The organism is Paenarthrobacter sp. 10N417 (assembly GCF_056394745.1).
The window spans coordinates 1-57,281 of record NZ_JBFTIL010000008.1 but is presented as its reverse complement, the minus strand read 5'-3'; the positions used below and the strand labels follow the sequence as shown (position 1 = coordinate 57,281).

Annotated in this window: 52 protein-coding genes, 2 pseudogenes and 1 riboswitch (1 of these 55 running past the window's edge); of the genes and pseudogenes, 11 read left to right on the top strand and 43 right to left on the bottom strand. The window is 61.3% G+C overall.

Annotated elements, in window-relative coordinates; genetic code table 11:
* The 4 genes from AC1DCM_RS12225 to AC1DCM_RS12210 all read right to left on the bottom strand — a co-directional run.
* Positions 1–283: the 5' end (the start) of a N,N-dimethylformamidase beta subunit family domain-containing protein gene (locus AC1DCM_RS12225; RefSeq protein ID WP_477518399.1), read on the bottom strand. The gene continues 2,078 nt to the left of window position 1, outside the view; 283 of the gene's 2,361 nt are visible here — the first part of the coding sequence; it begins with the start codon at positions 281–283; its stop codon lies beyond the left edge, outside the window.
* Positions 284–287: 4 nt separating this feature from the next.
* Positions 288–635, bottom strand: a complete 348-nt coding sequence (locus AC1DCM_RS12220; RefSeq protein ID WP_476983105.1) for a N,N-dimethylformamidase alpha subunit family protein — start codon at positions 633–635, stop codon at positions 288–290.
* A gap of 369 nt (positions 636–1,004) precedes the next feature.
* Entirely contained in the window at positions 1,005–2,411 is a 1,407-nt protein-coding gene (locus AC1DCM_RS12215) for an APC family permease (RefSeq protein ID WP_476983106.1), read from the bottom strand.
* 125 nt (positions 2,412–2,536) lie between these two features.
* Positions 2,537–3,058, bottom strand: coding sequence for a hypothetical protein (locus AC1DCM_RS12210; RefSeq protein WP_477518398.1), 522 nt, complete (start codon positions 3,056–3,058; stop codon positions 2,537–2,539).
* A 1,161-nt stretch (positions 3,059–4,219) separates the two neighbouring features.
* Between AC1DCM_RS12210 and AC1DCM_RS12205 the strand changes: the two genes are divergently transcribed.
* Positions 4,220–5,218 (top strand): helix-turn-helix transcriptional regulator, encoded by a 999-nt coding sequence (locus AC1DCM_RS12205; RefSeq protein ID WP_476983108.1) that lies wholly within the window; start codon positions 4,220–4,222, stop codon positions 5,216–5,218.
* Positions 5,219–5,608: 390 nt separating this feature from the next.
* On the opposite strand, the pseudogene AC1DCM_RS12200 reads toward AC1DCM_RS12205, so the two are convergent.
* The 14 genes and pseudogenes from AC1DCM_RS12200 to AC1DCM_RS12135 form a co-directional block, all read right to left on the bottom strand.
* A pseudogene (locus tag AC1DCM_RS12200) lies at positions 5,609–6,292 on the bottom strand (magnesium chelatase domain-containing protein); the annotation flags it as partial.
* Positions 6,292–6,657: a YraN family protein gene (locus AC1DCM_RS12195; RefSeq protein ID WP_442003962.1), complete on the bottom strand. Its 366-nt coding sequence runs from the start codon at positions 6,655–6,657 to the stop codon at positions 6,292–6,294. The pseudogene AC1DCM_RS12200 and the gene AC1DCM_RS12195, both read right to left, overlap by 1 nt.
* A gap of 113 nt (positions 6,658–6,770) precedes the next feature.
* Positions 6,771–7,115 carry a DUF2469 domain-containing protein gene (locus AC1DCM_RS12190; protein ID WP_216923842.1) on the bottom strand — a complete coding sequence of 115 codons (345 nt, stop codon included), beginning with the start codon at positions 7,113–7,115 and terminating at the stop codon, positions 6,771–6,773.
* Positions 7,116–7,183: 68 nt separating this feature from the next.
* A complete protein-coding gene (locus AC1DCM_RS12185) occupies positions 7,184–7,894 on the bottom strand; it encodes a ribonuclease HII (RefSeq protein WP_477518397.1) in 711 nt (236 codons plus the stop codon).
* 5 nt (positions 7,895–7,899) lie between these two features.
* Positions 7,900–8,733 (bottom strand): signal peptidase I, encoded by an 834-nt coding sequence (gene lepB, locus AC1DCM_RS12180; protein WP_477518396.1) that lies wholly within the window; start codon positions 8,731–8,733, stop codon positions 7,900–7,902.
* On the bottom strand, positions 8,734–9,408 hold the full coding sequence (lepB, locus tag AC1DCM_RS12175; protein ID WP_477518395.1) for a signal peptidase I: 675 nt from the start codon (positions 9,406–9,408) through the stop codon (positions 8,734–8,736). It lies immediately after the preceding gene.
* 81 nt (positions 9,409–9,489) lie between these two features.
* A complete protein-coding gene (rplS, locus tag AC1DCM_RS12170; RefSeq protein WP_014922079.1) occupies positions 9,490–9,843 on the bottom strand; it encodes a 50S ribosomal protein L19 in 354 nt (117 codons plus the stop codon).
* 265 nt (positions 9,844–10,108) lie between these two features.
* On the bottom strand, positions 10,109–10,918 hold the full coding sequence (gene trmD / locus AC1DCM_RS12165) for a tRNA (guanosine(37)-N1)-methyltransferase TrmD (RefSeq protein ID WP_477518394.1): 810 nt from the start codon (positions 10,916–10,918) through the stop codon (positions 10,109–10,111).
* Positions 10,919–11,473, bottom strand: coding sequence for a ribosome maturation factor RimM (gene rimM / locus AC1DCM_RS12160; protein WP_477518393.1), 555 nt, complete (start codon positions 11,471–11,473; stop codon positions 10,919–10,921).
* 131 nt (positions 11,474–11,604) lie between these two features.
* Positions 11,605–11,847, bottom strand: coding sequence for an RNA-binding protein (locus AC1DCM_RS12155; protein ID WP_144659985.1), 243 nt, complete (start codon positions 11,845–11,847; stop codon positions 11,605–11,607).
* Position 11,848: 1 nt separating this feature from the next.
* Positions 11,849–12,268: a 30S ribosomal protein S16 gene (gene rpsP / locus AC1DCM_RS12150; protein ID WP_017199647.1), complete on the bottom strand. Its 420-nt coding sequence runs from the start codon at positions 12,266–12,268 to the stop codon at positions 11,849–11,851.
* A gap of 188 nt (positions 12,269–12,456) precedes the next feature.
* Positions 12,457–12,909: a hypothetical protein gene (locus AC1DCM_RS12145; protein WP_477518392.1), complete on the bottom strand. Its 453-nt coding sequence runs from the start codon at positions 12,907–12,909 to the stop codon at positions 12,457–12,459.
* A 120-nt stretch (positions 12,910–13,029) separates the two neighbouring features.
* Complete coding sequence (locus AC1DCM_RS12140) at positions 13,030–13,902, bottom strand: VOC family protein (RefSeq protein ID WP_477518391.1); 873 nt, start codon at positions 13,900–13,902, stop codon at positions 13,030–13,032.
* Between the two features lie 77 nt (positions 13,903–13,979).
* Complete coding sequence (locus AC1DCM_RS12135; RefSeq protein ID WP_477518390.1) at positions 13,980–15,062, bottom strand: amidohydrolase family protein; 1,083 nt, start codon at positions 15,060–15,062, stop codon at positions 13,980–13,982.
* Between the two features lie 96 nt (positions 15,063–15,158).
* A riboswitch (TPP riboswitch) is annotated at positions 15,159–15,266 on the top strand.
* Here AC1DCM_RS12135 and thiC point away from each other — a divergent pair.
* Positions 15,262–17,121 carry a phosphomethylpyrimidine synthase ThiC gene (thiC, locus tag AC1DCM_RS12130; RefSeq protein ID WP_477518389.1) on the top strand — a complete coding sequence of 620 codons (1,860 nt, stop codon included), beginning with the start codon at positions 15,262–15,264 and terminating at the stop codon, positions 17,119–17,121. Its footprint overlaps the riboswitch before it by 5 nt.
* Here thiC and AC1DCM_RS12125 read toward each other — a convergent pair.
* Both AC1DCM_RS12125 and ffh read right to left on the bottom strand, forming a co-directional pair.
* Positions 17,104–17,826 carry an alpha/beta fold hydrolase gene (locus AC1DCM_RS12125; RefSeq protein WP_477518388.1) on the bottom strand — a complete coding sequence of 241 codons (723 nt, stop codon included), beginning with the start codon at positions 17,824–17,826 and terminating at the stop codon, positions 17,104–17,106. The two genes, thiC and AC1DCM_RS12125, sit on opposite strands and share 18 nt — an antisense overlap.
* 108 nt (positions 17,827–17,934) lie before the next feature.
* A complete protein-coding gene (gene ffh / locus AC1DCM_RS12120; protein ID WP_442003951.1) occupies positions 17,935–19,512 on the bottom strand; it encodes a signal recognition particle protein in 1,578 nt (525 codons plus the stop codon).
* Between the two features lie 171 nt (positions 19,513–19,683).
* Here ffh and AC1DCM_RS12115 point away from each other — a divergent pair, with 171 nt between their 5' ends.
* Entirely contained in the window at positions 19,684–21,084 is a 1,401-nt protein-coding gene (locus tag AC1DCM_RS12115; protein WP_477518387.1) for a glucose-6-phosphate dehydrogenase, read from the top strand.
* A gap of 78 nt (positions 21,085–21,162) precedes the next feature.
* Here the strand turns inward: AC1DCM_RS12115 and AC1DCM_RS12110 are convergent, their stop codons facing one another.
* Together AC1DCM_RS12110 and AC1DCM_RS12105 are read right to left on the bottom strand one after the other, a co-directional pair.
* On the bottom strand, positions 21,163–21,501 hold the full coding sequence (locus tag AC1DCM_RS12110) for a P-II family nitrogen regulator (RefSeq protein ID WP_442003949.1): 339 nt from the start codon (positions 21,499–21,501) through the stop codon (positions 21,163–21,165).
* Positions 21,498–22,826 carry an ammonium transporter gene (locus tag AC1DCM_RS12105; protein ID WP_442003948.1) on the bottom strand — a complete coding sequence of 443 codons (1,329 nt, stop codon included), beginning with the start codon at positions 22,824–22,826 and terminating at the stop codon, positions 21,498–21,500. The genes AC1DCM_RS12110 and AC1DCM_RS12105 overlap by 4 nt, the downstream gene beginning before the upstream one ends.
* Positions 22,827–23,050: 224 nt before the next feature.
* Here AC1DCM_RS12105 and AC1DCM_RS12100 point away from each other — a divergent pair, with 224 nt between their 5' ends.
* Positions 23,051–24,271, top strand: a complete 1,221-nt coding sequence (locus tag AC1DCM_RS12100) for an MFS transporter (protein WP_477518386.1) — start codon at positions 23,051–23,053, stop codon at positions 24,269–24,271.
* Between the two features lie 65 nt (positions 24,272–24,336).
* Here AC1DCM_RS12100 and ftsY read toward each other — a convergent pair whose 3' ends face one another.
* Both ftsY and smc read right to left on the bottom strand, forming a co-directional pair.
* Entirely contained in the window at positions 24,337–25,545 is a 1,209-nt protein-coding gene (gene ftsY, locus AC1DCM_RS12095) for a signal recognition particle-docking protein FtsY (protein ID WP_442003946.1), read from the bottom strand.
* A 20-nt stretch (positions 25,546–25,565) separates the two neighbouring features.
* Positions 25,566–29,147: a chromosome segregation protein SMC gene (smc, locus tag AC1DCM_RS12090; protein ID WP_477518385.1), complete on the bottom strand. Its 3,582-nt coding sequence runs from the start codon at positions 29,145–29,147 to the stop codon at positions 25,566–25,568.
* Positions 29,148–29,513: 366 nt separating this feature from the next.
* Here smc and AC1DCM_RS12085 point away from each other — a divergent pair, with 366 nt between their 5' ends.
* Entirely contained in the window at positions 29,514–34,400 is a 4,887-nt protein-coding gene (locus AC1DCM_RS12085; RefSeq protein WP_477518384.1) for a DUF4082 domain-containing protein, read from the top strand.
* 147 nt (positions 34,401–34,547) lie between these two features.
* Here AC1DCM_RS12085 and AC1DCM_RS12080 read toward each other — a convergent pair whose 3' ends face one another.
* The 9 genes from AC1DCM_RS12080 to coaD form a co-directional block, all read right to left on the bottom strand.
* Complete coding sequence (locus AC1DCM_RS12080; protein ID WP_477518383.1) at positions 34,548–35,585, bottom strand: TolB family protein; 1,038 nt, start codon at positions 35,583–35,585, stop codon at positions 34,548–34,550.
* The gene (locus AC1DCM_RS12075; protein ID WP_477518382.1) at positions 35,582–36,901 is read right to left on the bottom strand and encodes an MFS transporter; all 1,320 of its coding nucleotides are present in this window, start codon (positions 36,899–36,901) and stop codon (positions 35,582–35,584) included. The genes AC1DCM_RS12080 and AC1DCM_RS12075 overlap by 4 nt, the downstream gene beginning before the upstream one ends.
* Before the next feature lie 8 nt (positions 36,902–36,909).
* On the bottom strand, positions 36,910–37,614 hold the full coding sequence (locus tag AC1DCM_RS12070) for a hypothetical protein (protein ID WP_477518381.1): 705 nt from the start codon (positions 37,612–37,614) through the stop codon (positions 36,910–36,912).
* A complete protein-coding gene (locus tag AC1DCM_RS12065; protein WP_477518380.1) occupies positions 37,611–38,045 on the bottom strand; it encodes a hypothetical protein in 435 nt (144 codons plus the stop codon). Before AC1DCM_RS12065 ends, AC1DCM_RS12070 begins: the two co-directional genes overlap by 4 nt.
* Positions 38,046–38,091: 46 nt before the next feature.
* Positions 38,092–39,048, bottom strand: a complete 957-nt coding sequence (gene mutM, locus AC1DCM_RS12060) for a bifunctional DNA-formamidopyrimidine glycosylase/DNA-(apurinic or apyrimidinic site) lyase (RefSeq protein WP_477518379.1) — start codon at positions 39,046–39,048, stop codon at positions 38,092–38,094.
* Positions 39,049–39,067: 19 nt separating this feature from the next.
* Complete coding sequence (rnc, locus tag AC1DCM_RS12055; RefSeq protein WP_216923862.1) at positions 39,068–39,778, bottom strand: ribonuclease III; 711 nt, start codon at positions 39,776–39,778, stop codon at positions 39,068–39,070.
* Between the two features lie 23 nt (positions 39,779–39,801).
* Positions 39,802–40,005 (bottom strand): 50S ribosomal protein L32, encoded by a 204-nt coding sequence (gene rpmF / locus AC1DCM_RS12050; protein ID WP_011775139.1) that lies wholly within the window; start codon positions 40,003–40,005, stop codon positions 39,802–39,804.
* A gap of 33 nt (positions 40,006–40,038) precedes the next feature.
* Positions 40,039–40,566, bottom strand: coding sequence for a YceD family protein (locus tag AC1DCM_RS12045; RefSeq protein WP_224090813.1), 528 nt, complete (start codon positions 40,564–40,566; stop codon positions 40,039–40,041).
* 183 nt (positions 40,567–40,749) lie between these two features.
* Positions 40,750–41,232, bottom strand: coding sequence for a pantetheine-phosphate adenylyltransferase (gene coaD, locus AC1DCM_RS12040; protein WP_223933289.1), 483 nt, complete (start codon positions 41,230–41,232; stop codon positions 40,750–40,752).
* A gap of 35 nt (positions 41,233–41,267) precedes the next feature.
* Here coaD and AC1DCM_RS12035 point away from each other — a divergent pair, with 35 nt between their 5' ends.
* Positions 41,268–42,518: an aminotransferase class I/II-fold pyridoxal phosphate-dependent enzyme gene (locus AC1DCM_RS12035; RefSeq protein WP_477518378.1), complete on the top strand. Its 1,251-nt coding sequence runs from the start codon at positions 41,268–41,270 to the stop codon at positions 42,516–42,518.
* Positions 42,515–43,324, top strand: a complete 810-nt coding sequence (locus AC1DCM_RS12030) for a spermidine synthase (RefSeq protein WP_477518514.1) — start codon at positions 42,515–42,517, stop codon at positions 43,322–43,324. The genes AC1DCM_RS12035 and AC1DCM_RS12030 overlap by 4 nt, the downstream gene beginning before the upstream one ends.
* Here AC1DCM_RS12030 and rsmD read toward each other — a convergent pair.
* The 4 genes from rsmD to thiL are packed head-to-tail and all read right to left on the bottom strand — an operon-like array spanning position 43,321 to position 48,341.
* Entirely contained in the window at positions 43,321–43,887 is a 567-nt protein-coding gene (gene rsmD, locus AC1DCM_RS12025) for a 16S rRNA (guanine(966)-N(2))-methyltransferase RsmD (RefSeq protein WP_477518377.1), read from the bottom strand. The genes AC1DCM_RS12030 and rsmD overlap by 4 nt on opposite strands.
* 54 nt (positions 43,888–43,941) lie before the next feature.
* Positions 43,942–46,197 (bottom strand): ATP-dependent DNA helicase RecG, encoded by a 2,256-nt coding sequence (locus AC1DCM_RS12020; protein WP_477518376.1) that lies wholly within the window; start codon positions 46,195–46,197, stop codon positions 43,942–43,944.
* Positions 46,187–47,290 (bottom strand): DAK2 domain-containing protein, encoded by a 1,104-nt coding sequence (locus AC1DCM_RS12015; RefSeq protein WP_477518375.1) that lies wholly within the window; start codon positions 47,288–47,290, stop codon positions 46,187–46,189. The genes AC1DCM_RS12020 and AC1DCM_RS12015 overlap by 11 nt, the downstream gene beginning before the upstream one ends.
* A gap of 22 nt (positions 47,291–47,312) precedes the next feature.
* On the bottom strand, positions 47,313–48,341 hold the full coding sequence (gene thiL / locus AC1DCM_RS12010; RefSeq protein ID WP_477518374.1) for a thiamine-phosphate kinase: 1,029 nt from the start codon (positions 48,339–48,341) through the stop codon (positions 47,313–47,315).
* Positions 48,342–48,492: 151 nt separating this feature from the next.
* Between thiL and AC1DCM_RS12005 the strand changes: the two genes are divergently transcribed.
* A complete protein-coding gene (locus tag AC1DCM_RS12005; protein ID WP_477518373.1) occupies positions 48,493–49,002 on the top strand; it encodes a DUF3515 domain-containing protein in 510 nt (169 codons plus the stop codon).
* Positions 49,003–49,030: 28 nt separating this feature from the next.
* Here AC1DCM_RS12005 and AC1DCM_RS12000 read toward each other — a convergent pair whose 3' ends face one another.
* The 6 genes from AC1DCM_RS12000 to leuC form a co-directional block, all read right to left on the bottom strand.
* Positions 49,031–50,170, bottom strand: a complete 1,140-nt coding sequence (locus AC1DCM_RS12000; protein WP_477518513.1) for a D-alanine--D-alanine ligase family protein — start codon at positions 50,168–50,170, stop codon at positions 49,031–49,033.
* Positions 50,170–51,222 (bottom strand): NAD(P)H-dependent glycerol-3-phosphate dehydrogenase, encoded by a 1,053-nt coding sequence (locus tag AC1DCM_RS11995; protein WP_477518372.1) that lies wholly within the window; start codon positions 51,220–51,222, stop codon positions 50,170–50,172. The genes AC1DCM_RS12000 and AC1DCM_RS11995 overlap by 1 nt, the downstream gene beginning before the upstream one ends.
* Positions 51,219–52,052, bottom strand: coding sequence for a lysophospholipid acyltransferase family protein (locus AC1DCM_RS11990; protein WP_477518371.1), 834 nt, complete (start codon positions 52,050–52,052; stop codon positions 51,219–51,221). The genes AC1DCM_RS11995 and AC1DCM_RS11990 overlap by 4 nt, the downstream gene beginning before the upstream one ends.
* Positions 52,053–52,063: 11 nt before the next feature.
* Positions 52,064–53,389: a UDP-N-acetylglucosamine 1-carboxyvinyltransferase gene (gene murA / locus AC1DCM_RS11985; RefSeq protein WP_216923873.1), complete on the bottom strand. Its 1,326-nt coding sequence runs from the start codon at positions 53,387–53,389 to the stop codon at positions 52,064–52,066.
* Between the two features lie 206 nt (positions 53,390–53,595).
* Positions 53,596–54,195, bottom strand: a complete 600-nt coding sequence (gene leuD, locus AC1DCM_RS11980; RefSeq protein WP_477518370.1) for a 3-isopropylmalate dehydratase small subunit — start codon at positions 54,193–54,195, stop codon at positions 53,596–53,598.
* A 9-nt stretch (positions 54,196–54,204) separates the two neighbouring features.
* Entirely contained in the window at positions 54,205–55,656 is a 1,452-nt protein-coding gene (leuC, locus tag AC1DCM_RS11975; protein ID WP_477518369.1) for a 3-isopropylmalate dehydratase large subunit, read from the bottom strand.
* A gap of 167 nt (positions 55,657–55,823) precedes the next feature.
* Here leuC and AC1DCM_RS11970 point away from each other — a divergent pair, with 167 nt between their 5' ends.
* The 3 genes and pseudogenes from AC1DCM_RS11970 to AC1DCM_RS11960 form a co-directional block, all read left to right on the top strand.
* A complete protein-coding gene (locus AC1DCM_RS11970; RefSeq protein ID WP_014922101.1) occupies positions 55,824–56,543 on the top strand; it encodes an IclR family transcriptional regulator in 720 nt (239 codons plus the stop codon).
* A gap of 28 nt (positions 56,544–56,571) precedes the next feature.
* A complete protein-coding gene (locus tag AC1DCM_RS11965) occupies positions 56,572–57,108 on the top strand; it encodes a DUF1697 domain-containing protein (RefSeq protein ID WP_477518368.1) in 537 nt (178 codons plus the stop codon).
* A 71-nt stretch (positions 57,109–57,179) separates the two neighbouring features.
* Positions 57,180–57,281: pseudogene (locus AC1DCM_RS11960) on the top strand (IS982 family transposase); the annotation flags it as partial.

Genomic DNA, 57,281 nt, shown 5'->3' with positions numbered 1-57,281 from the left:
ACGGGTCCGCCACCTCGACATAGGATCCGGGCTGGCACGCGTACTGCGTGCCCTGCTTTTGACCATCGAATTCTGATGCAACCGGAGTTTCCAGGAAGCCCGGTCCGGCTTCCCCGGTGAACCCGTGCCGTAGACGGACAAGTGAGGCTTGATATGCAGAGGGTCCCTCGCAGCTGACGTGGAAGGAGATGCTTTCACCTGGGCGAGCGGCAAAACGGTCGGTGTATCCGAAGATTTTCGGGTCGACGCGGATCTCGGTTGCGGGTGCGGCTTCGGCAGTCATGGGTTCAGCTCTCCAAAAAGTTCTGGCGACGCAACGCGAACACTCCGCGCAGCGCGTTTTCATAGGTGTAGAAGGTTGAGGGCAGGAGAACCAGGTTTCCGGGTGCTCCTACAGTGATCCTGCCGATCCCCCACGGACCGTTGGGCCCGAGGTTCAGGATGATCTCTTTGCCGTTGATCGAGGCGTTGCCCAAGGCCCGCACGACACGCGCGGTCTTGTCGTCATGAGGTCCCAGCGGGGAGCGGTCGTACGCCGCTGCTACTTCATCGGTGAAGTCGCGGCGAAGTCGGGAGGAGAACCGCTGTTCAAAAATGCTCATAAGTTCGGATGAGCGGTCCGCGCTGGTACGCATCAGTTCGCTCCCGTTCGGCAACAATTTGTTTGGCCACTTGGTGGACTGGTCCGCGGAGTCAAGGGAGGTTCTCGCTTTCATTCTGAGGTGGGATTGCTGTGGAGCGACCAGGTGAGGGGAACTCCCCTGTCACCAGCGCTGCAGCCTTGTGTGTTCTAAGTAACTTCAACGTTATGGCGGCGCTGACGGGAAAAATATAGGCAGTTTTGCGTAGTCCAAGGACTGCCCTTTTTTCATGGGTGGAGCCAGTTCCCGTCGGGGACTTTTGGTCATGAAGCCTCAAGGCACGCCATGAAGGCACCGGGCGCTGCCGAAGCGGCAGGCCCGGTGTCTTCGCCCGTCTGAGAACGGGAGGTGTTCTCTTCCGGTCTAGACGACGTCCTCGGTTTCGAGGGTGCGGCCGGTGCGTTTGAGAATGAGCGCGACGATCGTTCCTATGACCAGCCAGGAGACGCCAATGATTTTGGCATTGATGTTGGTGCTGTAGAGGGCATATCCGAGTACGGCAATGCCAAGGATGGGCGAGATCCAGTGGATGAAGTACTTCTTGCTGGACCGGCGGATTCCAAAGTGGATGATGACGCTGATGTGCAGCAGGATGTAGGCGGTGAGGGCGCCGAAGGTGACCATAGTGACGATGAGTTCGATCTGTCCCACAGCCAGCACACCGATAACGGCGGTGAGGATCGTCACCACGATCATTGCAGCGGCAGGAACTTTGTGTTTCTGGGTGACTACAGCCAGACGTCGTGGCAGCTGCCCGTCGCGGGCCATGGCAAAGATCATCTTCGATGTCGTGGCATGGGAAACCAGCACGTTGGCGAAGAGCGCTATCAGGGCCGTGATCAGCGTGAACACGATTTTGAACCATGGCGCAACGACGATTTCGCTGATGGAGTAAAAGGCGTTGTTCATGGCATCGCCTTCGGCGAATGGTTCATTGTTCGGGACGAACAGAGCAGCGAAGTAGACCTGTGCAACGAACATTGCGATGACGAGCCAGAGGACGATCATGGTCGCTTTCGATACCGCCTTGCCGCCGCCCTTGGCTTCTTCGTTGAGCGTCGAGATAGCGTCAAAGCCGATGTAGCTGAGGGCAGCAACCGGGATGGCCGTGAACACGAGCTCCCAGGAGAAGAATTCAGGCTGGTAGAAGGGGGCGAGGCTGAACTGCGCCCGCCCTTCGGTGATCGCTATCAGGGCTCCGCCGACGAACACCACGAGCGCTGCTCCTTGAATGATCAAAAAGATCATGTTCATCCGTGCCGTGACGACGATTCCGCGGAGATTGATGAAGGCCACTACGGCGATAAAGCCGATGACCCAGATCCAGCCCGGAACTTCAGGCATGAGTGCTCCCATGGCGGACGCTGCGAGAATGCATAGCAGCGCCGGCAGGAGGAGGTAATCCAGAAGGATCGCCCATCCCGACAGAAACCCCACGAACTTCGTGGTGCCCAGGCGGACGTATGAGTACACGGACCCGGCAACGGGGTACTCCTTGGCCATTTCCTTGTAGCTGACTGCGCTGAAGACCATCGCAATACCGGCCACCAGATAAACCAGTGCGGCCATGCCGTGGGAGAAGTTGAAGATGGTGCCAAACACGGCCACGGGGGCCAGCGGCACCATGAAGATGAGCCCGTAAACAACAACGTCCGTCAGGGTCATGGTGCGATTGAGCTCTTGCTTGTAGCCAAGAGCCCCTAGTTTTTGCTGCTCGACGTCGTCAGTGCCGGCGTCACTGGCCGGGGTCGCGTGACTGTCAGTTTTCATGGGCTATCTGTGCCTCTCGGAAGAAATCTTAGCCGTGAATTCGGCTCAACGGATTCTGTAGATGGATCGTTGGGGACGAGCGATCGATGGGCGCTCAGTTTGTGATACGGCCTCGTGGGCGGAAATCAGTGGATGGTGCCTGTGCCCTCAGGAGTGAGCGCCCTAGGCTTGTGGGTGACGGCGAAAGGGACAAATTCCTCGACGTTCGTGGCCCTTAGTTGCAACGAGTAGAAACCTGCCGCCAAGCCTGCCGGGACCCGGAGAGTGATCTGCGATTTCCATCTCTCGGGGTCAGGACGTCTTTGGCGCAGGCGGATAGCACCGTAGCTCTCCGGCGATGCCCTAATGCCTCCGGTTGCGTTGCCGCGGTGTCCAGGAACGGCCCTCAGTGGGGCATTGACGCAGCGGGCGGCGAAGGATCCCACAACATCCGGAACCTCGTCGGTGTGGAGTCCGTCCTCGGAAAGTCCTTGCGAGAAGTCCCATGCTGCCACTAAGGCCGGGGCGTTCAGCCGCCGGGAGTGTAGTCCCCTCAGGTCCGTTGCCGGCGTGGACTTCGCAATCACGTATGGTGCCTCGATCGTTCCTATGAAGGATTCCTCTGCCGCCGTCCATCCTGAGATGTATTTGGCGCTGGCGCCCAGCATTAGGGGGACCTCTGGCAGGTGGGCCAGTTTGCGATGCCCAGTTATTGTCCGGCTTCCGCGACCTGCCCCACGAGGGGACTGAGTGGAGGAGGTGTAGGGCCTCTGGAAAAGGGCCGCGAGACCAGTCGTTTGGTCATATGACGCGGCAATTTCGTACCAGTTGCCAGGCTGCAGGGGCTCAGGGAGGCTGATTTCCAGCTTGGCGTGTCCATCTCCTACTAAGAGCGTCAGCCTTTGGTCACGGAGGAAGATCCCAATGCCCCTGTTCGCGGTTGTATCCCAGGCTGTCAGAACACCCTGATATGCAGCCTCTGGCACGTCTGGGCGTATCAGGGCTCCCAAGGTGACCCCGGATGCCCCACTGAGCGCATCTTCGCTACCCGGGACTTCCAGAAAAGGACGGACGCACATTGCATGGAGCCGTCGTTCGGTGTGAGCATCGATACTGCTCGTGACCGGCGTGGTTTCCAGCAACGGAATCGCCGCGTCCCCGCTGTACCTTTCAACTCGCAGTAACTGAGTTCGAAAGCTGGATGTTCCTCGGCACACGATAGTGAAGCAGATGTCCTCCAGCGGCCTGACGTTGAAGCGGTCCGCCTGCCCATGGATTTCAAGGGCGGACATTAGGGGGCTTCTCCGGGCTGGTTGCGTCGCGCGCCCCGTTTTTGCCGTTGCAGCGGCCCGACGGCATGGCCCTGCCAAGCGGGCAATTCTGCCCGCACCTGGTGTGGGGTTCAGGACGTTTTGGTTCATTGCCTGTCACTTTGCGCTCCAGCCCGGCTAGATTCCGCTAACTGCCATCTGCTGTGCCACATGCTGAGTGCCTGGCAGGCAGGTGAAAAATGGGGGTTGGACGACAGGCGCGAATGGGACGACGAGCCACTGGCCGCCGTACAGTTCGACATACGAATCGGAAGGGCACTTTGAGTAGGCTTCTTCGCGAGTCATCTCGTTCTCCTTTGACTTGGGGTGACGCTCTTCACTCCGTGTAATCAAGCCTAGGAATCTAGGCGTCCCCGCGACATCGGTATTTGTACGTACGCGCTAGCGGCTTCAGTGGTTCCGGGGTGCTTAGGCACATCGAAGGGCTATAAAGAGAGAGGGGGCCTATAATTAAGCCTCAAACCCGGAGGACAGGATCCTCCTGTCTTGGAGGCCTTCATGGTCAGCGGAAAGTCCCAAATTCTGCTTAAGGCGGCTTTTGCTGCCGGCGCAGCCCAATACCAGCGCGATGGAGCACTCGAGATACTGCACGTTCTGGCCGACGGCACCAGGCATGACGCGGCAGCCCTGATTTTCTGGAACCGTGCCTTGTCCAAACATGACGTGCTGGCCAACGATGGCTATCAGCCGGAAACTCTCACCGCGCTGGGTGACCCTTACGCTGCAACAAAGGTCCATCGAAGCCTGCTTAAGCTGCACCAACCGTTACGCATTGATGATCTGAAGTACGACTACCGTGCAACGCAGCTGTACCAAACGGCGCTGGCGCCCGCAGGTTTCGCGGATGGCATGAGCACCTGCCTGATCTCTGACGACGGCCAGTACGCGGGAATGCTCCACCTTTCCGCCTCCCATTTTCACAACTTCGATGATGATGCCCGTGACCTTATCGGCGCGCTGTCCCCGATCGTCGCTGAGCTGTGCCGGAGGCAATCTTCCGGATATCCAATTCTGCGACTTCGCGAAGACTGCAGGGCAGCGCTCTTTGATGGACAGGATGCGCCCATGCCCGTGATTTCCCGGGAGATGAGCGGCGTCGTATTTGAACCCCATTTCAAAGACTTCATTTCGCGCTTCCTGGCCGGGGCGGCGGCCTCCGTATCCGGGCTTTGGACCTCGGAGAACGCGACGGTAGCACTGGAGATCACCCGAACTGCCGGGGTTTCATCGGGTCGAGGGGACGTCGCTTTGATCGTTGAGACTCCCCTGGAACTTCCCTTTGGGCTGACAGCACGTGAAGCCGAGGTCACCGATCGGATTGCAAGGGGGCGCTCGAACCAACAGATCGCATCTGAACTCGGCATTTCCATCCGCACCGTCACAACTCACGTGGAGAACATTCTCGTGAAGATGGCTCAGGAATCACGCTCAGGTGTCGCTGCGGTGGCCATCAGCGCGGGCCTTCGGAGACTCGACACTCACGGAACTCACCTCTGAGAATAATCTCCATCATCGCATCACCGGGGTCCTGTCACAATGGAGTCCATTTCTTTCTTTCCTGGCAAGGTCACTAGTGGGTCTGGAACTCAACCTGACACCTGGGGGCGAAGACCTTCTCCCCTTGGAGCGCACCGCCCACCTCTGAACCACTTCCGCCGTAACCCTGGCCCCGTGGCGCGGCTAACTCGGGACTACGGAGCCCGGTCGTCCTAGAGGCATTCGGGGTCCATGCAGTCGTGCGGAAGAACGGGAAGTGGCCGCCGATGGAGTTCAGGACATATGAGGGAAGTAGCTCGGCCAGGCCGGGCAGGCGCTACTTCCGCGCGCATGTTTGCGGCAAGTCTGCCATCGCTCGGATGCCTCACGCATACACTGTTTAGAACACAGACCCGGTGGACCGGTCAGGAGCATATGGTGGCTGCCTGCAGCTGCGACTTCCAGCGCGCGCCGAGCCTCTGATTGCCCCGAAACGTCGGAAAGATCAGGCACGATGCCCACTGCGTCATCATTTTCATCTCCGGGATCACCCGCGGGCGGGTCGTAGTCCAGGGCGAGTTCTTTGGGGTCGGCACCGAAGTCGTAGGCAAGCCGGGCGAGAGTCCGGTATCCCCTGACATGAGCACCCGGTACCAACGTTGCCTCGGCGACGTTTGCCTCGGCGACGACGATCTCCGGGTACCCCGCCTGAACGGCAGCCATCACGGCTGGGAGGATGCCCCTCACCGGACGGAGCCGGCCGTCCAAACCCAGCTCAGCAATGAAGACTGTTCCATCGATCGAACGAATATCCTCCGCAGCACGGAGAACAGCCATGGTGATGGCAAGGTCAAAGCCCGAACCACGTTTGGGCAAGGATGCTGGAATGAGATTGGCTGTGATCTTCCTCCGGCTCAGAGGAATTCCCGAGTTTTGTGCCGCGGACCGAATTCGTTCTTTGGCTTCATTAAGGGCGGCATCGGGTAGCCCCAGAATCACGAATGCGGGGAGGGTTTGGCCGATATCGGCTTCTACCTCGACGATGTAGCCATTGAGTCCAACCAGGGCAATGCAGTAGCTGCGCCCAACCCCCATCAGCCAACACCCCTCAGGTGTTCCAGTTGGGGATCCCCAATGCCGTCGTGGATGACCGAGACCACATCAATGCGTCTTCGTGGAGCATTCACTTCATGTTCCCGGCACCACGATGAAGCGAGCCGATGCAGGCGTCCCAGCTTGGCCGGACCTACTGCCTCAAAGGGATGTCCATAGTCCAGGCTGCTGCGGGTCTTTACCTCCGCCACCACCAGGGTGTCACCCTCAAGTGCCACGATGTCGATTTCACCATCGGCGCACCGCCAATTGCGATCGACAATACGCATGCCCTGGTCTTCCAGGAATCCTGCCGCCAACGCCTCGCCGTTACGGCCAAGAATGTCTTTTGCTCTCATGAGCATCACCTCCGCTATCCAGCTTTGACGCTGGCAGCGGCTCGTGACAGACGGCCCTGATGCTATGTGGGTAAACCCGTTACATCAGCCTTGTGGAGGAAGAGTACCCGCGGCTGCAGGTGCTAGTTACCGAGGTCTCCCAGATCCCCGAGGCCACCATCTTTGGGCAACGCAAGATCTTCATTTCGTGGAAGTTCCTCGACGTTGACGTCCTTGAAGGTAATGACCCGGACATTTTTCACGAAGCGGGCTGAACGATAAACATCCCAAACCCAGGCATCCTGCAGGGTCAGATCAAAATAGACTTCGCCGTCTGCGCTGCGGGCTTGTAAATCAACATGGTTGGCCAGGTAGAAACGCCGCTCAGTTTCGACAACGTAGCTGAACAAACCGACAACGTCCCGGTATTCACGGTAGAGCTGAAGCTCCATGTCGGTTTCATAGTTCTCAAGGTCCTCGGCGCTCATAGTTCCATCTTGCACCATCTGCCGCGCACCGGACGCCATCCGCAGGACAGACGCTGCCAAGCAGGCTGTTAGACCACGTCCGGCCCAGTTAGGTTCCAGCTCGTCCGGTGATAGGCACTGGGTCCCTGCAGCCTGATCACGTCGCGATGCGCTGCTGTGGCGTAACCCTTGTTTTCGTTCCAGCCGTAGGCCGGTACTTCAGCGTGGAGATCAACCATGATTCGATCGCGGGCTACTTTTGCCAAAACACTGGCGGCGGCCACGCTGAGACAGCTCATATCCGCTTTTACCTTTGTGTGCACCGGCGCTTCACACCAGGGCCCCGTGTTCGCGGTATCGAACAACGAAGCTTGAACTTCCGGAGAAAGCCAGTTGTGGCTGCCGTCCAACAACACGACGTCAGGCGTGATGCCACCGGCCAGAATCTCAAACCAGGCCCGTGTTCCCGCCAGGCGCAGGGCGGCTATGATGCCGACGTCATCGATTTCCCGGGCGGAGGCATGTCCAACTGCGGATGCTACGGCCCAGTCACGGACCAAAGGCTCCAACCTGTCACGGTCCTCGGGCTTGAGCAACTTGCTGTCCCGCACATCCGCCAGCAGGGCATGATCCGCGAGGTTGACCACGGCGATTCCCACACTGACGGGGCCAGCCAGCGCGCCCCTGCCGACCTCGTCCACGCCGGCCAGCAAACGCACCCCGGAAGACAGGAAGGAACGCTCGACGTCCAGGGTCGGAACTTCGGTTGGTGTCTTGGTTTTCAGCCGGGTGCTTGCCATGGCCGTTACTTTCCTGACGTGCCCGCAGGAACGTTCTTGAAGACATCCGGGTAATTGTCCAGCACCGTCCACCGGTTGACGGGCCAGGCTATGACCGTGGCTTTGCCTTCAACGTCCTCGATATTAATGAAACCACCATTGACTTCCTGGTGCGCGCGGGAATCGGCCGAGTGATTGCGATTGTCTCCCATGACCCAGACCTTGCCCTCTGGAACGATGATGTCGAACGGGTTGGGCTGTGGCACTTCCGTGGGGTTGATGTACGTTTCGTCCACCGGGGTGCCATTGATGCTGACTCGACCCTGCGCGTCACAACAGGAAACGTGATCACCCGGAAGCCCAATCACGCGCTTGACCAGGTGCTGCTCGTTGTCGTCAGCGGCCAACCCAACGAATTCCAAAGTGTCGCCTACCCAATCAAGGGGGCCTGCCGGTTTTTTCAGAACCGCCGGAAGCCAACCTTGCGAATCCTTGAAGACCACTACGTCGCCCCGTTCCAAGGCGAAGGGCTCCGGCACCAGCAGATTGATGAAGATGCGGTCATTGACGTCCAAGGTGCTTTCCATGGATTCAGAAGGAATGTAGAACGCCCGGAAAAGGAACGTCTTGATAAGGAAGGAGAGCACTACGGCAATGGCCACGACTGTGACGATTTCCTTCAGCCATCCCAGGGCAGGGTTCCTGCGGGGCTTCTCGGCCTCGTCGGTTTTGTTGCCGGCATCGGCGGCAGCGTCGGCGACCGGGCTGGGCTCAGCCACTCCAGCGACGCCACCCGTTCCGTCCGAGAGCCGCGCGTCGTCGTCGTGTCGCTCGGGATTCTCGGGAACTTTGTCCGGCATTTATTGTCCGTTCTTCGATGGTTCGGCCTGCACGGAGCGAGGCACCTCTGCAAATCTATCAAGGGGCCAGATGATCTGGACTGGTCTGCCGATCACCCGGTCAAACGGGACCATTCCCCCGCCGGGTGCTCCCAGCAATCCGCGGGAATCAGCAGAGCGGGATCGGTGGTCGCCCATCAGCCAGAGCCGGTCCTCGGGGACCACGACGTCGAACTTCTGTTTGCTGGGTTCGTCCCCGGGGTACACATAGGGTTCCTCAAGTACCTGACCGTTCACTGTGAGGCGCCCCTCGGAGGAACAGCACTGAACGTGGTCACCCGGAACCCCAATGACACGCTTCACGTATGTTGTATCGCTCCCAGTGAGCCCGAACCATTGGCCCGCCGCTGCAATCGCGTCGACAAGAGGACCCTTACCGCTGCTGAGCGGGGCGAATGATCCACGCCCATCAAAGACAACCACGTCTCCACGCTGGATGGGCTCTGAGGTGAATGCCGTCCGCGAAACCAGGATCCTGTCCCCAGTGCCAAGCAACGGCTCCATGGACTCAGAGGGAATGTAGTAGACGTCGATCCACAAGGAGCGAACCAGTCCGCTGATGGCTACGGCAAGGACCAATGCCAGCAAAACAAAACGCCAGCCCTGTTTCCGGGGCTGGCGTTCTGATGTGTCCATGACTCGTATCCCTGTTGCGTTGCGGATTGCTCCGGAACGAACCGGGCACGAATCCTGGACCCGTTACGTAAGTCGCTGGACTTACTTGGCGAAGTCGCGCTTTTCCTTGATCTTCGCTGCCTTACCGCGCAGTGCGCGCATGTAGTAAAGCTTGGCGCGGCGGACGTCACCCTTGGTGACGACCTCGATCTTGTCGATGATCGGGGAGTGTACCGGGAAGGTACGCTCTACGCCGACACCGAAGGAAACCTTGCGTACGGTGAAGGTTTCGCGAACGCCGTCACCCTGGCGGCCCAGGACGAAGCCCTGGAATACCTGGACACGGGAGTTCTTGCCTTCGATGATGTTGACGTGAACCTTGAGGGTGTCACCCGCGCGGAACTCGGGAACATCGTTACGCAGCGAGGCTGCATCTACGCTATCGAGGATATGCATTAATCCACTCCTGGTGAACGCCACAGGTCATCCACTTTGGGTTACGACAGACAAGCCCGCGGCACAAAGCCAACCGGAAATCTCCGCCGAAGTTTCTTGGTGTCCGGTTCCACCACTGATTGGCGGCACCGGGTTGTCCGGCTGTTGGCTTCGCTCCCCCTGTGGCAGGTGCTGGCCCAGCAGACACAAGGGTTAATTCTGCCACATGCCGCAGCATCCGACCAACTATGCGGACTCGCAACGCCCGACGGCGGCCAGCGGGGTACTACAGTCGCGTCGGTGACGTGTTGCTTTCCGTGCGGCGGCGCAGGCGACCATCCACGACGTCGTAACCCAGGTCCGCGAGTGCGTTGCGGTCCGCGCGACTCAACTGACCGGCGTCGAAGTGTTCAAGGAGATCCGGACGGCGCTCGGCAGTGCGGCGGAACTGTTCATGGCGCCGCCACTGCGCTATCTTCCCGTGATTGCCGCTCAGCAGGACTGGAGGAACCTCGTGCTCCCGCCATGAGGATGGCTTGGTATATACCGGATACTCCAGGAGGCCGTCCGAATGTGATTCTTCCACGAGGGATTCCGGGTTGCCCACCACGCCTGGAAGCAAACGGCCGATTGCTTCAACCATGGCAAGGACAGCAACTTCGCCGCCATTGAGAACGTAGTCGCCAAGGCTGACAGGCCTCACTGTGAAGTGCCCTTGCGCCCAGTCGATGACGCGCTCATCGATTCCCTCGTACCGACCGCAGGCAAAGACCAGCTGTTCCTCTTCGGCGAGCTCGTAGGCAAGGGCCTGGGTAAACCTCTCTCCTGCCGGCGACGGGACAATCAGGACAGGTTTGGTGCCCTCACCAGGCCCGGCAACGGATTCGAGCGCCTGTGCCCACGGCTCTGGCTTCATGACCATGCCCGCGCCGCCCCCATAAGGAGTGTCGTCCACGGTCCGGTGCTTGTCAGTGGTGAACGTCCGGAGGTCGTGGACGTTAAGTTCCAGGAGCCCATCCTGGCGGGCCTTGCCTATCAGCGAAAGTTCAAGCGGGGCAAGGTACTCAGGGAAGATGCTGACGACATCGATCCTCATTCAGGCATCATCCCCGGCGCCGTCCTTGGACTCCTCAGCCGTGTCATCGTTGATTTCGAAGAGACCGGCAGGCGGAGTGATGAGAATGAACCCGTCCTCGATGTTGACCTCAGGCACGATTTCATCGACGAAGGGAACCAGAATTTCCTTCCCTTCCTCCGTCTTGACCGTCAACAGGTCCTGAACCGGCAGTGTGGTCAGCGCGGCCACCTTGCCCACAACCTGTGAGCCAACCCGCGCCTCCAGCCCAACGAGTTCGTGCTCATACCAGCCTTCCTCGTCGTCTTCGTCATCGAGTTCTTCGGTTTCGATGAAAAGCTTCGCACCGCGGATGGCCTCAGCGGCGTTGCGGTCCGCGATCTCTTCAAAACCCAGCAGCAGGATGTCTTTGTTCCATCTCGCGCTGCGGATAGTCAGCGGGCCAGCAGAGGCCGGCTCCACGACGAACTCGGTTCCGGCGACAAAGCGCTCGGAGGGGGCATCGGTGAGTACTTGCACCGTCACCTCGCCGCGTATGCCATGGGGTTTGCCGATCCGGGCCACCTGGAGCTGCATGGGTTCCTCTGAATTCTCGTTGTGCCCGCGCTGCCAGGCAGCAACGGAAGTGAAATGATCGATAAAGCAATCCGGCCCCTCCACCATATTCGGTGAAGGGGCCGGATCTAAGACAAGTATTGCTGAGCGCGTTATCGGCGACGATCGGTGTCGACGACGTCGACCCTGACCTGCTCGCCACCTGCCAAGGCTGCAACCACAGTGCGCAATGCACGTGCGGTGCGTCCCTGACGGCCGATCACCCGGCCGAGGTCCTCCTGGTGAACACGCACCTCAAGGGATTCCCCGCGGCGGTTGTTCCTGGCACTGACCTTCACATCCTCAGGGCTGTCAACGATCCCACGGACCAAGTGCTCGAGCGCTTCTGCCAGCAATTTACTCAGCCTCGGTGGTCTCTGCTTCAGCCTCGGCCGGAGCTTCGGCTTCGTCCTTCTTGGCCTTCTTGGTGATGGCTTCCGGAATGATGACGGAACCCTTCTCCGGGGCTACGAAGGCTTCCTTCGGAGCTTTGGTCTTCAGGGTGCCTTCCTGGCCCGGCAGGCCCTTGAACTTCTGCCAGTCACCGGTGATCTTGAGGATCGCGGCAACCTGCTCGGTCGGCTGGGCGCCAACGGAAAGCCAGTACTGGGCGCGCTCGGAAGCGACCTCGATGTACGACGGCTCTTCGGTGGGGTGGTACTTGCCGATTTCTTCAATGGCACGGCCATCGCGCTTGGCGCGGGCATCCATGACGACGATGCGGTAGTACGGTGCGCGCATCTTACCGAAGCGCTTAAGGCGAATCTTTACGGCCACTTTTGTGGTCACTCCTGTTTCTGAAACGGGGTTGAACCCGACGTTCTGCACCCGTGGGGCGGGCCATACTAAGGGGTTCCAAAGGACAAGATTTGGGCACGGAGAGAGGGGCCGCGCCAATCAAGTACCTGACCATTGTGCCAGATGCCGGAAGTAATTACGACTTTCGCCACTCCCGGACCCAACGGTCAGACAGACCAGACGTAGAGCCCTGACCGCTCCGCCTGTTCCACGTCAGTGGCCAAGGAGGCCAACTGCTGCACGTATTGACGCGATTCGTCCGCGCCAAAAGGCATGTCGTCCTGAGCTGCCCACGCCGCAGCGACGTCGTCAAGAACGTTCCCGTCGCCTTCGCTTTCATACGTCAGCAGCTCGGCAAGCGCCCTCACCATCGCTTCCGGAACGCCAAGGAGGGCGTCGCTGGTGACATCCACCAGCGCCAGCTCATAGTCTGCACCGGCAGCGTGGACGGCTTTGCCCGCAAGGTCCCCCAGTTGCTCGACCTCAAAGTCGGTGATGCCATCGATCCTGACGGCGGGTCCGGTGACGTCAGCGCCCCGATCCAAGGCAGCTGCCCTCTTGAGTGCTTCATCGTGGGTGGCTACAAAAATTTCGGCAAAGCCCATGGAGAGTGCTCTCATTCGTTCGTGCTGACGGGGCGGCGGCAACGGCCCAGGGGCGAATACCGTCAATGCCCAGCCTAGTGCAGTCCCGGCCCCTGCATTCGGAAGCCAGCGCGAGGGCGCTTCCCGCCAGGGTGCTTAGCGCACTGCCACGCGCAGCTTGTTGCGCCAAGGGTCTTCGAACTGCAACTCCAGGCCCGTATGGCGGTTCGCCACGGACGCAACTTTCAGCCGGTCAGCCAGTGCGGCGACGTCATCGGCAGTCGGAACTTCGATCAGGACCTCGCCCAGGCCCAGGGTATCCCTGCGGGGCCCGGCCCCGCGGCTGTTCCACACGTTCATCGCCATGTGGTGGTGGTAGCCGCCCGCAGAAACAAACAACGCCTGCCCGTGCCAGCCCGCAGTCCTCTCAAAACCCAGGGTGTCCACATAAAAATCCTGGGCAGTCTGCACGTCGCCTACCTGAAGGTGCACGTGCCCGACGCCGGCAGCGGCTTTCCGCTGGCCAGTCACGGCAGCCTCACTCAAGTGTTGCTGGAGGAAACGCTGGGGCGGCAAGGCAACATTGTCCATCACCACATTCTTGCCATCCCACTGCCAGACATCGCGCGGCTTGTCGTAATAGAGCTCAATGCCGTTGCCTTCCGGATCCGTGAAGTAGAACGCTTCGCTCACCAAATGGTCGGCACTGCCCACAAAAGCGCGCGGCTCATACTCTGCGGCCGTGGCGATGGTGGCCGCCAGGGAAGGCTGGTCCTGGAACAGGATGGCTGTATGGAAAAGCCCGGCTTCCCCACGGCCTGGAATCTGCAGGCCGGCAGCGGGAGCGAGATGGACTACTGGCTTACCCAGACGCCCCAGGTACAGTCCACCATCCTGCTCGGCCACGGTCTCCAAACCCAGGGCACGCTGATAGTAGTCAGTCATTACCCTCATATCGCCGACCTTGAGCATGACGGTGCCCATGCTGAGTTCGGCAGGAAGGAGGTCCTGGCTGGATGTCGTCGTCATGTGAAGCTCCCGGTTCATAGATGGCCGCCTTTCGGCACGTTCTACTTATCTAAATTACTTGAAGCTTCAATTTATTCCTAGCTGACGGGCTTGCCGCGCAGGACTACATGTTTCAGGCTCGCCACAGTTGCGAGGTTCTTCCTCGGATCATCCCGGCAAAGCACGACGTCGGCACTTGCCCCTTCGCTGAGGCCCTCGGCTCCCAGCCACTTCCGTGCGCCCCACGTGGCGGCGTCCAGGACGGCGGTGGGCGGCAGGCCGGCGTCGTAAAGTTCCTTCATTTCGTCAGCGATCCTGCCGTGCTTGATCACGCTCCCTGCATCCGTTCCCGCAAAGATGCCCACACCGGCTTCAAAGGCCTCCAGCACCCTTTCACGGCGTCGTTCCCAAAGACGGGTCATGTGCTCGGCATAGACCGGAAATTTAGGCGCGGCCTGGGCTGCGATATCCGGAAAAGTAGCGATGTTAATCAAGGTAGGAACGATCGGGACAGACTGCTCCACAAGACGGGGAATATGCCGGGGCAAGAGTCCTGTGGCGTGTTCAATGCAGTCAATCCCGGCGTCGAGCATGTCATCAATGGTGTCTTCAGCGAAGCAGTGGGCCGTCACCCTGGCCCCTTCGTCGTGGGCGGCCGCAATCGCATCCCGCACGACGTTCCGAGGGAAGGAAACCGAGAGGTCGCCCGTCCCGCGATCGATCCAATCGCCCACGAGTTTCACCCAACCGTCCCCGTCCCGGGCTTCCTTGCGGGCTGTCTCCACGAGTTCGTCCGGCTCCACTTCGTGGCCCAAACCACGCAGGTAACGCCGGCTCCGGGCGATGTGGCGTCCGGCGCGAAGAAGCCGTGGGAGATCCTCCCGGCGCTGAACCCAACGCGTATCGCTTGGCGAGCCGGCGTCACGGATCAACAACGTGCCGGCTTTCAGATCGGCCTGCGCTTGGGCAAGAGTTGTCTGCTCATCAACCGCCCCGCCGACCCCAAGTCCAATGTGGCAATGGGCGTCCACAAAACCAGGAAGGACCCACCCATCCAGCACGGAATCCGGCGCAGCGACTGGACGTTCGAACGTGAGTTTGCCATCAACGGACCACAGCCCGTGCCGTTGATCGTCGCCTGCCACAAGCACTGGACCGGTGAATTCGATGATGTAGGCCATGCCAAAAGACTAATCTGCCGATATGCCACAAACCTCCCGGATGAGTAAGCGCTACGACGATGACTGTGTCCCCGATCAGAGCTGTGGTAGCTTCGTCTACGACCACACGGGGGCCCCTGCAGGGGCTGAGATCGGACTGAAGCAGTCTGCGACCGTTGAACCTGTCCGGGTAATGCCGGCGAAGGAAGTGAGTAATCCTTTGAGCACCACCGAAACACAGCACAGCCCTGCCGAAAACCAGGCCAACATCAGCGAAAAGACGACGGAAACCGTCACACAGTCGCTGAAATCCCATTCGTTGGCTTGGCTGGAAGACCGCGCCCATGGCATCCGGGTCCCCGTCACGGAGATTGCACTGGAGCCCTCTCCCAACGGTGAGGCGAACGAGCCACTGCAGGTGTACCGAACTGCCGGACCGGGCAGTGACCCCGTGGTGGGCCTTGAACCGTTCCGAACCGGATGGATCGAAGCTCGAGGAGATACCGAGGCATACTCCGGACGGGAGAGGAACTTGCTCGACGACGGCAAATCAGCCGTACGCCGCGGCGCAGCATCCCAGGAATGGAAGGGAACGCAACCGGTGCCCCGCCGCGCCGTCGAAGGTAAGACCGTCACCCAGATGCACTATGCCAAACAAGGCATCGTCACGCCGGAAATGCAGTTTGTGGCGCTGAGGGAGAACTGCGACGTTGAGCTGGTCCGCAGCGAAGTGGCTGCCGGGCGCGCCATCATCCCCAACAACATCAACCACCCCGAGTCCGAGCCCATGATCATTGGCAAGGCCTTCCTGGTCAAGATCAACGCCAACATCGGAAACTCGGCCGTCACCAGTTCCATCGCCGAGGAAGTTGACAAGCTGCAATGGGCAACCCAGTGGGGTGCCGATACCGTCATGGACCTCTCCACCGGAGACGACATCCATACAACCCGCGAATGGATCATCCGCAACTCCCCCGTTCCGATCGGCACCGTGCCCATCTACCAGGCCCTGGAGAAGGTCAACGGCGAAGCCAACAAACTCACGTGGGAAATCTTCCGGGACACCGTAATAGAGCAGTGTGAACAAGGCGTTGACTACATGACCATCCACGCCGGGGTGCTCCTGCGCTACGTGCCCTTGACGGCAAACCGTGTGACAGGCATCGTCTCCCGTGGCGGCTCGATCATGGCCGGGTGGTGCTTGGCGCACCACGAGGAGAACTTCCTCTACACGCATTTTGATGAGCTCTGTGAAATCTTCGCCAAGTACGACGTCGCATTCTCCCTGGGCGACGGATTGCGCCCCGGTGCCACGGCTGACGCCAACGACGCCGCGCAGTTCGCCGAGCTCGATACGCTTGCAGAGCTGACCCAGCGGGCTTGGGAATTCGATGTGCAGGTGATGGTTGAAGGACCCGGACACATTCCCTTCCACTTGGTCCGCGAGAACGTGGAGCGCCAACAGGAACTGTGCAAAGGTGCCCCCTTCTACACCTTGGGACCGCTGGTCACGGACGTCGCTCCTGGCTATGACCACATCACCTCGGCCATCGGCGCAACGGAAATTGCACGGTACGGCACGGCCATGCTCTGCTACGTAACGCCCAAGGAACACCTGGGACTGCCGAACAAGGATGATGTGAAGACCGGTGTGATCACGTACAAGATCGCAGCGCACGCAGCGGACCTCGCCAAGGGACACCCGGGCGCAAACGAACGCGACGACGCTTTGTCCAAGGCCAGGTTCGAGTTCCGTTGGCGGGACCAGTTCGCGTTGTCCCTGGACCCTGTCACCGCCGAAGCCTTCCACGACGAAACACTTCCGGCCGAACCTGCCAAGACGGCGCACTTCTGCTCGATGTGCGGACCCAAATTCTGCTCGATGCGCATCAGCCAAGACATCAGGGACGAGTTCGGTTCCGCCGACGCGCAGGCCGCCATTGCAGGGATATACGACGGCATGCGGGAAAAGAGCGAAGAATTCCTGGCGTCGGGCGGCAAGGTGTACCTGCCGGAGCTGCAGCTTCCCACTACCCGGATGTCCTCCACCAAGAGGGCAGCGTCAGGAAACCTTAACTGACCTCGTCCGGACAATATCGGCTACGAAAGAGCGAATAATCCGGTCTCCATCCACCGAGTCCTGGGGCCGGTGCCCTCCCGCTGCTACGCGTCTGAGGGCACCGGTGTCCTCCAGGTACCCGGCGATTTCTTCGTACAGTGGCTCCCACCCGCCTGTCAGGACAAGGGTAGGAACGCCAGGAACAATGTGCAGGGGCGCCTCCCAAGGAGGCGCCTGGAGCCGGAGGCGACGTGCGGAACGGCGCGCTTCGGGCGTGTCAAGGCCGCTGGCTTCGGCCGAAAATGCACGCCTGAAATATTCGCGTTCGTAGTCGGCGTCCTTAAGCTGCTTCCGCACGTCAAACAGCGGCTCCATGAGCGAACGATGGAATGTCGTGGCAGGCAGCTCGGCCGTCAAGGATAAACAAGCCGGTTCAACAAGTGTCAGCGAGTGCACAAGGTCGGGGCGTTCAACTGCTGCCAGCATGGCGGAGATTGCGCCTTGCTCATGCGCCACCACATGGCCTCCACCAGAATCCACCAGCGAAGCCACTACGATGCCTACATCCGCAGCGACGTCGGATTCCAACGGTTCAGCCACTGGATCAAAGCCGTGCCGGCGGAGGAAAAGTGCGTCATACGACAGGGCCATACCGTGCTGCTTGGGCCATGCCGAGGCGCCAAAGCTCCCCAGTCCGTGGACGAAGACTACGCGCTGCTTGTGCATGGATTCACCCTAGTCCAGAGCTCTGACATCCCAGCCAAAAAGCAGTTGGCGCCGTTATGGACATTCACAACGGCGCCAGCTGTCACAGTATTGATTCGGAGGTTCCGCTTACTTACCCAGGAACTTCTCGAAGCCCTTGGGGAGGTTCAGCGTGGACGGATCGAAGTCCGCAGCGCCCTGACCAAACGCCGCACCCGTCGGAGCTGCCGAGGCCGCGTTGGCACGCTTGGCCTCAGCCTCGCGGAGTTCCTGGGCTGCCTTTGCGGGGTTGCCGGAGCGCGCCTTCTTCTTGGGAGCGTTCTTGCCACCCTTGCGGCCGCCGCCTGGGCCGCCCATTCCAGGCATGCCCGGCATGCCGGGCATGCCGCCCTGGGCCATCTTTTTCATCATTTTCTGGGCTTGGGCGAAGCGCTCCAGGAGGCCGTTGACCTCCGAAACGTGCACACCTGAACCCTTTGCAATGCGGGCCCTGCGGGAGCCGTTGATGATTTTGGGAGCAACGCGCTCATGCGGAGTCATGGACCTGACGATCGCCTCAACGCGATCGATTTCACGTTCGTCGAAATTCTCCAGCTGCTGGCGGATGTTTTGGGCACCCGGCATCATCATGAGCATCTTCTTCATGGAACCCATGTTGCGGATCTGCTGCATCTGGGCCAGGAAGTCGTCCAGGGTGAAGTCTTCCTGGTCGGCGAACTTCTTCGCCATCCGGGCAGCTTCGTCCTTGTCCCAGGCCTTCTCAGCCTGTTCGATCAAGGTCAGGACGTCACCCATGTCCAGGATGCGCGACGCCATACGGTCCGGGTGGAAGAGTTCGAAGTCGTCCAGGCCTTCACCAGTGGACGCGAACATGACTGGCTTACCCGTGACCGACGCAACCGAAAGTGCGGCGCCACCGCGGGCATCGCCGTCGAGCTTGGACAGCACGATGCCGGTGAAGTTGACGCCTTCGTCAAAGGCCATGGCCGTGTTGACGGCGTCCTGGCCGATCATGGAGTCGATGACGAAGAGGACTTCGTTCGGGATGATCGCCTGACGGATCCGGCGTGCCTGATCCATCATCTCGGCATCCACGCCGAGGCGACCGGCGGTGTCAACGATCACGACATCGTGAAGCTTCTGGCGCGCTTCTTCCACACCTGCGCTGGCGACCGCCACAGGGTCACCAGCAGGGTGATCCAGCTCCGAGGTTGCTCCCGGGTGCGGCGCGAAGACGGGAACGCCTGCGCGCTTGCCGACAACCTGAAGCTGCGTTACGGCGTTGGGCCGCTGGAGGTCGCAGGCAACCAGCATGGGGCTGTGGCCTTGCGCCTTCAGCCACTTTGACAGCTTGCCGGCGAGGGTGGTCTTGCCTGCACCCTGGAGGCCGGCCAGCATGATGATGGTGGGGCCGGTCTTGGCCAAGCGGATGCGCCGGGTTTCACCGCCGAGGATCTCCACGAGTTCCTCGTTGACGATCTTGACGATCTGCTGGCTCGGGTTCAACGCACCGGAAACCTCGGCACCAAGAGCCCGCTCACGGATGCGGGACGTGAATTCGCGGACCACCGAAACGGCAACGTCCGCGTCCAAGAGGGCACGACGGATCTCCCGGACGGTGGCATCGACATCAGCCTCGGAGAGGCGGCCCTTGCCACGGAGGTTCTTGAAGGTTGCTGTCAACCGGTCAGAGAGTGAATTGAACACGCGCCGTGCACTTCTTTCGATGGTCTGCGATTGGCGGCCAGTGCGGCACGCCAGAGTCTTGACTTGTTCTTGTCCCAACAAATTTGTCTCAACCCCAACAAATCTGCGTCAACCAAKGGACTCGACTATCTAGGGTACCAAGTCGCACCTGCAAGATGGCATGCTGGCACAATGACCAGCAAAACAACTGTAAAAACGTTGCTTATCCTTGGCGCCTCCGGTGACCTGACCGGCAGGCTGCTCCTCCCCGGACTGGCAGGGCTGCTCGCTACCGGTCGGGCACCCGGGTTGCGGCTGGTGGGAGCCGGGTCCGACCCCTGGACGCTGAAGCAATGGCAGGAACGGGTCGAGAGAGCATTTGCGGCCGCATCAGAGGCCGCCGATGCAAGCGGGCGCAACGCTTTGGCAGCTGTGGCCGGATCCACCGAGTACCACCAAGTGGACGTGACTGCCGATGGGCCGCTGGCGGACCTCGTGGCACACTTGGAAGGGCCGATAGCTATCTATTTCGCCCTGCCGCCCCACATCAGCCAGAAAGCCTGTGAAGTCCTGCGCCGCGAGCAATTGCCCGCAGGTACTCGCCTGGTGATGGAAAAGCCCTTCGGTTCCGGAAGCGAATCTGCACGCGAACTCAACCAAACCCTGGCCACGCTGGTGCCCGAGGACCACATCCACAGGGTGGACCACTTCCTGGGCAAGGCCACTGTCCTGAACATTCTTGGCTTGCGGTTCGCCAACCGGTTCCTTGAGCCTGTGTGGAACCGCGATCACGTCGAAAAGGTGGAAATCGTCTTCGACGAGGACCTCGCGCTTGAAGGACGGGCACGCTACTACGACGGCGCCGGTGCGTTACGTGACATGATCCAAAGCCATTTGCTGCACATCATGGCCTTCATCGCTATCGATGCACCAGCCAGCATCCATGAACGTGACCTCCGTGACGCCGTGGCTACGGTCCTGAGGGCCAGCAGCATCAAGGCCCCTTACCACGATTCAACGCGCCGGGCCCGTTATACGGCAGGAACCCACGGGGCACGGACGGTGCCCGATTACACCGCCGAGGAAGGCGTCGATCCTTCCCGCAATACTGAGACCCTGGCCGAAGTCCGCGTAGACATTGACAACTGGCGGTGGAAAGGCGTTCCCTTCCTCCTCCGCTCCGGTAAGGCCATAGGGAGCCGAAGGAAGGAAGCCGTGATCACCTTCCGCCCGGTACCGCACCTGCCCACCGGATTCTCCGGCGTGGACTCCCCCAACCAACTGCGGATTGGATTCGGGCCGGACGTCCTCCAACTCGACGTCGATGTGAACGGTCCAGGGGACATCTTCGCCTTGGACCGGGCCAGCCTCGTCGCAGAGCTCAACGCGGCAGACATGCTTCCCTACGGTGAAGTACTTGAAGGCGTGCTCACGGGCGATCCCTTGCTCTCCGTCCGGGGTGACACAGCCGAGGACTGCTGGCGGATCGTTGAGCCCGTCCTCCGGGCCTGGGAACGGGATACGGTCCCCTTGGAGGAGTACGACGCCGGTAGCGCCGGGCCGGCGGACTGGCCCACCGCCGTCGCGAATTGAGAAAGCGGGCCGGGTACCTTGGCTGGTACCCGGCCGCTTTCGCGCAGGAGTGTGATGTCAGGATTGTGACCTCAGGACTTAGATGGCGGCAGAGCCGCGCTCCCCGGTCCTGACTCGAACTGCTTCGTAGACGTCCACGGTCCAGGCTTTGCCGTCTCCGGCTCGTCCGGTATTCGAGCTTGCGATCAGGACATCCAGGATGTCGTCTGCTTGCTCGTCTGTGGCAAGAACCTCAATGCGAATCTTTGGCAGCAGGTCCACGTTGTATTCGGCCCCGCGGTACACCTCGGTGTAGCCGCGCTGCCGGCCGTAGCCGCTTGCCGCGCTGACCGTCAGGCCCTGGACCCCGTACGCTTCCAGGCCTTCCCGGACTGCTTCAAGCTTTTCCGGACGGACAATCGCTGTGATGAGCTTCATGCCTGGACACTCTCCTTGCCTGATACTGCTGCTTCGGAATCGGCCGGTGCCTTGCCGGTGATGAGGTCATGAAGGGGCTGGAAGCTGCCGCCGTGTCCGCCGATGCCGAATTCGTAGGCCGTTTCAGCGTGGAGGCTGAGGTCCGCCCCGGCAATCTCCTGGCGTTCGCTGATACGGAAGCCCATGAGCTTGTGGATGGGGAAGGCGATGATGAACGTCATGACCCCGGTGAAGATGATCGAGCCAAGCGCCGCGAGGCACTGTGCAACCAGCTGGGTGGTTCCACCGCCGTAGAACAGACCGGCGGGGCCCTGGGTCGGGGTAGCGAGGAAACCGATGGCTACTGTGCCGATGACGCCGGACACCAAGTGCACGCCCACCACATCCAGGGAGTCGTCATATCCGAGCTTGAACTTCAACCCGACAGCGAGGGCAGAGGCGACGCCGGCTACGACGCCGAGGGCAATGGCGCCGAGCGGGGAAACGTTGGCGCAGGCAGGGGTGATCGCAACGAGTCCGGCAACGACACCCGAAGCTGCTCCGAGGGAGGTGGGGTGGCCGTCACGGATGCGCTCTACGATCAACCAGCCGAGCATGGCTGCTGCCGGTGCGGCGAGGGTGTTGATCCAGATGAGGCCAGCCTGCTCCACGGTAGCAGCCGCACCGGCATTGAAGCCGAACCAGCCGAACCAGAGGATTGCCGCACCGAGCATGACCAGGGGTACGTTGTGCGGACGGTGGTTGGGGTCCCTGCCGAAGCCCTTGCGGTTGCCGATGATCAGAACGAGGATCAGGCCCGCAACACCGGCGTTGATGTGCACTACCGTTCCACCAGCGAAGTCGATGACCGGTGCAAACGTCTGGCCGAACCAGCCGTCCTTGGAGAAGAGCCCGCCGCCCCACACCATGAAAGCCATGGGTGCGTATACCAGCGTGGCCCAGATCAAGGTGAAAAGGGTCCAAGCCGAGAACTTTGCACGGTCCGCAATCGCGCCGGAGATCAAAGCCACGGTGATGATCGCGAAGGTTGCGGCGTAGCCAACGTGAAGGAGGTCCGCGGGATCCGTGAAGTTGTGCAGTCCGAAGTGGCTGAACGGGTTCGCGAAGATCTGGAAGAAATTGTCCGTGTTGCTGGTGGACATTGACGCGCCCCACAGCACCCAGACAATTGTCACCGTGCCGATGGCGATGAAGCTCATCATCATCATGTTCAAGGCGGCCTTGGCGCGGGTCATGCCACCATAAAAGAATGCCAGGCCCGGGGTCATGAACAGCACTAATGCTGAAGCGACCAGGAGCCAAACGAGACCGGCGGTGAAGTCCATGTCTGCGTCCTCTCTGCTTAAGATGCGGGCTAAGCCGCCTGTGCCAACGCATTTGCGTTCTACATAAGAGTTTTGCGGCGCAGTGTTTCGCCTGCGCAGGTTTTACATTGCAGGCTCGTTACAACAACCTCCCCAACGTAAATGGTGCATATCACCGTTGTTACGGATATGTTTCATGCGTCACACTTCACCGCAAATACACAGAATTGAAGGACCCGCACCACATGACTGAGTCGCCCAGATCCGTTGAAGATCCAAGGATCCGGCGGGAGAAGGAACCGCTGCCCCGCGACATCAAGGTGATGTTGGCTGCAGCGTTCTTAATTGCGCTGGGCTTCGGGCTGGTAGCACCGGTACTCCCTCAATTCGCCACCACCTTCGACGTCGGAGCCACCGCTGCCGCCGTCATTGTCAGCATTTTCGCTTTCATGCGGTTGGTTTTCGCCCCGGCAGGGGGCTCGCTCATCGGACGCTTCGGCGAACCGAACGTGTATGTGTCCGGCCTGCTGATCGTTGCCGCTTCCACTGCCGCCTGCGCTTTCGCCCAGAACTATTGGCAGCTGCTGATTTTCCGGGGGCTCGGCGGAGCGGGTTCCGTCATGTTTACAGTCGCCGCCATGGGGCTGCTCATTCGTTTGGCACCACCGGAACGAAGGGGCCGTGTTTCGGGCGCATACGCGTCGGCCTTTCTGATTGGGAGTGTCCTGGGCCCGGTTGTTGGTGGCCTGCTGGCTGGCTTCGGCCTTCGGGTACCGTTCCTTGCCTACGCGGCGGCCTTGCTCGTTGCAGCACTGGTGGTCCGTACAATGCTCAGCGGCGAGGGTACGCCCGGACAGGATGCCACCCACGCTCCGCCCATGACGTTGAAGGAGGCGCTGGCGGATTCAGCGTACCGGGCGGCTGTGTTTTCCAGTTTAGGTAATGGCTGGGTGACTTTTGGTGTGCGGATGGCCACGATTCCGCTCTTTGCCGTCGCGGCACTTCAGTCGCGACCGGAGACCGCGGCATGGGCTTTGGCCGTCTTTGCTGTAGGCAATGCCCTCGCTTTGACGTTCTCCGGGCGCCTCGCCGATGCCTGGGGAAGGAAGCCCCTGCTCATTCCCGGCCTTGTCATCACTGGCCTCGCCACTGGAATCATCGGTTTGACGACGGATCTTCCGGCATTCTTCGCTGCTTCCGCCGTGGCCGGCTTCGGTTCCGGCTTGCTGGGCCCGGCGCAGCAGGCTGCTGTCGCTGACGTCATTGGCCGTGGGCGCTCCGGTGGCAAGGTGCTGGCAGTCTTCCAGATGGCCGCAGATACCGGAGCCATCATCGGGCCCGTCGTGGCTGGAATCCTCGCCGATCGCTTCGGCTACGGACTTGCATTTGCTGTCACGGGCGGAGTGCTGCTGCTTACGGCCATGGCATGGCTCCTTGCGCGCGAACCCCTTAAAAGCAAAAACTGACTGACAGTAGTGGTTGCTTTGATCACTCAAAACAACCACTACTGCAAGTCAGTTGGGCGCCGGCGCTAGTTAAGCAGGGCGTCCACAAAGCCCTCAGCATCGAACGGTGCGAGGTCGTCTGGACCTTCGCCGAGGCCGATGAGCTTGACGGGCACACCGAGGGACTTCTGGATAGCGACCACAATGCCGCCCTTGGCCGTGCCGTCCAATTTGGTCAGCACAATGCCTGTGATGTTGACCACTTCAGCAAAGACGCGTGCTTGGTTCAGACCGTTCTGACCCGTGGTGGCGTCCAGGACCAGCAGGACCTCGTCCACCTCGGCCAGTTTCTCGATGACTCGCTTGACCTTGCCGAGTTCGTCCATCAAGCCGGTCTTGTTCTGCAGGCGTCCGGCGGTATCCACCATGACGACGTCGACCTCCTGGTCGATCCCCGCTTTGACAGCTTCGTAGGCAACGGAGGCAGGATCGGCGCCATCGATGTCTGACTTAACGGTGGGTACGCCGACACGCTGGCCCCATGTGGCCAACTGCTCAGCAGCTGCGGCGCGGAAAGTGTCCGCAGCACCGAGCAGCACGTCCTTGTCCTCGGCCACCAGCACGCGCGCCAGCTTGCCAACCGTTGTGGTCTTGCCCACACCGTTGACACCAACAACAAGCACGACGGCGGGTCGGTCACCCTTGCGCTCGACGTTGAGGGAACGGTCCATGGTGGGATCCACGAGCTTGATGAGTTCTTCACGGAGCATGGCCTTGACATCCTCGGGACTGCGGGTGCCCAGCACCTTCACGCGTTCCCGGAGGGCATCAACCAACTGCATGGTGGGCTCGGTGCCGAGATCGGCAAGGAGCAGTGTCTCCTCAACCTCGTCCCACACGTTCTCATCAATTTTGTCCCCGGACAGCAGAGCCAGCAGACCCTTGCCCAGAATGTTGTTCGATTTAACCAAACGGGCGCGGAGGCGAGTGAGGCGGCCTTCCACAGGCGCCGGCGTCTCTACTGCGATGGTCTCCAAGCCGGCGGCGTCATCCGGAACATCGGCACCTTCGACTCGTCCGTCGAAGGTTGGGGCAGGAGGTGCTGTAACGGCGTCCGGCCGGTCCTCCACAAGGGTTCCGCTGCCTGCGGCCGATGACTGAACGGGGTCATTGGCGTCCCGCGTTCCAGGGTAGTTGGCGCCGGACTTCCGGGCCTTCATCAGTACCGGCACCAGCCCGCCGACCACGACGAGCGCAGCGAGAATGGACAGAATTATGGGTAGGAAATCGTTCACTCCCCTACCTTCTCATAAAGCTATGCCCCGGCACCGAGCCGTTGGCTGATGACGGTGGACACCCCGTCGCCACGCATCGTGACGCCGTAGAGGGCATCCGCGACTTCCATGGTGCGCTTCTGGTGCGTGATGACGATCAACTGACTGGACTCCCGAAGCTCTTCGAAAATCGTGATGAGCCGGCTCAAGTTGGTGTCGTCCAAGGCCGCTTCCACTTCGTCCATGACGTAAAAGGGTGACGGCCTGGCTTTGAAGATCGCCACCAGCAGTGCCACAGCTGTGAGTGATCGTTCGCCGCCGGAGAGCAAGGACAACCTCTTGATCTTCTTACCTGCCGGCCTGGCTTCCACCTCGATCCCAGTGGTCAGCATGTCGTCCGGATCCGTCAGGACCAGTCTGCCCTCGCCTCCGGGGAAGAGCCGTGCAAAGACGCGGTCAAACTGCGCTGAGGTATCGGCAAAGGCTTCGGTGAAGACCTGTTGGACGCGGTTATCGACTTCTTTGATGATGTCCAGCAAGTCCTTCCGGCTGGACTTGAGGTCCTCCAGTTGGGAACTGAGGAACTGGTGACGCTCCTCAAGGGCGGCAAACTCTTCCAGCGCCAAGGGGTTGACTTTGCCCAGTGCCGCCAATTCACGCTCGGCCTTTTTTAGCCTTTTCTCCTGCTCCGCCCGGTCGAAGGGAATTCCTTCCACGAGCGGTACACCCGCTTCGTCTACCGGTGCGCGGAGTTCCGCCCATTTGTCCGTGGTTGCGCCAGCCGGCTGTGGGACAGGTTGATCGGGGCCGTAATCTGCAACGAGCTGTTCGGCCGATAATCCGAGTTCCTCGATGGAGCGGGCCTCCAACGCTTCGATGCGAAGACGCTGTTGGGTCCTGGCCATCTCATCCTTGTGCACGGAGTCGGTAAGTTCGGCGAGTTCCTTTGCCAGCGACTCGTTGCCGGAGCGTACGCCGGACAGTTCCCTCTCCAGTTGCTCGCGTGCTTGCTCGGCAACGTAGCGTTCACGGGCCGCGAGATCCACTGATATATCGATGAAACGAAGCGCTTGCTCAACGGCCGACACCACTGCACCAGCACGTTGGGCTTGGGCTCGCCGTCTCTGCGCCCGGCGTGCGGCTTCTTCACGGGCCCGCCGCTCCGTAGCTGCTGCGCGTTCCAGGGAGGCCGCCCGGCCAGCGATGGCCCCCAACTGCTCTTCTGCCGTGCGCAGGGCAAGCCGGGCTTCCATTTCGTTGGAACGAGCCAACCTCGCCTGCGCCGCGAGTTCATCCCGCTGGTCGGTGGAGGGTTCCTCGTCCGGAGCTTCCTGGGCGGCGGCGAGCCGCTCGGCCGCGACTTCAAGGTCCAACCTGGCTTCTGCAATGTTCGCTTCCGCGCGCGCCAACGAAGACTCCAGGCGTTCGCTTTCACCGACCGCGCTTCGCAGAAGTGAGTTCAAGTGCCCCAGGCGCTCTGCCACGGCGGCAAGGCGGGCATCGGATTCATGCAGCCTTTCCAAGGCAGCATCGGCCCGGTCTTGCGCCTCGGCCCGGCGGGCTTCAGCGCCAGCCAGGGCAAACCGGCCCCGTTCCAATCGGGCAGTTACCTCCAGAAGTCCGGCAACAGCCTCGTCCACTGCTGCCTGGATCTCCAGCAGGGAGGGCGCGGTGGTTGAGCCGCCCTGGGCGGTCAGCGACGTGAAAACATCCCCTGCGCGGGTGACCACCTTGAGTTGGGGGTGCCCACCAATCAGCGCTGCAGCACCTGCCGGATCATCGACGACGGCGATCCCGGCCAGCAGGGCCAAGGCACCTTGGGCAGCCGGTTCCGTGACCTTGAGGACGTCCACCGCCCATCTGCAGCCAGCCGGGAGCTGTAAGGAGGACGCTTCAGTAGCCCCAGGCCAAACGTCAGCCAACAGCAGCGCGGCCCTGCCGGCGTCGTCCGCTTTTAACAGTTGGATCGCGGCCACGGCGTCAGCGGAGTCCCCGACCACGAGCGCGTCCGAAGCAGAGCCCAGCGCCGCTGCTATCGCGGCCTCATAACCTGGCTCAATGGCCAGCATCCCGGCAAGCGGCCCCAGGATCCCTTGGACATCTCCGGAGAGCAGGCGCTCCGAGCCGTCCTTGCGGTTGAGACCCAAAAGGAGAGCGTCCCGGCGGGCGGTCAGGGCATCCCGTTGGCGAAGTGCTTCCCGTTCTGCCGATTTCAGCTCTTCGATCTCCGCCAGCGCGGCGTCCAGGGCCTCAGTGGCATTCTCGTACTCGGCGTCAAGGCTCTCTTCGCCGTCTTCAACCCCTGCAACCTGGGATTCGAGTGCTGCGAATTCGCTCTGGGCGTGGCGGCGTCGCTCGTTGCCCGCGGCCAATGATTCGCGGAGTCGGCCACGCTCCGCCTCCGCCGCTTCTGCCCTGGAGCGTGCGGCCGCGACCTGGCCCGCGAGCCTGGCGAGCCCTTCGCGGCGGTCAGCTGCTGCCCTTAACATGGCCGTCAGCCGTTTGTCCTCGGCGGCTGCGAGCGCCTCCGCAGAATCCTTCGCCACTGTTGCTTCCAGGAGGGCGGCCTGCTTGGCAAGGATGTCGTGTTCCAAGACGGCCTGTTCCCCCCGGACCTTCGCCGCCTGGCGCTCCAGCTGTTCGGGGTCCCGACCGGCGTCCGGCAAGGCTTCTGATGAGCCCAGCAGCCGACGACGCTCGGCTGCCAGGGAACCCAGCGAGCGGAGCCGCTCACGGCCTGCTGACAGCTGGTACCAGTTGTCCCGTGCTGCATTGAGCCGGGGGGTTGCTTCGGCTGCTTGCTGCTCCAATGCGGCCTGGCGTCGTCGGCCATGGCCCAGTTCTGCCTCGACCACCTGCCGGCGTTCCTTGAGGGCGGCTTCGTCTGCGACATCCTGTTCCAGGCTCGATGTCAGTGCAACGAGGTCGTCGGCGAGGAGCCGGGCGCGGGCATCCCTGACATCGAATTGGACTGTTTGTGCACGCCGGGCGATTTCTGCCTGCTTGCCCAAGGGGGTGAGTTGGCGGCGGATCTCTGCGGTGAGATCGCCAAGTCGGGCGAGGTTGGCCTGCATGGCTTCGAGCTTGCGGACGGTTTTTTCCTTGCGGCGCCGGTGCTTGAGGATACCTGCGGCTTCCTCAATGAAACCGCGACGGTCTTCAGGCGTCGCGTGCAGTACCCGGTCCAGCTGGCCTTGGCCCACTATCACGTGCATCTCGCGTCCCAGTCCGGAATCGGACAAAAGCTCCTGGATGTCCAGGAGCCGGCAAGGCGCACCGTTGATGGCGTATTCGGAGCCTCCCGTCCGGAACAGTGTCCGGGAAATCGTGACTTCGCTGTACTCAATGGGAAGCGCGTTGTCCGCGTTGTCGATGGTCAGGGAAACGTGGGCGCGTCCCAACGGAGGCCTGCCCGATGTGCCGGCAAAGATGACATCTTCCATCTTTCCACCGCGCAGCGTCTTGGCGCCTTGCTCCCCCATGACCCACGCCAGGGCATCCACGACGTTGGACTTACCCGAGCCGTTGGGACCGACGACGGCGGTGACGCCGGGCTCGAAGTCGAACGTCGTGGCCGACGCAAACGACTTGAATCCGCGGACAGTCAGACTTTTCAAATGCAAGGTGGTTGGTTCTCCTGGATGGCCTGTTGTCAGCCCTTGCCGGTGGCTGTATCTCCCTAAATCTACTGCCGTTTGGCCGAAATCCATGGATCTGTAACGGGAAAGCCTTGCGGCAGGGATGCCGCACCCCTACACTCCTGCCAAGGGTTACTTGGCGGATTCGCTCCGGTGATCCGGCTTCGACCTGAAGGTCCCTCGGGTAAAGGCTGGATACGGTATAGATATTCGGAAACGATCATCCAAGTGCAGAACCCGTATTCCATAACTGAAGATCTTGGTTTGACCCTGGCTGGGGAGCGGCAAGCAGGGACCGTGCGCTAGACGCGGACCCATATTCGCAATTGGCGTACCACTCCAGGAGTTCTGATGACCGGTCCTTCAGCTACCCGACCACAGCAAGTCCTCAAAGGCTTTCTCTTGCCTTTGGTGATTGCCATGGTTGCAGCTTTGCTGCCTCTTACTGCCCCGGCGGCCGTCGCAGCGGGACCATGCGACCCCGGAATGAATCCTGTGGTGTGTGAAAATTCCAAACCCGGAAGTCCACCTTCAGAGTGGGACATTGATGGTGCCGGTGACGACAGCATCCAAGGCTTCTCCACGGAAATCAGCGTCAATGCGGGGCAGGCAATCAAGTTTAAGATCGACACCAGAGCTCCGAGTTACTCCATCGCCATCTACCGCACCGGCTGGTATGGCGGCAACGGAGCACGCAAGATCGCCGATGTCACGCCCTCGGCGTTCCGCCAAACCCAACCAGCTTGCCGGAGCGATCTCACAACGGAACTCTATGACTGCGGCACGTGGGCCGTTTCGGCGACGTGGCAAGTTCCTTCGACGGCAGTCTCCGGCGTCTACATCGCGCTCCTCACGCGGCCCGACACAGGTGGGCAGAGCCACATCACCTTTATTGTCCGCAACGACGGCAACCACTCCGCCGTTGTCTTCCAGACTGCCGACGAAACCTGGCAGGCCTACAACACGTACGGCGGTTCAGACTTCTACCAGGGCGCCAACAACGGCCGGGCCTATAAAGTCAGCTACAACCGTCCTGTAGCCACCCGGGACGGGATTGGTGGCCGCGACTTCTATTTCGCCAATGAATACCCCATGGTGCGCTTTCTGGAGCAAAACGGATACGACGTCAGTTACATCAGCGGCCTCGACTCGGACCGCAACGGAGCCGAATTGCTCAACCATAAGGTGTTCCTGTCCGTGGGCCATGACGAATACTGGTCCGGCCCGCAACGCGCCAATGTCACTGCTGCACGGGACGCGGGCGTCAACCTCCAATTCCTCTCCGGCAACGAAATGTATTGGCGCACCCGATTCGAACCGTCCAGTGTCGATGGTGCGGCGGGGAGGACGTTGACCTGCTACAAGGAGACCTGGTCAAACGCCAAGATCGATCCCACTGCCCAATGGACGGGAACCTGGAGGGATCCGCGGTTCGCCTCGCAGGCGAATGGTGGTGGCCTCCCGGAAAACGGCGTAACTGGGACGCTTTACATGTCTAATTTCACTGATCTTCCCGTGACTGTCTCCGCTGCGGAGGGAAAGACGCGCCTGTGGCGGAACACGTCCTTGGCCTCACTTGCAGCAGGCTCTTCGGCAGTGCTGGCTCAGCACACCATAGGTTATGAATCCGACGAAGACTTAGATAACGGCTTCCGGCAGGCGGGCCAGATCCAGCTGTCAACCACCACTGGAGCCGTCAGCGAATACCTCCAGGATTTCGGAAACACAACCAAGCCCGGCACCACGACACATCACCTGACCCTCTACCGGGCTCCCAGCGGCGCACTGGTGTTCTCTGCCGGCAGCGTCCAGTGGACGTGGGGACTGGACCAGGAACACGACGGCACCGGCGCCCCCGCCGATGCCCGTATGAGGCAGGCCCAAGTGAACCTGCTTGCAGACATGGGTGCCTCGCCGGCCTCCCTTGCTGCAGGGCTCGTTGCAACTGCGGCCAGCGGGGACAAAACCGGCCCGACTGTCACCATCAACGCACCAGCCGATGGTGCCTCACTGGCTCATGGAACCAACGTGACTGTCAGCGGAACTGCAACTGACGTCGGTGGTGTGGTTGCCGGCGTCGAAGTTTCAACGGACGGCGGTGCCACGTGGCACCCAGCCAGCGGTAAAGCGACGTGGACTTACAGCTACATTCAGAAGGGCCTTGCCACCGCGACAATTCAAGTGCGTGGCATTGACGACAGCGCCAACATCGGTGCTGTGGCCACCCGAAACCTCAGCCTGAACGGCCCTTACAGCGTCTTTGGGCAGACAGTCCCGCCGACGGTGGACTCCGGCGACGCCGGCGCGTACGAGATGGGTCTGCGGTTCTCTCCCTCCGTTGACGGATTCGTCACCGGTGTCCGGTTCTACAAGAGCACGGCCAACACCGGAACGCACACGGGATCCCTCTGGAGCGCTACCGGTACCCGCCTGGCTACCGCGACCTTCGCCAGTGAGACAGCGTCCGGTTGGCAGACTGTGCTGTTCAGCCAACCCGTCCCGGTGACTGCGGGCCAGAAATACACGGTCTCCTACTGGGCGCCCAAGGGGCATTACTCCACGAAGGACTTCCAGTGGGCCTACACCGGATTCAACGACCCCCCGTTGAAAGTGGCAGGTGGCTTCGGCGCTGAAGCGGCCGGTGTGTACAACACATCGCAGGGCTTCCCCACCTCGAGCTTTAACGGCGGCAACTACTTTGTGGACGCGGTGTTCAGCACCACAGACACCTCACCACTGACTGTTTCCGGACAAACACCCATCCCCTCTTCCTCGAGTGTCTCCGTTTCGACCACGGTGAGCGGTGTCTTCTCGAAGGCCGTCACTGCTACCACCATCCAATTGACCGTAAAGACCTCTGCCGGCGCGGTTGCGGGCACCACCACCTACGACGCCGTGGCCCGGAAGGCGACGTTCACACCGACGTCCCAACTGGCGTTTAGTACCCAATACACGGCGACGCTTGCCGCCACGGCTACCAACGGCGGGCAAGTAACCTCGGGAGGTACGTGGTCGTTCACGACTGCTGCCACCATTCCACCCCCAGGGTCCTGCCCCTGCAGCCTGTACAACGATAGTGTCACCCCCGGCATCGCCGAGATCCAGGACGGCGTTCCCTTGACACTGGGTGTCCGCTTCTCCAGCGTGTCCGCGGGGCAGGTGACAGGAGTCCGCTTCTACAAGTCGGCAGGAAACACCGGCACTCACACTGGTGCCCTGTACTCCTCCAGCGGACAACAGCTGGCGACAGTGACCTTCGCCAACGAGAGCAGTGCGGGTTGGCAGACGGCTATGTTCAGCCAACCTGTCCAAATGGCTGCCAACACCGAGTACATCGCCTCGTACAAGTCGCTGACGGGTGCCTACTCCGCTACCAGCAACGGTTTTGGCTCGGGTATGAGTGTAGGCCCCTTGCGGACAGTGTCCGATGCGGGCGCGTACTCGTATAGCACCGATTTCCCGAGCTCCCGCTCTACGGCCAGCTACCTCGTGGATGTCGTAGTCATGGTCTCCGCACCGCCATTTACTGTGGGTAACCAGTCTCCGCTGCCAAACGCCTCCAGTGTGCCGTTGGATACGACCGTCAGCGGTGTGCTCTCCGAGGCTGCCGTAACTTCCAGCGTCGCGCTTTCGCTAAAGACAGCAGGTGGCGCTGCGGTGGCCGGCGCCACAGCGTACGACCAATCAACACGCAAGGTCACGTTCACTCCCAGCGCCCCGCTGGCTGCCGGAACGAGCTACACGGCCACCGTAACCGCAACTGCCGTGTCCGGGACGCCGATCTCAGGAAATACCTGGACGTTCGCCACCGTCCCTGCACCGCGCACCCCGGGCGTATGCCCCTGCACGCTGTATCAGGACACCACCACCCCCACCACTCCCGAAGTGAACGACGGCGCGGCACTGGCCTTGGGCGTCAGGTTCAGCAGTGATACGGCGGGCCAGGTAACAGGAATCCGCTTCTACAAATCTGGCGGCAACACCGGGACACACACCGGTTCCCTCTACACGACTGCCGGACAACAACTCGCCACTGTTACGTTTACCAACGAATCAAGCATGGGCTGGCAGACGGCAACCTTCAGTCAACCCGTCAACATCCAAGCGGACACTGAGTACGTAGCAGCCTACAAAGCTCCCACCGGCACGTACTCATACACTGCAGGCGGATTCGGTGACGGCTTTGCGAGCGGTCCTTTGCGGGTGGTTACCGATTCCGGAGCCTACTCGTATAGCGGCGACTTCCCGAATACGGCATCCACTGCCAGCTATATGGTGGACTTGGTCTTCGCTCTGGCTCCGCAGCCACTGAGCGTCACGGCCCAGGTGCCGGCACCTGGAGCAACCGGGATCCCTACTGATGTGAAACCCTCCATCACGTTCTCCACCGCCATCAACCCCAGCGCGTCCTTCACGCTCAACGCCAGCGGAGCGTCGGTAGCGGGAACAGCAGCATTGTCCGCAGATTCCAGGACCATCACCTTCACACCTGCAGCTGCACTGCCTGCCAGCACTGTGATCACGGCCACTGCCTCCAATGTAGCGACACCCCAGGGACAGACCCTTCCGCCAACCACCTGGCAGTTCACTACGGCGGCGGCAACAGCGCAGCAGAGCACCATCTTCGGTTCGCTCCTGCCGCAAGTTGCGCCGGCATCCGAGACGAAGTCCGTGGAGCTCGGAACGGCGTTCAGCGTTTCGCAAGCAGGCAACGTAACGGGTATCCGCTTCTACAAGGGCACCGGAAACACAGGTACGCACGTAGGATCGCTGTGGAACTCGGCTGGCACCCGACTGGCACAGGTGACCTTTACCAACGAGACCGCTACGGGGTGGCAAACTGCTACATTGTCGGCTCCGGTGGCCTTGTCGACCGGCCAGACCTACGTGGTGTCCTACCGCGCACCCAACGGCCGCTACTCCTACACGTCTGGCTTCTTCAACCAGACCTGGACGAGTGGGGTATTTACGGCTTCTGGACCTAATAACGGCGTGTACCGATACGGTTCCGGAGGTGTGATGCCTGCGAACTCATTCAATGCCACGAACTACTTCGTGGACGTGGTGTACTCCACCAGTGCTGCTCCGGCACAAGCGCAGACACAGACGCAGACCACGGCGACAGCAACTCCAACTCCAACCCCAACCCCAACCCCAACAGCGACTCCCACACCCAGCCCATCCCCGACTCCCACCCAGTCAGGTGGTTTGGTCTGCGGCCTTCTCGGGATCTGCTGAGGATCTGTTGAGGATCTGTTGACGCGTTAACACGCCTCGGAATTGCTAACGTCCGGCCCCCTGAACTTCAGGGCCGGACGTTAGCATTTAACGTCAGAGTTAACCTCAGCTATTGCACGGGCACAGCACGCCGCTCACCATCCACGGTCAGCGGACTACGCTGGGCGACCACGCGTGGGGGATAAACAGGCTCGGCTGTGATGCCGGATCAGTCGCCAGCTTCCAGATGTTGCTGTCGCCGGGGGTGTTTTCGTCGGCCAATCCATAAAGCACGTTTTGGTTGTCCAACCATTCGATTTGGTCATCCACGCTTCGCTTCTCCGAAAGGACAGTTTCCTGTCCTGTAGCCAAGTCAAGCAGTGCTACCTTCCAGTGCGCAGTCAACGGCCCGGCGTCGTTCTTTTTATAGGCAATCCGCGTGCCATCCGGTGAGATGGACGGGCACTCAACGTTATCGTGGACCGCAGTCAGGGTCTTGGCCGACAAGCTGCCGCGAACAAGCCAGATACGCCCGGCGGACGCCGCAGTGGCGTAGAAAACATCACTTTGCCCGGGTACGAACGTGACCCCCCAGATGTTTCTGTCCGTGGCCTGCAAGCGCTCGCCGTTGACTATCAGGGAGAAATCCTCCAGATTCCCCGAACCACCTGAACCACTTGCAGTGAAGTTGATTTCAGTAGCGGTGGAGAACCCTGCAGTCGCATAGGAATGGCCTGCGACGAAGACAGTGGTGGCAATCATGGTCCCGTCAGCACTGATCCGCGTTCGGCTCGGTATTCCAGGAACGGGCCACGCCCGCTGCTGTTGCCAGTCGCGATCCAGGACAGCGGCTTCGAAGGCGGTCACGAGGCCGCGGTTCGTTTTGAGGCAAATTACCGTGGACGCGGTGCCGTAGACCCTGTCGCAGGCCTGCTCGCTCACTGCGCGTGTGCCGTCGGGAGAGGACAACGGTACGGTAGCGGCATTACCGTAACCCTGTCCGCCGGCTGTGTTCCGAAAAAGGACGAACGGAACAGCCGGCAACGGCTGGCCGGCACTGACCCCTACAGACGGGGCGGCAGTGCGGCTCTCCTCAAATCGCTGATAGGCGCCCACGGCATAAATGCCCGCCCCAGCAAGCACAACTGCCGTTACCGCAAGGAGAATGCCCCACCGCAGCCTCCCGCCAGTGAAGGTAGCGCTCATTCGTTGCCCAGCTTGGGCCTGGCTCCAGGCAGGATGAAGACGACTGCCACTACTGCACATGCCAACAACGCTCCGGCGGCAACCATGGCTGTGGAGGCACCTACTGCGTACCAGAGAACGCCAAAACCGGCCGAGGCCGTCATCCTGCTCAAAGCAACCACGGTCTGTGCGGAGGCGATGCCCGTGGCCAGCTTGCCTGGAGGGGTCAACTGGCTGGCCAAGGCCGCCAGCACCCCGTCAGTTGCTGCGTAGAATCCGCCAAGAAGGATCAGGCAGCCCACAGTGCTCCATAGGCCACCGAAAGGCGCCGCAGCCAGGAAGTAGCAGGCAAGCAGGCCAATGTGGCCGCCCACGAAGACCGGGACCCTGCCCACGCGGTCGGCCAGCCGCCCCAGTGGAATCGCAAACGCCAGGAACACAATGTTGGTTCCGACGAAAAGCAACGGAAACCACTGCACCGCAAAGGAATCCCGGTCCTGCAGTACCAGGTAGATGAAACCGTCGCCAATAGTGAGCAAGCCAAGGAGGCCCGCAGAGATCAATAACTTGCCAAGGCCCGGCTCCCGCAGCTGGCTCCACGAGAACGCGAAGAGCCGAGGCCGTTGCTTCCGGGAGTCGGCTGCTGGTTCGGCGCCGCTGGTGGCTTTGATCCCTCTCAGCCCATCCGCCCGAAGGTCCGGCACCACCAGCCCCAGAACTGCAACGCCGATGATCGCAAAAGCCAGGGACACCACAAAAACGGTGCTGAAGCCATTGGGGATCATCAGCAGCACGAGGAAGGCAATCATTGGCCCTGCGGCGGCCCCGATGTTGTCCAACATTCTGTGGACGCCAAAGGAACGGGCCAGGTGTTCGGGTTGCGCTGAAACAGTGATGAGCGCATCACGTGGAGCCGTCCGAATGCCTTTGCCGATCCTGTCTCCGGTCACAATCGCAGCTACCGCCCAGAACCCTCCTGCGAACAGGAAACCTATCCTGGCGAGCATGGACAACCCGTAGCCGGCCAAGGCGATGCGTTTCGGATGTCCGCTGCGGTCCGCGGCCCAGCCCGCCGCGATCCTGACAATTGCACTTGCGCCTTGGTTAATGCCGTCGATGAATCCGAAGGCGATGGTTGAAAGGCCCAGGAAGCCTGTCACATACAGCGGGAGGATTGCCGTTACAGACTCCGATGACACATCCGTCACCATGCTGACCAGGCCGAGCCACAAGATGACCGGGGACAAACGAAACGGCACCTCGCTGGATAGTGCCGTCGTGGCTCCCCGCAGTTTTTCCCGTTTGCCACCGCTGCGATCCGAAAGTGAGATGTACATTCGTGCCCCTAGTCCGCCGTCGTATGCAAGCTGCCCAAAAGCTGGAAGCGTGATACGCCGGTTCCGGTCACCGAAACTGACACCGTCACTGTGTCCGTGCCACGCACGAACCTCGCGGCTAGAGCTCCTTCCGGCGCGGGCGCATCCTCGGACCAAAAGCCTTGCCCGACCAACGACTGGCGGAAAGCGCCCAGAACGTCTTCCTGAGACGTGCCCACGATCCCGTCCGCCGTCAGCTGCAGGACGTTGCCTGAACTAGAGATGCTGGTGGAGCCCACCGTGGTCCCGGCTGGCAGGGTCACAACGCTGCTGGGCCAGCCCTCGACCACCGAGCCCTTCGCTGTGCCCGATTTCGGCAATGGACCAGTGATGAGTGGGGCCGGTGCAGACGGTACCGGGAGCCCGGTGGGCGTGGCTGTCACGGGCGGCAGGACCTCCAGCGGCTTGGCTGTTGTTCCGCCGTCGCCTGAACCGTTGCCCGAACCGTCCGCTGGGCTGCTTGTCGAGCTGCCCGACGTCGGACTGCCGGACGGAGACGCACTCGGGTTGCCGGAAGAGTTGCCATTCGACGGATCCCCGCCAGGGCTTGGCGATACCGAACTCTGGGCCGTTGCCGGTCCCGGTTTCGAAGCCATCTGGTCCAGGACGAGAGCTACGGCGGCGATCAGTACGGCGAGGCAGATGCCCGCTATCACCAGGCGCCGCGCCATCATGGCTTCCCCGGACTTGCTGCGCCGCCGAGGAGCTCGTTCGCCTTCGCCTCGAGCCCGTCATCGACGAAATCGTAGATGAAGGATGCCAACCAGATCACCACGGTCGCTGCTATCCAGCCGATAATGCCGTTGATGGTGAAACCATTGGAAAAGAGGCTTGTCACCACAAGGATTGCAAAGGTGGCCAGCAGCCCTGCGACCACCGTCAGGGCCTTGCTGAGGATCCACGTACGCCTGTCCGCCTGCTGCGCGTGGCGGCGGTGGAAAAGGACCAGAATCAAGGGCTTGACCAAAAGCGTGGCCGCCGTGAACACCACGACGGCCCAAAGAAACCCGGCTCCCAAACGGACCCCGGGAAGAACTGACGCCACCCACAACGTGATGGCGTTGAAAACCAATGCGATGGCGATCCGAATCGCCAAGCTTTTCATGGGGACAGTCTGCCATTGCGATCCGGATTCCGGAACAGTTTTGGCCCTACCAACGCCCGTTTCGCGGCCGTGGCTGACAAACGGGACATGTGTAGGAAGACCGGTTCATGAATTGCTCACGTTTGATGATCGTGGGCAAGCCCGCTGCCTCGCAACGGCTGCACAGCTCACCTGCGCGTCCGTAGGCATTCAGCGAGCGGGCGAAGTATCCCGAATCACCGTTGACATTGACATATAAGGAGTCAAAGCTCGTTCCTCCCGCAGCCAACGCCGCATCCATGACCTCTTGTGCGGCCTGCACAAGCCGGGCAGCATCGCCGCGTCGCAAGGTATCGGTAGGCCTGGCGTAATGGAGGCGGGCGCGCCAGAGAGACTCGTCCGCATAGATGTTGCCGATCCCGGAAATCACCGACTGGTCCAGCAACGCCCGCTTCAGGCCTGTCTTTCGGCTCTTTACCTTGCGGTAAAAGGTGTCGAAGGAGAAGCAGGGGTCCAGCGGGTCCCTCGCAATGTGCGCGGCTTCCTCGGCGATCTCGGGCAGGGGCGTTTCCCCCAAGCCTCCAGAGCCGCCGTCGGGAGTTGGCACCAGGGACGTCACAAACAGGCCACCGAAAATGCGCTGGTCCACAAATCGCAGTTGCTGGGGCATGCCGTCCACGGGGCTAAGGCAAATTCTGACTTTGAGATGCTTCTCGTCAGGGACATGGGGGTCTTGCATGAGCAGTTGTCCGCTCATGCCCAGATGAGCCATCAGCGCTACCTTGGGTAGCGTGCTGTCAACGGAATCCGAGCTGTCCATGGCCAACGGCATCCAGAGAAACTTGCCCCGGCGGACGACGTCCATCACCGTGGCGTGCTCAAGATTCCCAATGAAGTCCTCTGTGCCAAGGCCATGCCTGCGGATCGAGCGGGGGTCAAGGACGTCAACCCCGGTAATGGTGCGGCCACGGACCCAGCGGGCCAGGCCACGGCGAACGACTTCTACTTCGGGAAGTTCAGGCATGGGTTTTGTGGACTCGGCTTCAGGCGGAAGCAGGTCCAGCAGGAGCTTGGTCCAGGGCCGTCAGGGCACGCCAGGCGTCGGCGGCAGCTTCCTGCTCCGCTTCCTTCTTCGAATGGCCAGCGCCGCGACCATAGGGAGTCCCGCCGATGTTCAGGACAGCTTCAAACGTACGCGCGTGGTCCGGGCCTGAGCCTTCCACGGCGTAGTGGATTGCCCCGAGTTGGCGGCTGGCGGTCAGTTCCTGGATGCTCGTCTTCCAATCGGTACCGGCTCCAAGGGCGCCGGCGTCCTTCAGGAGCGGGCCCACGAGGCGCATCACCAGCTGGCGGGCCGTCTCGATGTCGTTGGAGAGGTACGTCGCACCAATGAGCGCTTCCATGGTATCCGCGAGGATCGAGGCCTTGTTCTTCCCATCGGTGAGCTTCTCGCCCTGCCCCAGGTAGATGAATTCGCCCACGCCAAGCTCGCGGCCGATTCCGGCGAGGGCACGAGTACTCACGACGGCGGATCGCCGCTTTGCGAGCTCACCTTCAGGCAGCGCGGGGTTCTCGCGGTAGAGCGAATCGGTCACAGAGAACCCCAGGATGGAGTCGCCAAGGAACTCGAGACGTTCATTGGTGGGAATCCCACCGTTCTCATATGCGTATGAGCGATGTGTCAGAGCAAGACGAAGCGTCTCGGTGTCAATGGAGACACCGAGACGCTTCAGAAGCTCTTCAGTTGAAGACATCCTTTGTCAGCCTATTGGGCAGATTAGGCGTCTGCTACCTTGCGGCCCTTGTATTCAAGGAACAGCGCGGTGCCGGCAGAGTCAGTGACGACCTTTGCCTGGTGCGGCAGGCTGTAAGTAACCTGACCGTTTTCGATGGTCTTGACCAAGTTGGGGGCAGTTGCCTTCCACTGGGCACGGCGGGCGCGTGTGTTTGCGCGAGACATTTTCCGCTTGGGAACAGCCACGGCTATCTCATTTCTCTCTTAGTCCAACACTTACTAATCAGTTTGCCGGTCAGTCTTAGCCAGATCAGCTAGGGCAGCCCAGCGAGGGTCAATGACCTCGTGGTGGTGCCCCGGCTCGTCTTCCAGGCGTGCTCCACATTCGGAACAAAGGCCCTGGCAGTCTTCCCGGCACACCGGCTGGAACGGCAGCATAGTGACAACCGCGTCCCGCAACACCGGCTCAAGATCGATCAGATCGTGCTCGACTCGACGTTGCTCTTCATCGTCTTCTTCGTCCGAAAGCTCGACGCCTTCATAGAAGAAAAGTTCTTGCACATTGACTTCAAGGTCATACGCAAGGGGATCCAGGCATCGACCGCATTCGCCGGTTACTTCGACGATTACGGATCCTGATACCAGAATTCCTTCGTGTACGGCCTCAAGGCGAAGATCCAGCTCGACATCCGAGCCTTCCTTCACGCCAATGAGCGCCACACCAAGGTCACTTGGCGCAGGTACATGTTCGTTGAGTGTCCGCATGGTCCCTGGACTGCGTCCAAGGTCCTTGACTACCAGCGCCAAGGGCGAACTTGCATCTCGCTTAATGAGAACTCCTGTAGAACATATGACCGACGTACCATCTTAGCCTGATCAAGCCTGAGGACTCAAACCGGCGCCGGGCGCGCGAAGAGCGCCATGGTTTCAGCTGGGATCCACCGCAAGAAGCTGCGAGGTACCTATCAAGACTACCCCCTTGCGGGAGGCTTACGTTCCAGACTCGCCAGCGAGGAGCCGCTTCAACACAGATTTCGGTACGAAATCGGAAATGTCGCCGCCCAATACATTGACCTCTTTGATCAAGGTGGAGGAAAGGTGCACGTAGTGCGCTTCTGCCGGCAGGAAGACAGTTTCGACGCCGGTAAGCTGACGATTCATGGTGGCCATCGGCAATTCATAGTCAAAGTCCGAGGACGAGCGGAGGCCCTTGACGATGGCCGAAACACCCCGATGCCGGCAATACTCGGCCAACAGTCCCTCCCCCATTGGCTCAACGATGATGCCTCGCAGGGACGCCAGCGTCTCCCGGGCCATCTCCATCCGGTCTTCGAGGCTGAAGCGGTACTTCTTGGCGTAATTGGTGGACACGGCCACGATGACTTCGTCAAACAGCCCCGCTGCCCGCGCGATGACTTCGAGATGTCCGTTGTGGATAGGGTCAAAGGATCCAGGGCATACCGCACGTCTCATGACACGAACCTACCCCATAGCTTCACCGGGATACCATGGCTGACATGTCACCAGCAGGCAGCACTTTACCGCTCAACACAACGGCTCATGCCTCCACGCCATGGCAGCGGGCCGCTACTGGCGCCAACCTGCTTTCACCTGACGGAAATCTCGGAGTGACCATCTTCGAGGAGATGACCACCTTGGCAATCTCCTCCGGCGCCATCAACCTCGGACAGGGCTTCCCCGACGAGGACGGCCCCGCGGAGATCAAAGCCGCAGCGCAGGCAGCGATCGCCGCAGGAGCCAACCAATACGCGCCCGGCAAGGGCATTACGGAGTTGCGGGAAGCCGTCGCGGAACACCAACGCCGGTTCTATGGGCTTACCCCTGACCCGCAGACGGAAGTCATCATCACGACTGGCGCCACGGAAGCCGTAGCGGCGTCGCTTCTGGCCTTCATCCAGCCCGGTGACGAGGTCCTGACCTTCGAACCGTTCTATGACTCCTACGGAGCCATCATCGGATTGGCAGGAGCAGAACATGTCACTGCTCCCCTGCTCGCTCCGGACTTCCTTCCGGACCTCTCCAGACTGGAAGAGGCCTTCAGCAGCCGCACCAAGGTGGTGCTCCTGAACAACCCGCACAATCCCACCGGCGCCGTTTTCCCTCAAGAAGTTCTGGCAAAGGTGGTTGAACTGGCCACAAAGCACGACGCCATCATTGTCAGCGACGAAGTCTACGAGCATCTCACGTTCGGCGTCACCCATATTCCCGTCGCTTCCTTGCCGGGCGCTGCCGAACGGACCCTCACAATCTCTTCCGCGGGAAAGACGTTTTCCTTCACAGGGTGGAAGATCGGCTGGCTCAGCGGACCCGGGGAACTGGTTGCCGCTGTCCGCACGGTCAAGCAGTTCCTGACGTACAGCTCGGGAACACCGTTCCAGAGTGCCATCGCCGTGGGCCTTGCGCTTCCTGACACCTTTTACGCGGACATAGCTGAGACTCTGCAACGCAAGCGCGACATCCTTTCCGAGGGCCTTCGCGCTGCAGGATTCGACGTTTTCACACCCAGCGGTACGTACTTCATCAACGTCGACACAGAACCCCTGGGAATCAGGGACTCCGTGGACCTGGCCCGCCGGTTACCGGGCCTGGTAGGTGTGGCCGCGATCCCGGTGCCCGTTTTTTGCCATCCGGAAGGAGCAGAACGGACCCGCAGTCTGTTGCGTTTCGCCTTCTGCAAAAAAACCAGTGTCCTGGAAGAAGCGGCCGAACGACTGGCCGCGCTTAAGGACCTGCTCTGAACCGCAACGACGCCGGCCGCAAGGACTCCGGCAGCCATCACGCCACGCGTTTCCTGCGGACCACAGGGCAGCACGCAACTGTTGATGCCGATACGCTCATTGAAGGCAGCTATATCCTCAGCATCGGTGGCGCTGAACAATCCCATGTGAATCTGGCCAACCCCGGGGAGATCTTCTACGAATATCTTCGCAGGATCGGTCATGTCGTGGATCTGGCTGCAGAGCCGGGTGAGCCACTCTCCGTGCTCCATCTCGGCGCCGGCGCCCTGACCTTGGCCCGTTACATCCAGGCCACGCGGCCAGGTTCGGACCAGTATGCCGTGGAACTCGAACGCGAACTGCTGGACTTCGTCCTGCAAAAGCTCCCCATGCCGGAGGGCACGCGGCTGCACACGCACATAGGCGACGCACGCGAGGCACTGGCCGAACTTCCCGCGAACCTGAGGTTCGACGTCGTCATCCTTGATATCTTCTCCGGGCCAGAAGCACCAGCCCACATCGCGTGCAGGGAGTTCTACGAAGAGGCCGCTGCCCGCTTGGGACCAAACGGCCTACTGATTGTGAACGTAGGCGATGAACCGGCGCTAACGCTGGTACGAAGCCAGGTAGCAGCCCTCCGGCAGGCAATGGCGGACGTTATCGCATTTGCCGAGACGGGAATGTTCGCCGGGCGCTACCCCGGCAACATCATCCTTGTGGGCGCCCGAACGCCATGGCCGGCAGCGTGGACCAGCGCATTACTCGCGCGAGGCCCGCACCCGGCAACAGTTCTCCATGGCGTGGACCTGGACAGAATTTCGGACTAGGACGGTTCAGCGAACCATAGCTTGGTCTCGCCGTACTTCTTGTCAGCGAAACATTCCAGCGCTTCAGGCCAGGCTGGCTCGGGACTCCTGGAGGACCTCTCCACCACCACAACCGCCCCTTCATCCAGATGGGGCGACAATTTGGCCAGCACGGCACTCAAAGCTGGTTCGTCCAGCGGATACGGCGGATCCAGGAACACCAGGTCCCACACATCGTGCCCTGTGGCGCGCTCCAGGAAAGACTCCACCTTGGATCGATGGACTGAGACTTTCTTGCCGCCCAGGATTTGGTTGACCAAGTCCGCGTTGCGCTGGCAAGCGTCGCTGGCCTTGGCATCGAATTCCACCAGATCCACGCTGCGGGCACCCCGGCTGGCGCTCTCCACACCCAGGGCTCCGGAGCCCGCATAGAGATCCAGCACCCGGGAATCGTCGATGACAGCCAAGGACTCCAGCCGGGAAAACAGTGCTTCCTTAACACGGTCCGTAGTGGGCCGCGTTGCTGTCCCGGGCACGCTCGTGAGCGGATTGCCGCCAGCAACCCCGGCAATAATTCGACTCACAGCGCCTCTCCGCTGCCGATGCCCGACTGGTCGCCGATACCATCTGGGGATTCTCTAACCGCGTTCAAGGAACGCCTCCTTTTCAGGGTTCAAGTATTCTTCAATGGCCGCGGCCAGGACCGGTTGGTGTCCCAATGCCGGGTCCTGGGCCACCATGTCCTGTGCGTCTGCACGCGCACGGGCAATCAGATCTTCATGCTCCAGGACACGCAGCAGCTTAAGCGTGGACCGCCCACCTGATTGTGAGGCGCCGAGGATATCGCCCTCACGGCGGAGTTTCAGGTCTTCCTGGGAGAGCTCGAACCCGTCAGTGGTGGACGCAACAGCGTCCAGTCTTCGACGGCTCGGGTGCCCTGGCTCCAAAGTAGTGACCAGCAGGCAAGTCCCGGGTAGGCCGCCACGGCCCACCCGTCCGCGAAGCTGGTGGAGTTGCGAAATCCCAAAACGTTCGGCGTCCAGGATGACCATCAGGGTGGCATTGTGAACATCGACACCCACCTCAATAACCGTGGTGGAAACCAGCACCTTGGTCTGATTTGCCGCGAACGATGCCATGGTTTCGGTTTTAAGCAGCGGCTCCTGACGGCCGTGGAGGGGCGCCACGGGCACCCCGGCCATGGACGGCTCCTGCACCAGGCTTTCGACGACGGCTGTCACCGAAGCGAGCTCGCGGGCCGGACCTTCGTCCGAGAGTTCGGCGTCGCTTGGCTCCGCCTCTCCTGGGCTGAAGTCGCCGTCGTCATCGGACCCGATTTTGGGACATACAACGTAAACCTGATGACCGGCGTCGACTTCTTCCCGCGATCGTTTCCAGATTCGATCCGCCCAGCCGGGGTTCTCCGCAAGCCCCACAACATGAGTGGAAATGGGTGCCCGCCCAGCGGGGAGTTCATCGAGGATGGAGGTCTCAAGATCGCCGAACACGGTCATCGCCACTGTGCGGGGAATCGGCGTAGCAGTCATAACCAGCAGATGCGGCGGACGTTGGGCCTTGGCGCGCAGGGCGTCACGTTGCTCCACGCCGAAGCGATGCTGCTCGTCCACCACGATCAAGCCGAGATCCTGGAAACTGGTTTTGTCGCTCAACAGAGCGTGGGTGCCGATCACGATGCCGGCGTTTCCTGAAGCGGCATCGAGCATGGCCTGCTTTCGCGCCGCCATAGGCATGGACCCGGTCAGCAGGGTCACATGGACGCCAGCCTGTCCGGCTTCGGCCCCCAGCATGCCGGTACCACCAAAAATGTGATCGCGGGCCAGCGGCCCCAGGGTCCTGCGGATGGAGTCGAAATGCTGCGCAGCCAAAACCTCAGTGGGCGCCAGGAGTGCGGCCTGTCCTCCTGAATCAACCACCTGCAGCATCGCTCGCAGCGCGACAATAGTCTTTCCCGAGCCGACCTCACCCTGCAGGAGCCGATTCATGGGGGTGTCCTGGCCAAGTTCTTCGGAAAGCGTCTTTCCCACCGCTGTCTGGCCAGCAGTGAGCGTGAAAGGCAGGTTCCGGTCAAACTCTTCCAGCAGGCCGCCGCTGACCGCACGTCGGGCAGTGGCCTCCTCTGCAGCAAGCTGGGCACGGCGTCTCGCCAATGCCGCCTGCAGCACCAGCGCCTCCTGGTAGCGGAACCGTTCCTGCGCCCGCTGCCAGTCCTTGGCAGTCTCAGGCGAGTGGATCAGGCGATAAGCATCAGCCACGCTGAGCAATCCGTCCCTGCTGACGATTGACTCCGGGAGCGGGTCCGCCAGGGCGTCGAGGTCCAGGGTTTGCAGCAACGCCGTAATCACTTTGTGGATGGACCAGCTTGTCAGCTTTGCCGTTGCGGGATAGACAGGGATAGGTATGGCTGCCAGCTTTTCCGGGTCCATGGAGCCGTCAGCATCCGGATCCTCATCCAGCAACAGGAAGTCCGGATTAGTCAGCCCCAAGGCGCCCCCGTATCGGGTCACCTTCCCGGAAAACATTGCATGGCGCCCCGGAAGGAGCTCCGCCTTGGCCCGGAATCCATTGAAGAAACTGACTTTCAAGGTGCCAGGAACGTGGCTTCCACCGGCTTCATCGGTCACCACGACGTCAGTGATGGAACCCCGCCGGGCACGCATTTGACGGGTGCTGTTGGACAGAACCCGCGCAATCAACGTGACTTCCTCGTCCAGGGGAAGGTTGCTGATGGGAGTAAGTTCGCCCCGGCTCAAATACCTGCGCGGAAAGTAGTTCAGAAGGGCGCCGGTTGTCTTGAGGCCAAGGTGCTTGTCAATGACGGATGCCGAACGCTTGCCGATCCTGCGTTCCAGAGGCAGTTCCAGCTCAGTATTCATGCCGTGACTGGCCCGGGATGCTGCTGGGTTCTGCAGTTTGTGTTGCTTCCTGGTCCCGCTGCCCGCCCTCAAAATCGCGGTGCCCGTCTTCAGAATCGCGGGACCCGTCTTCAGAGTCACGAGGTAGGGCAAGCTGACTGACGGCAATGTCCGTTGGCTCCCCCAGAGACCGGATGAGCGCCACTGCCGGCGCGGGATCAGGTACGTGGACATGAACCCGCCARCGATAACTGGCTTCAGCAGTGGATTCGTCGTCGTCGTCGGGATGGTGGCCTGTATTGCCAACCTGGCTCATGATGACGGAATCACCCATCTCGTCCAGGCGTTGGCGCAGCACGGCCGCGTCCAAGGGCGAAAGGCTGATGGTACACATGACTTCCACGCCGTCGTCGGCCGGCATCTGCTGGTGGATGTGCGGATCCTGCAACTGGTAGCCGTGAAGGCCATCAAGGAGCTCATCCTGCAGTTCTTCGCCGAGCACTGCGGAACGGAGACAGTCCAGCACCAACAACATACCTACACCGCCGGCGTCCACCACATGCGCCGCCTGCAGGGGTGCGAGTTCATCCTCTGTGCGTACGACGGCTTGAAAGGCAGCTTCCACCACAGCATCCAAGGCGAGGCCCAATGCGTGGTTGCTGTCATCACCATTCTGGGAAGAATCCGCCGCTTGGGCTGCATGGGCTGCTGCTTCAAGGACGGACAGCATGGTTCCGGAGACCGGTTCGCTCAAGGCCGACCATGCCCGGATCTGGGCCCTATTAAGGGCCGTGGCCAGCAGCGGCGCGCTCAGGCGCGCTTTTCCGGCAAGCGGCTCCGCCGCAGCGCACAGGAAAACAGCAAAAAGGGTCCCGGAATTACCCCTTGCCTGTTCCATGGCGGCCTGACCAGCGCGTGATAGCACAGCACCGACGTCGTTACCGGCCTCGATGGCGTCAGGAGCGGTGCCTGCCAACGCGGACACAGCCGCGCGCGCGGTGAGGTAAAGGTTGGTTCCAGTATCGCCGTCGGCGACGGGGAAGATGTTGATCGCGTTCAGGCGGTCGCTATGGTTGCCAAGGACCACCTCTGTCTTGCCGAGCCAACGTTTCATGGCGTGCGCATTCGCGGCGATCTTAGTCTGCAAAATGATCCCATCCCACGGTGTCAGCAGCTTGCCCGGCAATCCGGACGCCGCTGCCTTGAGACTGGACAACGGCTTGAACTGAGCCTATCGCAGTGAAGCCCTGCGGCAGCTGAATTCCCGCTGGGAACGTAGCCAGCAGTCCGTGGTCTTCTCCCCCGCCCAGAACCCACGGCATGGAATCTACGCCCAGCAAGGCGGCAGCTGGTTCCAGCGGAAGTGCGTGCGCCTTCAACGCAACAGCGTCAAAATCCAGGATGACGTTGCTTGCCGCAGCGAGCCTGCCGCCGTCGCGCAGCAAACCATCTGAAATGTCCATCATTGCTGTTACGCCCGAACGTGCGGCAAGTGGCCCGCCAGCCAACGGCGGCAAGGGCCGGCATTGGCTATCCAACAGTGCACGCTGCTCAGCCGAGAGGTCCGTTAAGGCGATATCGCTTTCCAACAGCGCGAGACCGGCGGCAGCACGCCCCAGGGTGCCTGCCACGGCCACCACGTCTCCCGGGTTCGCCCCGGAACGCAGAACGGGGGCCCGTCCGGCCAAACTTCCGACGACGGCCACAGTCACCGCAATCTCCCGTCCGCGGCCCAAGTCTCCCCCCGCGACGGAGCAGTCAGGAACCCCCAACCCGATGATTCCAGCGGTGAGGCCATCCGCAAAGTCCTCCACCCATTGAACTGGTGTGGCCGGCGGCATAGTCAGGCTCACCACCAGTGAGGTGGCCGTTCCGCCCATGGCGTTGATATCGCTAAGGTTCTGCGCCGCGGACTTCCATCCGACGTCGTAGCCTGTGGTTCGGTAGCCGTTGTTCCACTCCAGCCGGAAGTCCTGGTCCTGGGTCTGGGTATCGATGGAAATCAGTGTGCGGCCGTCCGAGGCGGCAACCAGGGCGGCGTCGTCGCCGGGACCCAGCAGGACGCTGGGGCTGCTGTTCAGGCGGGGGAAGATCCGGGCAAGGAGCTGGGACTCCGAGAGATCTGCGACTGTTGGACATTCATCGGATGGCTGTTTTGGGGGCACGGCTCTACGCTATCGCGGCACGCCGACAAAATAGTGCCGCAGCGTGTGCAGCCCGGACCACCGCCAATGTGACCCTCGCAACTGGTGCAGCAACCGCACGCCTGCACCAACCGCACGCCAGGCGGCAGCGTGGGCGGGATAGGCTTGAGTGATGCACCGAAAGACCCTTCCGCGGACTGCCGTGGCCTTAAGCCTGGCCGCAGCGTCCGTCCTCGCAATGTCAGCCTGCGCCCCCACTGTGGACGTTACGGCGGCAAGCGACGCCGCCAATCCGGCCTGCGCACCCATGATGGTGGCGCTCCCGGACAAGATCGGCGATGCCGCACTCCGCAAAACCAATAGCCAGGCCACTGCTGCTTGGGGCGATCCCTCCCAGATCATCCTGCGTTGCGGTGTCAACGTCCCCGGGCCAACCACTGACCGCTGCGTCAGCGTGAATGACATCGACTGGGTGATCAAAGAAGGCGACGGCGTCTATACCCTGACCACTTTTGGACGCGAGCCGGCCACGGAAATCCTCGTGGACCCAGTCAAATTGGAAGCCGCCAACATCAGCTCCGCCACAGTCCTCACGGAACTTGCGGCCGCTGCGGGCAAGATCAAAGCCACGCGCCACTGCGTAGGCCAGGAAGACCTGCAGAACCTGCCAACCACTAAGTAGCGGGTGCTCAGCCGCTACTTGCTTTGGGTTAGCGCAGGCCCGTTTTCCGGGTCAGGGCCAGGTGGATGAGTTCGTCGATCAGTTCCGGATACGCCAAGCCGGAAGCCGCCCACATCTGGGGGTACATGCTCTTGGGGGTGAAGCCCGGCATGGTGTTGATTTCGTTAATAATCAGCTCACCGGCGGGCGTGTAGAAGAAGTCCACACGGCTCAGGCCTTCGGCGCCCACGGCGTCGAAGGCGGCAGCGGCCAATTCGCGGACGCGGGCAATGGCTTCATCCGGCATATTAGCTGGGCAACTCAGCGCCGCAGCACCATCTTCAACATATTTGGCAGCAAAATCATAGAATTGGTGTTCGCCGATAGCCACGGTGATTTCGCCGGGCATGGAGGTGCGGGGCGCATCGGTGCCCCGGCCTTGCAGCACAGCGCACTCGATCTCGCGCCCGACAATGCCGGCTTCGATGACCAGCTTCAAGTCGTGGCGGCGGGCTTCCTCGATGGCAGCGTCCAGGCCCTCCAACGAATCCACCTTGGAAATTCCCATGGAGGAGCCTGCACGGGCAGGTTTGACGAAGACCGGGAAACCGAGCTTGTCCACGCGCTTGCGGACAGCCTCGGCATCAGTGAGCCATTCGCGGTCCGTGACAGCGATATAAGGGCCCACGGTCAATCCAGCGGCTTCGAAAACTACCTTCATGAAGTGCTTGTCCATGCCCACCGCCGAGGCTAGGACTCCGGCACCAACATAGCGTGTGTCCGATAGCTCCAGGAGGCCCTGGACTGTTCCATCCTCACCCCAAGGGCCATGGAGCAAAGGAAAGACGACGTCCACGGAACCGAGTTCCTCGGGGATGGCGTTCGGCGCGGTCACGATGAGCTGGTGCTCGCCCGCCACCTCTGCCAAGGTGACAGTCCGATCCGACGGCGATACCTCAGGAAGCGCCGACGAGCTCAAGGACCACTGGCTGGTGTCCCCCGAGGCAAGGACCCACTGTCCGGACTTGGCAATACCGATGGGCACAACGTCGTATTTGCTCTTATCAATGGCGCCCATGACGCCTGCCGCCGTCACGCAACTAACAGCGTGCTCGCTGGAACGTCCGCCGAACAGGACCGCCACACGGGGTCGACGGCCGGTTACGGGGGTGGATTCTTCAGTCACAATCAGTAGTCGCCTTCGGACTTCAGGGCCCGGGCCAGCAATCGCGGCCCCAGGTCATCAACGGACATTTTGCCTTCAAGCACCGCCACGACGGCGGCCGTGATGGGCATTTCGACATTCAGTTTGCCTGCCAATTCATGCACGGCAGGGCCGGATTTAATACCTTCAGCGGTTTGCGTCATCTGTTCGGCCACCTGCTCGAGGCTGAGCCCCTCGCCCAGTAGCCTTCCAGCCGTGTGATTTCGGGAAAGGGCAGAGGAGCATGTCGCAACGAGGTCGCCGAGCCCCGCGAGCCCCGCCATCGTGTGGGCCTCTCCACCCAGGGCGAGGGCAAGCCGGGACGTCTCAGCGAGGCCCCGCGTGATGACTGACGCTTTGGTGTTGTCACCCATCTGGCGCCCCTCGCAAATACCCACAGCCAAGGCAATGACATTCTTGACGATCCCGCCGATTTCCACACCCACAACATCGGTGCTGGTGTAGGGACGGAAATACGGTGCGGTGCAGCAGAGCGCGATTGCGGCGGCAGTATCGGCGTCACTGCAGGCAACTACAGACGCTGTGGGTTGTTCCCGGGCAATCTCCATGGCGAGGTTGGGTCCGGAGACCACGACCACTCGTGATTCGGGGATGCCAAGCTCCTGGGCGATGACCTCGCTCATGCGCGCGTCAGTCCCGAGTTCCAGGCCCTTCATCAGCGATACGACAATTGCGTCCGGTGCGAGCAGACGCTTCCACTCTCCCAACTGGGGCCGCAGCGATTGGGCCGGGACGGCCAGGACCACGAGCCCGGCATCCTGCAGGACCTCAGCAACATCCGTGGATGCGGTGACTGCGTGGGGAAGTTCGATGTCCTTCAAGTACTGCTCATTGCGGTGATCCGCGTTGATCTGATCCACTACTTGGGCGCGCCGGCCCCAGATCCGGATCCTCCGCTCCACTCCGGCAGTGGCAGCAGCATCCGCGAGGATCTTGGCGAACGTCGTTCCCCACGAACCTGCGCCAAGTACAGCTACGGTGTCCGGAGCAGGGACAGGGCTTTCAATAACCGTCATTTGCCGCCCTCCGATTCCGGATCCTCAAGAGATGCTTCCTTGCCAGCGGGTTCTGCAGCCTTTTCAGGCGCGGCGCCCCGTGCAGCGTTTGAACCGCGCTCCACGAACCGGCCATGTTTGGCCTGCTTATGAACGGCCGGATCCCAGCGTTCGGCGGGCGGCTCCTCACCGCGGAGCGTTGCCAGCAGCGCGGTGACTGCCTCCATGATGACGTCTGTAGCTTCGGACAGCGTGGCCCGGTCCAAGGGCCGGTCCGCGAAGGCGCTCAGATCCACGGGCTCACCCACAAGAACCCTGACGGTCTTTCGAGGAAAGACGTGGAAGCGCTTGGCGTATCGGGGGAAAACCTCATGGGCACCCCAGTGGGCCATCGGAACAACCGGTGCACCGGTCTGCAATGCCAGGCGGGCAGCACCAGTGTGCCCCTTCATCGGCCACAGGTCCGGATCCCGGGTCAGGGTTCCCTCGGGATAGATAACAATGGCGCCTCCAGCGTCCACCAACTCTTTGGCGATTTGCAGCGAGCGGTTCGCTCCCGCCGTCGAGCGTTCAACCGGAATCTGATTCGTCGCCCGCAGCAAGGCTCCCAACACAGGTGCTTTGAAGAGTCCTGCCTTCGCGAGGAAGTGCGGAGGACGCTTCAGGTTGTAGAGCATGTGCCCAATCACGACGGGATCAATCTCAGTGCAGTGGTTCGGTGCTGCGATGAAGCCGCCCGCGGGGAGGTTCCCGGCGCCCTCCCACTTCTTGTCCATCAGGAGGTTCATCAACGGACGCGCCATGCCCGCCAGGAGCATGAACGTGGCCCGGCTCTTGGCCGATTCCTTCAAAGTGTCCCCCGCTACTTGGTGGTGATGATGTCGAAATCGGCGCCCAGGCCAGCGAGCTTCTCCGTAAAGCGCTCATATCCGCGGTTGATGATATCGATGCCAGTGACCCTGGAGGTGCCGGTCGCGGCCAAAGCTGCGATGAGGTGGCTGAAGCCCCCACGAAGATCCGGGATGTCAATCTCGGTCCCCCGCAGCGGCGTCGGACCGGAGATCACGGCAGAATGCAGGAAGTTCCGCTGGCCAAAGCGGCAGGGGACGCTGCCAAGGCACTCACGGTGGACCTGGATGTTTGCACCCATCCGGGCCAGGGCATCGGTGAACCCGAAACGGTTCTCATAGACCGTCTCATGCACAATCGACACGCCCTCCGCCTGGGTCAAAGCGACCACCAGGGGCTGCTGCCAGTCAGTCATGAAGCCGGGGTGCACATCCGTCTCCAGGACCAGCGGAGAAAGCTTGCCTCCGGGGTGGTAAAAACGGATGCCGTCATCACCAATGTCCATGCCGCCACCCACCTTGCGGTAGGTGTTCAGGAAAGTCATCATGTCCCGCTGTGAGGCACCTTCAACAAAAATGTCGCCACGCGTGACCAACGCGGCCGAGGCCCAGGACGCAGTCTCGTTCCGGTCCGGAAGCGCCCGGTGGTTGTAGCCGCCCAGGTCCTTGACACCCTCGATACGGATGGTGCGGTCAGTCTGGACGCTGATGATCGCGCCCATCTTCTGCAGCACGGCGATGAGGTCGATGATCTCCGGTTCCGTTGCAGCGCCGCTGAGCTCCGTGATTCCTTCCGCGCGTGTGGCGCTCAGCAACACTTGCTCGGTGGCGCCGACGGACGGATAAGGAAGGGAGATCTTGGCGCCGTGCAGGCCGTTGGGCGCGGAGATGTGGATGCCACCAGGGCGCTTTTCCACGACGGCGCCAAACTGGCGCAGGACGTTCAGGTGGTAGTCGATAGGACGATCGCCAATTTTGCAGCCGCCGAGGTCCGGAATGAAAGCCTCTCCGATCGCGTGGATCAGGGGGCCGCACAACAGGATCGGGATGCGTGAATCGCCGGCATGCGCGTCAATGGCGGTGCTGGATGCCGTTTTGGCATCCTTGGGATTCAGTGTCAGATCGCCCGTGGCGGGGTCCTTGACCACAGTCACACCGTGGAGCTTCAGCAGGCTGGTAACAACCTCTACGTCCTTGATTTCCGGCACGTTCCGAAGCACTGATGGTTCGCTGCCCAGCAACGCCGCCACCATGGCCTTGGGCACAAGGTTCTTGGCACCGCGAACGGTCACCCGCCCTGTCAACGGGACGCCACCGCGGATTGTCAGAACACTACTCATCTATACCGGTTTCCTCACGACTACTCGCCCCCCATACTTACAAAGGCTCCAGCTAAGCATAGAAGCTCGGGTTACCTAACCGAAATGGAGCTGCCCCGTACTGGGCAGATCCTGTATCCATCAATCCTTTCGAAAAAAGGACCGGTGAGCCCACGCTAGGGGCCCACCGGTCCTGGTTCCGCAGCATTCAGCCGCCGACGAATTTGTCAGCTTTTCGCCGGAAGTGTCTTCGGTTTAAAGGAAGGCCGTGTGGCCTCGTAGGCGGTGATGTCTTCCTCGTGCTGCAACGTCAGTCCGATGTCATCGAGGCCTTCCAGGAGGCGCCACCGCGTGTAGTCGTCGATCTCGAACGGAGCCACGACATTGCCGCATTCCACGGTCTTGGAGACCAGGTCCACCTTGATCTCAGTGCCAGGGCTGTTTTCCAGGACCTTCCAGATGAGCTCGATGTCATCCTGCGCCACCTGGGCTGCCAGCAGTCCCTGCTTACCTGAGTTACCGCGGAAAATATCGGCGAAACGCGAGGACAAGACAGCCTTGAAGCCGTAGTCCTTTAACGCCCAGACAGCGTGCTCACGGGAGGAACCCGTCCCGAAATCGGGGCCCGCCACCAGCACGGAGCCGGAGTTGAACGGTGCCTGGTTGAGGATGAACGATTCGTCCTTGCGCCATGCCGCAAAGAGGGCGTCTTCGAAGCCGGTGCGTGTGATGCGCTTGAGGTAGACCGCGGGGATGATCTGGTCGGTATCCACATTGCTCTGGCGCAGCGGAACACCGATGCCGGTGTGGGTAGTGAATGCTTCCATGGGATCCTCCTAGACTGCGATTCCGGTCAATGTGCCTGCAGAAGCCGGCTCAAGATCCGACGGCGAGCTCAACGTTCCGCGAACAGCTGTCGCGGCAGCCACCACGGGAGAGACAAGGTGCGTACGGCCACCCTTGCCCTGGCGGCCCTCAAAGTTGCGGTTGGACGTCGATGCGCAACGCTCCCCCGGCTCCAACTGGTCCGGGTTCATGCCCAGGCACATCGAGCAACCGGCGAAACGCCACTCGGCACCGAAATCCTTGAAGACTTTATCCAGGCCCTCGGCTTCAGCTTCGAGGCGGACACGGGCGGAGCCCGGAACTACGAGCATGCGGATATCCGGGTCCTTCTCGCGACCACGGATGATGTCAGCGGCAGCACGCAGGTCCTCAATACGGGAGTTGGTGCAGGAGCCCAGGAAGACGGTATCCACGCGGATGTCTTTCATGGGGGTGCCTGCCTCAAGGCCCATGTACTGCAGCGCGCGCTCGGCGGCAGCCTTCGCGTTCTCGTCGCCGAAGTCCTCCGGGAAAGGAACCTTGGCTGAAAGCGAAACGCCCTGGCCGGGGTTGGTGCCCCAGGTGACAAACGGCTCGAGGGTATTGGCATCGAGGTCCACTTCGACGTCGAACGTCGCGTCGGAGTCAGTGTGCAACGTGTTCCAGTACTCGACGGCGGCGTCCCAGTCATCGCCTTCGGGCGCATGCGGACGGCCCTGCATGTAGTCGTAGGTGATCTGGTCAGGAGCCACCATTCCGGCACGCGCGCCGGCTTCGATGGACATGTTGCAGATGGTCATGCGGGCATCCATCGACAGGGCCCGGATGGCAGAGCCGCGATATTCCAGGACGTAGCCCTGTCCCCCACCGGTACCGATCTTGGCGATGACGGCCAGGATGATGTCCTTTGCGGTAACTCCTGGGCGCAGTGTCCCCTCAACGTTGATCGCCATGGTCTTGAACGGCTTCAAGGACAGCGTCTGGGTTGCCATGACGTGCTCGACCTCAGAGGTTCCGATGCCCATGGCCAATGCACCGAAGGCGCCGTGCGTGGAGGTGTGCGAGTCGCCACACACCACCGTCATGCCCGGCTGGGTCAGACCCAGCTGCGGACCCACGACGTGCACGATGCCCTGCTCCTTGTCGCCGAGCGAGTGCAGGCGGACGCCGAATTCCTTGCAGTTGGCGCGCAGCGTTTCAATCTGTGTGCGGCTGGTGAGGTCCGCAATGGGCTTGTCGATGTCCAGCGTGGGAGTGTTGTGGTCCTCCGTGGCAATGGTGAGGTCGGCGCGGCGGAGCTTGCGGCCAGCCAGGCGGAGCCCCTCGAAAGCCTGCGGGGAGGTCACTTCGTGGACCAAGTGCAAGTCAATGAAAAGAAGGTCGGGCTGGGCATTGGCTCCTTCGCCTTCACCCTTGCGCACTACGTGCGCGTCCCAGACTTTCTCGGCCAGTGTCTTTCCCACGGCCTTGCTCCCTTCACTGAAAGTTGGATGTTCATCCACTGAACTGTTCTTCTAACCACTGAACTCATCTAACCCACTGAGCTCTTCTAACCACTGAAGCAGCAGGGCCACAAAATAAGCCAGTGAAACAACTTGCATCTCAGATATTGAGACGGCAATATCATTACATGGACAATTCTAGTGGAGTCGGTGTCATTGATAAAGCGGCCCAAGTACTCGATGCCCTCGAGGCCGGGCCAACGACACTCGCACAACTTGTAGCGGCCACGGGCCTCGCCCGGCCAACGGTTCACCGGCTGGCGCTGGCCCTGGTCCACCACCGCCTGGTCAGCCGTGACATCCAGGGCCGGTTCGTCCTGGGCAGCCGGCTCGTGGAACTCGCATCTGCCGCTGGTGAAGACCGGCTCATCGCTTCGGCTGGGCCAGTGCTCATCCAACTTCGCGACGCTACAGGCGAGAGCGCCCAGATTTTCCGCAGGCAGGGCGATTGGCGCGTCTGCGTTGCGTCAGCGGAGCGCCCCATCGGCCTGCGCGACACCATTCCTGTGGGAACCCAATTGTCCATGAAAGCCGGCTCTGCCGCGCAGGTCCTCCTCGCTTGGGAAGACCACGACCGCCTGCTGGAAGGACTCCAGAACGCCCGCTTTACGCCCACCGTCCTGGCAGGAGTACGACGCCGGGGCTGGGGTCAGAGCCTGGGCGAACGCGAGCCTGGGGTCGCCTCGGTTTCCGCTCCTGTCCGTGGACCCTCGGGAAGGGTCATTGCGGCAGTTTCCATTTCAGGTCCGATTGAGCGTCTCACGCGCCAGCCCGGACGCCTGCATGCGGAGGTCGTCTGCAATGCCGCCCGGGTACTGACCGAAGCCTTGCGCAAGAACAACGACTAGATCAGCTGTCTTTGAAGGGGGGACATCCATGAACACCTATGCCGTATTCCTTAGGGGCATCAACGTCAGCGGGATCAACATCAAGATGGCGGACCTGAAATCAGCTCTTAGGGCCTACCCATTCTCTGACGTCAAGACGCTTCTGGCGAGTGGAAACGTTGTCCTGAGGAGCGACTTGAGTATCAAGGATGTAAAGGCCCAGTTCGAAAAGTGCCTTCGTGAATCCTTCGGCTACGACGCCTGGGTTGTTGTCCTCACTTCTTCGCGTGTGGCCGAACTCGTGGATGCCTGCCCGTACCCTGCCGACGACAAGGCCACGCACAGCTACATCACGCTCACCTCCGACGAAGCCATGCTGGACGAACTCTTTGAGTCCGGAGAGGCCCTTGGTGGCGTGGAACAGGTGCGGCTTGGGCCGGAAGCTTCGGCGTGGCTTGCACCCGCCGGAGGCACATTGGAAAGTCCTTTCAGCAAACTGTCCGCCAAACCGCGGTACAAGGCCAGCACCACTACGCGGAACCTTCGGACCCTTATCAAGGTCAGGGACGCTGCGGCCGATCTCTAGATGAGTAAGTCCTATTGCTGTGGCGGGCGCGGGAGCTTTTAAAGTAAGGCGGAGAGTGTTAAGCCGAGTTTGTGAACACGCAACTAAACACTCTCCTGACCACACTTTACGTCTATTTGGATGACCATGTGCTGCCGGACCTGGGTGTGTCCTGTCCAGGGCTCGCCGGCCGG

What these genes read in the sequence shown, in the direction of transcription:
- AC1DCM_RS12145 (WP_477518392.1), bottom strand. Translation starts at nt 12,909, where the DNA reads ATGAGAGCACTCTCCATGGGCTTTGCCGAAATTTTTGTAGCCACCCAC.
- AC1DCM_RS12020 (WP_477518376.1), bottom strand. Translation starts at nt 46,197, where the DNA reads ATGAATACTGAGCTGGAACTGCCTCTGGAACGCAGGATCGGCAAGCGT.
- AC1DCM_RS12205 (WP_476983108.1), top strand. Translation starts at nt 4,220, where the DNA reads ATGGTCAGCGGAAAGTCCCAAATTCTGCTTAAGGCGGCTTTTGCTGCC.
- AC1DCM_RS11995 (WP_477518372.1), bottom strand. Translation starts at nt 51,222, where the DNA reads ATGACGGTTATTGAAAGCCCTGTCCCTGCTCCGGACACCGTAGCTGTA.
- AC1DCM_RS12215 (WP_476983106.1), bottom strand. Translation starts at nt 2,411, where the DNA reads ATGAAAACTGACAGTCACGCGACCCCGGCCAGTGACGCCGGCACTGAC.
- rplS (WP_014922079.1), bottom strand. Translation starts at nt 9,843, where the DNA reads ATGCATATCCTCGATAGCGTAGATGCAGCCTCGCTGCGTAACGATGTT.
- AC1DCM_RS12190 (WP_216923842.1), bottom strand. Translation starts at nt 7,115, where the DNA reads ATGAGCGCCGAGGACCTTGAGAACTATGAAACCGACATGGAGCTTCAG.
- trmD (WP_477518394.1), bottom strand. Translation starts at nt 10,918, where the DNA reads ATGAGGATCGATGTCGTCAGCATCTTCCCTGAGTACCTTGCCCCGCTT.
- AC1DCM_RS12220 (WP_476983105.1), bottom strand. Translation starts at nt 635, where the DNA reads ATGCGTACCAGCGCGGACCGCTCATCCGAACTTATGAGCATTTTTGAA.
- AC1DCM_RS11970 (WP_014922101.1), top strand. Translation starts at nt 55,824, where the DNA reads ATGGACAATTCTAGTGGAGTCGGTGTCATTGATAAAGCGGCCCAAGTA.
- coaD (WP_223933289.1), bottom strand. Translation starts at nt 41,232, where the DNA reads ATGAGACGTGCGGTATGCCCTGGATCCTTTGACCCTATCCACAACGGA.
- AC1DCM_RS12005 (WP_477518373.1), top strand. Translation starts at nt 48,493, where the DNA reads ATGCACCGAAAGACCCTTCCGCGGACTGCCGTGGCCTTAAGCCTGGCC.
- AC1DCM_RS12085 (WP_477518384.1), top strand. Translation starts at nt 29,514, where the DNA reads ATGACCGGTCCTTCAGCTACCCGACCACAGCAAGTCCTCAAAGGCTTT.
- AC1DCM_RS12115 (WP_477518387.1), top strand. Translation starts at nt 19,684, where the DNA reads ATGACCAGCAAAACAACTGTAAAAACGTTGCTTATCCTTGGCGCCTCC.
- murA (WP_216923873.1), bottom strand. Translation starts at nt 53,389, where the DNA reads ATGAGTAGTGTTCTGACAATCCGCGGTGGCGTCCCGTTGACAGGGCGG.
- AC1DCM_RS12070 (WP_477518381.1), bottom strand. Translation starts at nt 37,614, where the DNA reads ATGATGGCGCGGCGCCTGGTGATAGCGGGCATCTGCCTCGCCGTACTG.
- lepB (WP_477518395.1), bottom strand. Translation starts at nt 9,408, where the DNA reads ATGGACACATCAGAACGCCAGCCCCGGAAACAGGGCTGGCGTTTTGTT.
- AC1DCM_RS12105 (WP_442003948.1), bottom strand. Translation starts at nt 22,826, where the DNA reads ATGGACTTCACCGCCGGTCTCGTTTGGCTCCTGGTCGCTTCAGCATTA.
- lepB (WP_477518396.1), bottom strand. Translation starts at nt 8,733, where the DNA reads ATGCCGGACAAAGTTCCCGAGAATCCCGAGCGACACGACGACGACGCG.
- leuD (WP_477518370.1), bottom strand. Translation starts at nt 54,195, where the DNA reads ATGGAAGCATTCACTACCCACACCGGCATCGGTGTTCCGCTGCGCCAG.
- AC1DCM_RS12110 (WP_442003949.1), bottom strand. Translation starts at nt 21,501, where the DNA reads ATGAAGCTCATCACAGCGATTGTCCGTCCGGAAAAGCTTGAAGCAGTC.
- AC1DCM_RS12065 (WP_477518380.1), bottom strand. Translation starts at nt 38,045, where the DNA reads ATGAAAAGCTTGGCGATTCGGATCGCCATCGCATTGGTTTTCAACGCC.
- AC1DCM_RS11965 (WP_477518368.1), top strand. Translation starts at nt 56,572, where the DNA reads ATGAACACCTATGCCGTATTCCTTAGGGGCATCAACGTCAGCGGGATC.
- AC1DCM_RS12100 (WP_477518386.1), top strand. Translation starts at nt 23,051, where the DNA reads ATGACTGAGTCGCCCAGATCCGTTGAAGATCCAAGGATCCGGCGGGAG.
- rimM (WP_477518393.1), bottom strand. Translation starts at nt 11,473, where the DNA reads ATGCAGCTCCAGGTGGCCCGGATCGGCAAACCCCATGGCATACGCGGC.
- AC1DCM_RS12035 (WP_477518378.1), top strand. Translation starts at nt 41,268, where the DNA reads ATGGCTGACATGTCACCAGCAGGCAGCACTTTACCGCTCAACACAACG.
- AC1DCM_RS12135 (WP_477518390.1), bottom strand. Translation starts at nt 15,062, where the DNA reads ATGGCCTACATCATCGAATTCACCGGTCCAGTGCTTGTGGCAGGCGAC.
- AC1DCM_RS12075 (WP_477518382.1), bottom strand. Translation starts at nt 36,901, where the DNA reads ATGTACATCTCACTTTCGGATCGCAGCGGTGGCAAACGGGAAAAACTG.
- AC1DCM_RS12210 (WP_477518398.1), bottom strand. Translation starts at nt 3,058, where the DNA reads ATGCTGGGCGCCAGCGCCAAATACATCTCAGGATGGACGGCGGCAGAG.
- AC1DCM_RS12080 (WP_477518383.1), bottom strand. Translation starts at nt 35,585, where the DNA reads ATGAGCGCTACCTTCACTGGCGGGAGGCTGCGGTGGGGCATTCTCCTT.
- AC1DCM_RS12125 (WP_477518388.1), bottom strand. Translation starts at nt 17,826, where the DNA reads ATGCACAAGCAGCGCGTAGTCTTCGTCCACGGACTGGGGAGCTTTGGC.
- mutM (WP_477518379.1), bottom strand. Translation starts at nt 39,048, where the DNA reads ATGCCTGAACTTCCCGAAGTAGAAGTCGTTCGCCGTGGCCTGGCCCGC.
- rnc (WP_216923862.1), bottom strand. Translation starts at nt 39,778, where the DNA reads ATGTCTTCAACTGAAGAGCTTCTGAAGCGTCTCGGTGTCTCCATTGAC.
- AC1DCM_RS12140 (WP_477518391.1), bottom strand. Translation starts at nt 13,902, where the DNA reads ATGACGACGACATCCAGCCAGGACCTCCTTCCTGCCGAACTCAGCATG.
- AC1DCM_RS12185 (WP_477518397.1), bottom strand. Translation starts at nt 7,894, where the DNA reads ATGGCAAGCACCCGGCTGAAAACCAAGACACCAACCGAAGTTCCGACC.